The sequence below is a fragment of the Arthrobacter sp. Sr24 genome (genome assembly GCF_054511175.1).
Map to the genome: position 1 here is coordinate 1 of NZ_JBTNDB010000011.1, position 57328 is coordinate 57328.

The 57328-nt window shown below is 59.4% G+C and carries 55 protein-coding genes and 2 riboswitches (1 of these 57 cut by a window edge); of the genes, 21 read left to right on the forward strand and 34 right to left on the reverse strand.

All coding sequences use genetic code 11. The annotated features are described in order from the left end of the window. Positions 1–103: 103 nt before the first annotated feature. From glyA to ACX80D_RS09145, 6 genes are all read right to left on the reverse strand, one after another. Positions 104–1426: a serine hydroxymethyltransferase gene (gene glyA, locus ACX80D_RS09120; RefSeq protein ID WP_459322344.1), complete on the reverse strand. Its 1323-nt coding sequence runs from the start codon at positions 1424–1426 to the stop codon at positions 104–106. Then, on the reverse strand, positions 1423–1806 hold the full coding sequence (gcvH, locus tag ACX80D_RS09125) for a glycine cleavage system protein GcvH (RefSeq protein WP_459322345.1): 384 nt from the start codon (positions 1804–1806) through the stop codon (positions 1423–1425). The genes glyA and gcvH overlap by 4 nt, the downstream gene beginning before the upstream one ends. 92 nt (positions 1807–1898) lie before the next feature. Continuing rightward, positions 1899–3020, reverse strand: a complete 1122-nt coding sequence (gene gcvT / locus ACX80D_RS09130) for a glycine cleavage system aminomethyltransferase GcvT (RefSeq protein ID WP_459322346.1) — start codon at positions 3018–3020, stop codon at positions 1899–1901. A 22-nt stretch (positions 3021–3042) separates the two neighbouring features. Further along, complete coding sequence (gcvP, locus tag ACX80D_RS09135) at positions 3043–5952, reverse strand: aminomethyl-transferring glycine dehydrogenase (protein ID WP_459322347.1); 2910 nt, start codon at positions 5950–5952, stop codon at positions 3043–3045. 108 nt (positions 5953–6060) lie between these two features. Continuing rightward, a riboswitch (glycine riboswitch) is annotated at positions 6061–6157 on the reverse strand. Positions 6158–6402: 245 nt separating this feature from the next. Further along, a complete protein-coding gene (locus ACX80D_RS09140) occupies positions 6403–7116 on the reverse strand; it encodes an integrase catalytic domain-containing protein (protein WP_459322348.1) in 714 nt (237 codons plus the stop codon). Then, the gene (locus ACX80D_RS09145) at positions 7094–7618 is read right to left on the reverse strand and encodes a hypothetical protein (RefSeq protein WP_459322349.1); all 525 of its coding nucleotides are present in this window, start codon (positions 7616–7618) and stop codon (positions 7094–7096) included. Before ACX80D_RS09145 ends, ACX80D_RS09140 begins: the two co-directional genes overlap by 23 nt. A 194-nt stretch (positions 7619–7812) precedes the next feature. Next, positions 7813–7910: riboswitch (glycine riboswitch) on the forward strand. 151 nt (positions 7911–8061) lie between these two features. Here ACX80D_RS09145 and cycA point away from each other — a divergent pair. From cycA to ACX80D_RS09160, 3 genes are all read left to right on the forward strand, one after another. Then, on the forward strand, positions 8062–9555 hold the full coding sequence (gene cycA / locus ACX80D_RS09150; RefSeq protein ID WP_459322350.1) for a D-serine/D-alanine/glycine transporter: 1494 nt from the start codon (positions 8062–8064) through the stop codon (positions 9553–9555). Further along, on the forward strand, positions 9552–10457 hold the full coding sequence (gene purU / locus ACX80D_RS09155) for a formyltetrahydrofolate deformylase (RefSeq protein ID WP_459322351.1): 906 nt from the start codon (positions 9552–9554) through the stop codon (positions 10455–10457). The genes cycA and purU overlap by 4 nt, the downstream gene beginning before the upstream one ends. 205 nt (positions 10458–10662) lie before the next feature. Continuing rightward, positions 10663–11874 (forward strand): MFS transporter, encoded by a 1212-nt coding sequence (locus tag ACX80D_RS09160; RefSeq protein WP_459322433.1) that lies wholly within the window; start codon positions 10663–10665, stop codon positions 11872–11874. Here ACX80D_RS09160 and ACX80D_RS09165 read toward each other — a convergent pair. Continuing rightward, positions 11867–13279: an MFS transporter gene (locus ACX80D_RS09165; protein WP_459322352.1), complete on the reverse strand. Its 1413-nt coding sequence runs from the start codon at positions 13277–13279 to the stop codon at positions 11867–11869. The two genes, ACX80D_RS09160 and ACX80D_RS09165, sit on opposite strands and share 8 nt — an antisense overlap. A 259-nt stretch (positions 13280–13538) precedes the next feature. Then, a complete protein-coding gene (locus ACX80D_RS09170; RefSeq protein ID WP_459322353.1) occupies positions 13539–14243 on the reverse strand; it encodes a ferritin-like fold-containing protein in 705 nt (234 codons plus the stop codon). 62 nt (positions 14244–14305) lie between these two features. Between ACX80D_RS09170 and ACX80D_RS09175 the strand changes: the two genes are divergently transcribed. After that, positions 14306–15772 carry an RNB domain-containing ribonuclease gene (locus ACX80D_RS09175; protein WP_459322354.1) on the forward strand — a complete coding sequence of 489 codons (1467 nt, stop codon included), beginning with the start codon at positions 14306–14308 and terminating at the stop codon, positions 15770–15772. Between the two features lie 399 nt (positions 15773–16171). Further along, positions 16172–17914 carry a DEAD/DEAH box helicase gene (locus tag ACX80D_RS09180; RefSeq protein WP_459322434.1) on the forward strand — a complete coding sequence of 581 codons (1743 nt, stop codon included), beginning with the start codon at positions 16172–16174 and terminating at the stop codon, positions 17912–17914. 112 nt (positions 17915–18026) lie between these two features. Here the strand turns inward: ACX80D_RS09180 and ACX80D_RS09185 are convergent, their stop codons facing one another. The 3 genes from ACX80D_RS09185 to ACX80D_RS09195 form a co-directional block, all read right to left on the reverse strand. Continuing rightward, positions 18027–18158, reverse strand: a complete 132-nt coding sequence (locus ACX80D_RS09185) for a putative transporter small subunit (RefSeq protein ID WP_459322355.1) — start codon at positions 18156–18158, stop codon at positions 18027–18029. 9 nt (positions 18159–18167) lie between these two features. Continuing rightward, positions 18168–19859 carry a sodium:solute symporter family protein gene (locus ACX80D_RS09190; protein WP_459322356.1) on the reverse strand — a complete coding sequence of 564 codons (1692 nt, stop codon included), beginning with the start codon at positions 19857–19859 and terminating at the stop codon, positions 18168–18170. A gap of 511 nt (positions 19860–20370) precedes the next feature. After that, entirely contained in the window at positions 20371–21219 is an 849-nt protein-coding gene (locus tag ACX80D_RS09195; protein ID WP_459322357.1) for a PHP domain-containing protein, read from the reverse strand. 193 nt (positions 21220–21412) lie between these two features. Between ACX80D_RS09195 and ACX80D_RS09200 the strand changes: the two genes are divergently transcribed. Further along, complete coding sequence (locus ACX80D_RS09200) at positions 21413–22987, forward strand: aminopeptidase P family protein (RefSeq protein WP_459322358.1); 1575 nt, start codon at positions 21413–21415, stop codon at positions 22985–22987. Between the two features lie 155 nt (positions 22988–23142). Here ACX80D_RS09200 and ACX80D_RS09205 read toward each other — a convergent pair whose 3' ends face one another. From ACX80D_RS09205 to ACX80D_RS09215, 3 genes are all read right to left on the reverse strand, one after another. After that, complete coding sequence (locus ACX80D_RS09205) at positions 23143–23430, reverse strand: transcriptional regulator (RefSeq protein ID WP_459322359.1); 288 nt, start codon at positions 23428–23430, stop codon at positions 23143–23145. After that, positions 23427–23891, reverse strand: a complete 465-nt coding sequence (locus ACX80D_RS09210; RefSeq protein ID WP_459322360.1) for a hypothetical protein — start codon at positions 23889–23891, stop codon at positions 23427–23429. The genes ACX80D_RS09205 and ACX80D_RS09210 overlap by 4 nt, the downstream gene beginning before the upstream one ends. Before the next feature lie 180 nt (positions 23892–24071). Continuing rightward, positions 24072–24971 (reverse strand): general stress protein, encoded by a 900-nt coding sequence (locus tag ACX80D_RS09215; protein ID WP_459322361.1) that lies wholly within the window; start codon positions 24969–24971, stop codon positions 24072–24074. Between the two features lie 248 nt (positions 24972–25219). Between ACX80D_RS09215 and ACX80D_RS09220 the strand changes: the two genes are divergently transcribed. From ACX80D_RS09220 to ACX80D_RS09230, 3 genes are read left to right on the forward strand one after another with little or no spacing between them, the layout of a single operon-like run. After that, entirely contained in the window at positions 25220–26503 is a 1284-nt protein-coding gene (locus ACX80D_RS09220) for a magnesium transporter MgtE N-terminal domain-containing protein (RefSeq protein ID WP_459322362.1), read from the forward strand. Continuing rightward, positions 26496–27140: a DUF1003 domain-containing protein gene (locus ACX80D_RS09225; RefSeq protein WP_459322363.1), complete on the forward strand. Its 645-nt coding sequence runs from the start codon at positions 26496–26498 to the stop codon at positions 27138–27140. Before ACX80D_RS09220 ends, ACX80D_RS09225 begins: the two co-directional genes overlap by 8 nt. A gap of 12 nt (positions 27141–27152) precedes the next feature. Then, entirely contained in the window at positions 27153–28280 is a 1128-nt protein-coding gene (locus ACX80D_RS09230; protein WP_459322364.1) for an Mrp/NBP35 family ATP-binding protein, read from the forward strand. 242 nt (positions 28281–28522) lie between these two features. Here ACX80D_RS09230 and ACX80D_RS09235 read toward each other — a convergent pair whose 3' ends face one another. Together ACX80D_RS09235 and sigE are read right to left on the reverse strand one after the other, a co-directional pair. After that, a complete protein-coding gene (locus ACX80D_RS09235) occupies positions 28523–28954 on the reverse strand; it encodes a Sec-independent protein translocase family protein (protein WP_459322365.1) in 432 nt (143 codons plus the stop codon). A gap of 112 nt (positions 28955–29066) precedes the next feature. After that, positions 29067–29714, reverse strand: coding sequence for an RNA polymerase sigma factor SigE (gene sigE / locus ACX80D_RS09240; RefSeq protein ID WP_459322366.1), 648 nt, complete (start codon positions 29712–29714; stop codon positions 29067–29069). Between the two features lie 198 nt (positions 29715–29912). Here sigE and ACX80D_RS09245 point away from each other — a divergent pair, with 198 nt between their 5' ends. Next, positions 29913–30545 (forward strand): O-methyltransferase, encoded by a 633-nt coding sequence (locus ACX80D_RS09245; protein ID WP_459322367.1) that lies wholly within the window; start codon positions 29913–29915, stop codon positions 30543–30545. 112 nt (positions 30546–30657) lie between these two features. On the opposite strand, the gene ACX80D_RS09250 is transcribed toward ACX80D_RS09245, so the two are convergent. From ACX80D_RS09250 to ACX80D_RS09270, 5 genes are all read right to left on the reverse strand, one after another. Continuing rightward, positions 30658–30825 carry a DUF3117 domain-containing protein gene (locus tag ACX80D_RS09250; RefSeq protein WP_082634113.1) on the reverse strand — a complete coding sequence of 56 codons (168 nt, stop codon included), beginning with the start codon at positions 30823–30825 and terminating at the stop codon, positions 30658–30660. 152 nt (positions 30826–30977) lie between these two features. After that, positions 30978–32279, reverse strand: a complete 1302-nt coding sequence (locus ACX80D_RS09255) for a hypothetical protein (RefSeq protein WP_459322368.1) — start codon at positions 32277–32279, stop codon at positions 30978–30980. Next, positions 32272–32871, reverse strand: a complete 600-nt coding sequence (locus tag ACX80D_RS09260) for a DNA-3-methyladenine glycosylase I (protein WP_459322369.1) — start codon at positions 32869–32871, stop codon at positions 32272–32274. Before ACX80D_RS09260 ends, ACX80D_RS09255 begins: the two co-directional genes overlap by 8 nt. Beyond that, positions 32858–33406 (reverse strand): DivIVA domain-containing protein, encoded by a 549-nt coding sequence (locus ACX80D_RS09265; protein ID WP_459322370.1) that lies wholly within the window; start codon positions 33404–33406, stop codon positions 32858–32860. The genes ACX80D_RS09260 and ACX80D_RS09265 overlap by 14 nt, the downstream gene beginning before the upstream one ends. 68 nt (positions 33407–33474) lie before the next feature. Then, a complete protein-coding gene (locus tag ACX80D_RS09270) occupies positions 33475–34197 on the reverse strand; it encodes an LOG family protein (RefSeq protein ID WP_459322435.1) in 723 nt (240 codons plus the stop codon). A gap of 190 nt (positions 34198–34387) precedes the next feature. Here ACX80D_RS09270 and ACX80D_RS09275 point away from each other — a divergent pair, with 190 nt between their 5' ends. The 4 genes from ACX80D_RS09275 to ACX80D_RS09290 all read left to right on the forward strand — a co-directional run bounded on the left by ACX80D_RS09275 (position 34388) and on the right by ACX80D_RS09290 (position 37730). Beyond that, complete coding sequence (locus ACX80D_RS09275; RefSeq protein ID WP_459322371.1) at positions 34388–35146, forward strand: amino acid ABC transporter ATP-binding protein; 759 nt, start codon at positions 34388–34390, stop codon at positions 35144–35146. 155 nt (positions 35147–35301) lie between these two features. Beyond that, positions 35302–36147, forward strand: coding sequence for a glutamate ABC transporter substrate-binding protein (locus ACX80D_RS09280; RefSeq protein WP_459322436.1), 846 nt, complete (start codon positions 35302–35304; stop codon positions 36145–36147). 93 nt (positions 36148–36240) lie between these two features. After that, positions 36241–36891, forward strand: coding sequence for an amino acid ABC transporter permease (locus ACX80D_RS09285; RefSeq protein ID WP_459322372.1), 651 nt, complete (start codon positions 36241–36243; stop codon positions 36889–36891). After that, on the forward strand, positions 36888–37730 hold the full coding sequence (locus ACX80D_RS09290) for an amino acid ABC transporter permease (protein WP_459322373.1): 843 nt from the start codon (positions 36888–36890) through the stop codon (positions 37728–37730). Before ACX80D_RS09285 ends, ACX80D_RS09290 begins: the two co-directional genes overlap by 4 nt. A 281-nt stretch (positions 37731–38011) precedes the next feature. On the opposite strand, the gene dapE is transcribed toward ACX80D_RS09290, so the two are convergent. Then, on the reverse strand, positions 38012–39196 hold the full coding sequence (gene dapE / locus ACX80D_RS09295; protein WP_459322374.1) for a succinyl-diaminopimelate desuccinylase: 1185 nt from the start codon (positions 39194–39196) through the stop codon (positions 38012–38014). Positions 39197–39385: 189 nt separating this feature from the next. Here dapE and ACX80D_RS09300 point away from each other — a divergent pair, with 189 nt between their 5' ends. The 6 genes from ACX80D_RS09300 (at position 39386) to ACX80D_RS09325 (ending at position 45205) form a co-directional block, all read left to right on the forward strand. Continuing rightward, complete coding sequence (locus ACX80D_RS09300) at positions 39386–40072, forward strand: fasciclin domain-containing protein (RefSeq protein ID WP_459322375.1); 687 nt, start codon at positions 39386–39388, stop codon at positions 40070–40072. Positions 40073–40149: 77 nt separating this feature from the next. Beyond that, the gene (gene sigK / locus ACX80D_RS09305) at positions 40150–40731 is read left to right on the forward strand and encodes an ECF RNA polymerase sigma factor SigK (protein ID WP_459322376.1); all 582 of its coding nucleotides are present in this window, start codon (positions 40150–40152) and stop codon (positions 40729–40731) included. Then, positions 40731–41513 carry an anti-sigma factor gene (locus ACX80D_RS09310; protein ID WP_459322377.1) on the forward strand — a complete coding sequence of 261 codons (783 nt, stop codon included), beginning with the start codon at positions 40731–40733 and terminating at the stop codon, positions 41511–41513. The genes sigK and ACX80D_RS09310 overlap by 1 nt, the downstream gene beginning before the upstream one ends. A 108-nt stretch (positions 41514–41621) precedes the next feature. After that, complete coding sequence (locus ACX80D_RS09315) at positions 41622–43217, forward strand: molybdopterin-dependent oxidoreductase (RefSeq protein ID WP_459322378.1); 1596 nt, start codon at positions 41622–41624, stop codon at positions 43215–43217. A 71-nt stretch (positions 43218–43288) separates the two neighbouring features. Continuing rightward, a complete protein-coding gene (gene dapD / locus ACX80D_RS09320; RefSeq protein ID WP_459322379.1) occupies positions 43289–44281 on the forward strand; it encodes a 2,3,4,5-tetrahydropyridine-2,6-dicarboxylate N-succinyltransferase in 993 nt (330 codons plus the stop codon). A 39-nt stretch (positions 44282–44320) separates the two neighbouring features. Continuing rightward, positions 44321–45205 (forward strand): hypothetical protein, encoded by an 885-nt coding sequence (locus ACX80D_RS09325; RefSeq protein ID WP_459322380.1) that lies wholly within the window; start codon positions 44321–44323, stop codon positions 45203–45205. 9 nt (positions 45206–45214) lie between these two features. On the opposite strand, the gene ACX80D_RS09330 is transcribed toward ACX80D_RS09325, so the two are convergent. From ACX80D_RS09330 to fdxA, 6 genes are all read right to left on the reverse strand, one after another. Further along, positions 45215–45826 (reverse strand): hypothetical protein, encoded by a 612-nt coding sequence (locus ACX80D_RS09330; protein WP_459322437.1) that lies wholly within the window; start codon positions 45824–45826, stop codon positions 45215–45217. Positions 45827–45998: 172 nt separating this feature from the next. Beyond that, positions 45999–46622 carry a TetR/AcrR family transcriptional regulator gene (locus ACX80D_RS09335; protein ID WP_459322381.1) on the reverse strand — a complete coding sequence of 208 codons (624 nt, stop codon included), beginning with the start codon at positions 46620–46622 and terminating at the stop codon, positions 45999–46001. A gap of 56 nt (positions 46623–46678) precedes the next feature. Next, on the reverse strand, positions 46679–46870 hold the full coding sequence (locus tag ACX80D_RS09340; protein WP_459322382.1) for a hypothetical protein: 192 nt from the start codon (positions 46868–46870) through the stop codon (positions 46679–46681). A 258-nt stretch (positions 46871–47128) separates the two neighbouring features. Further along, a complete protein-coding gene (locus tag ACX80D_RS09345) occupies positions 47129–48412 on the reverse strand; it encodes a citrate synthase (RefSeq protein ID WP_459322383.1) in 1284 nt (427 codons plus the stop codon). A 219-nt stretch (positions 48413–48631) separates the two neighbouring features. Continuing rightward, positions 48632–49771 carry a succinyldiaminopimelate transaminase gene (gene dapC / locus ACX80D_RS09350; RefSeq protein WP_459322384.1) on the reverse strand — a complete coding sequence of 380 codons (1140 nt, stop codon included), beginning with the start codon at positions 49769–49771 and terminating at the stop codon, positions 48632–48634. Positions 49772–49833: 62 nt separating this feature from the next. Further along, a complete protein-coding gene (fdxA, locus tag ACX80D_RS09355) occupies positions 49834–50157 on the reverse strand; it encodes a ferredoxin (protein ID WP_110107230.1) in 324 nt (107 codons plus the stop codon). Between the two features lie 108 nt (positions 50158–50265). Between fdxA and ACX80D_RS09360 the strand changes: the two genes are divergently transcribed. After that, positions 50266–50499, forward strand: a complete 234-nt coding sequence (locus ACX80D_RS09360) for a putative acetyltransferase (protein ID WP_459322385.1) — start codon at positions 50266–50268, stop codon at positions 50497–50499. Between the two features lie 215 nt (positions 50500–50714). Here the strand turns inward: ACX80D_RS09360 and ACX80D_RS09365 are convergent, their stop codons facing one another. From ACX80D_RS09365 to ACX80D_RS09390, 6 genes are all read right to left on the reverse strand, one after another. After that, positions 50715–51182, reverse strand: coding sequence for a hypothetical protein (locus ACX80D_RS09365; protein WP_459322386.1), 468 nt, complete (start codon positions 51180–51182; stop codon positions 50715–50717). Then, positions 51179–52108, reverse strand: coding sequence for a PIG-L family deacetylase (locus tag ACX80D_RS09370; RefSeq protein WP_459322387.1), 930 nt, complete (start codon positions 52106–52108; stop codon positions 51179–51181). The genes ACX80D_RS09365 and ACX80D_RS09370 overlap by 4 nt, the downstream gene beginning before the upstream one ends. Positions 52109–52248: 140 nt before the next feature. Further along, entirely contained in the window at positions 52249–54063 is a 1815-nt protein-coding gene (locus tag ACX80D_RS09375) for a dipeptide ABC transporter ATP-binding protein (protein ID WP_459322388.1), read from the reverse strand. A gap of 6 nt (positions 54064–54069) precedes the next feature. Further along, positions 54070–55077 (reverse strand): ABC transporter permease, encoded by a 1008-nt coding sequence (locus ACX80D_RS09380; RefSeq protein ID WP_459322389.1) that lies wholly within the window; start codon positions 55075–55077, stop codon positions 54070–54072. Further along, positions 55070–55996 carry an ABC transporter permease gene (locus ACX80D_RS09385; RefSeq protein ID WP_459322390.1) on the reverse strand — a complete coding sequence of 309 codons (927 nt, stop codon included), beginning with the start codon at positions 55994–55996 and terminating at the stop codon, positions 55070–55072. Before ACX80D_RS09385 ends, ACX80D_RS09380 begins: the two co-directional genes overlap by 8 nt. A gap of 220 nt (positions 55997–56216) precedes the next feature. Next, positions 56217–57328 carry the 3' portion of a peptide ABC transporter substrate-binding protein gene (locus ACX80D_RS09390; protein ID WP_459322391.1) on the reverse strand. Its footprint extends 523 nt past the window's final position, so only the last 1112 of its 1635 coding nucleotides appear in the window; its start codon lies off the right edge, out of view — the gene reads right to left on this strand; the stop codon is at positions 56217–56219.

A 57328-nucleotide genomic window follows, 5' to 3' on the forward strand; every position in this document is an offset into this window, starting at 1 on the left:
TAACGTACCGGCAGGTGCTGTCCTCCTCATCGAATGCCGCCCCCCCCTTTACCTTCGCCTCTCCCCCCACCTCACCCCCCCCACCACAGGAGCGAGTGTCCCGTTAGGACAGATTTGCCACTGACGGGTACAACGGGTGCGCTGCGGCCAGAACCTCAACGCGGGCACGCAGACCGGAGAGGTCCGTGGAAGCGTCGGCAATGAGCGCCTCGGCAATGATGTCCGCAACCTCCACGAAGGCAGCCTCACCAAATCCGCGAGTAGCCAGTGCCGGGGTACCAATGCGCAGCCCCGAGGTGACCATCGGCGGACGCGGGTCAAACGGCACGGCGTTGCGGTTGACGGTGATGTCAATCGCGGCCAGGCGATCCTCGGCCTCCTGACCGTTCAGTGCGCAGTCGCGCAGATCCACCAGGACAAGGTGAACGTCGGTGCCGCCGGAAATCACGGAGATTCCCTTGGCTGCAACGTCCGCTTCCATGAGGCGTTTGGCCAGGATGGCGGATCCTGCCAGAACACGTTCTTGACGTTCCTTGAATTCCGGGGTTGCCGCAATCTTGAACGCCACTGCCTTGCCAGCAATAACATGCTCCAACGGGCCGCCCTGCTGTCCGGGGAACACTGCCGAGTTGATCTTCTTGGCAATGTCGGGATCGTTGCTCAAGATGATGCCACCGCGCGGGCCAGCCAACGTCTTGTGGGTGGTGGAGGTGACCACGTGTGCGTGCGGCACCGGTGAAGGGTGCAGCCCTGCAGCCACCAGACCGGCGAAGTGCGCCATATCCACCATGAGGTAGGCGCCCACCAGATCCGCGATGCGGCGGAATTCGGCGAAGTCCAGCTGACGCGCGTACGCGGACCAGCCGGCAACAATCAGCGCCGGCTTGTGTTCGAGCGCCAGGCGCTCGACCTCTGCCATATCTACCTGATGGGTATCTTCACGCACCTGGTAGGGCACCACGTTGTACAGCTTGCCGGAGAAGTTGATCCGCATGCCGTGGGTCAAGTGGCCGCCATGGGCCAGGTTCAGACCCATGATGGTGTCGCCAGGCTTGATCAGTGCATGCATGACCGAGGCGTTAGCCTGGGCACCGGAGTGCGGCTGAACGTTCGCGAAGCTGGCACCGAACAGATCCTTGACGCGGTCAATGGCCAGTTGCTCAATGACATCGACGTGCTCGCAACCACCGTAGTAACGGCGTCCCGGGTAACCTTCTGCGTACTTATTGGTCAGAACCGAGCCCTGAGCTGCCATAACAGCTGCCGCGGTGTGATTTTCAGACGCGATCATTTCTAGGCCGCTACGCTGGCGTGCCAGCTCAGCGTCAATCTCAACCGCTACGTCCGGATCGAGCTCTGCCAGTGTGGCGTCCAAGCTCGGTGAGACTACCTGGACGAAGTCCGTGGCCGCCCCCACGCCGCTCACAGCTCGCCGCCGTTGGCAGCTGCGTAGTCTTCTGCGCTGAGCAGCGGTCCGTCAGATTCGACGTCGACCTTGAACAGCCAGCCTGCACCGTAGGGATCGGTGTTGATGATGGCCGGATCATCAATGGCACCGGAGTTGGTTTCGGTGATGACGCCGGTGACGGGTGAGTACAGATCCGAAACGGACTTCGTTGACTCGATCTCGCCGCATACTTCACCGGCGGTGACGGTGGCGCCGACCTCGGGCAGGTCAACGTACACAATGTCGCCCAGGGCATCTGCGGCCACGGCGGAAACACCGATAGTGGCAGGGCCCGCGCCATCGCGGGCAATCCACTCGTGCTCTGCGGAGTACTTAAGTTCTGCTGCTACCTTGCTCATGATGATCCTTAGGGTCTGGTGCGAAAAGGTTGGAAGGTGTGTGGTCTAGGCAGGCTCGGCCATCTGTGGCCGAGCCTGCCTAGATACCGGAACTACTTTTGACGCTTGTAGAAAGGAAGCGCAACTACTTCAAAAGGCTCAGCCTTGCCGCGCAGATCCACATCAAGCTTGGTGCCAATTTCGGCGTATGCCACGTCTACATAAGCCATAGCTACGGGGTAGCCAAGGGTGGGGCTGGGCTGGCCAGAGGTGACTTCACCAATAACGGCGCCGTCGTTCATGACTGAGTAGTGTCCGCGTGCTGCACGGCGCCCCAGTCCCTTCAGGCCCACGAGCTTACGGCCAGAGGTGACGCCGTCGCCCGATTCCTTGATGGCGGCCAGTGCAGCCTTGCCCACGAAGTCGCTTTCCTTGGCCAGCGATACCACCGGACCCATACCAGCCGAGTAGGCGTGGCCTGAGACGGACAGCTCGTTGCCGTAGAGGGGCATGCCAGCTTCCAGTCGAAGGGAGTCGCGGCATGCGAGGCCGGCCGGGACCAGGCCCTGATCGGTGCCGTTCTCCAGCAGTACCTGCCACAGCGCCGCAGCGTCGGCATTGGGTACGTAGATCTCGAAGCCGTCTTCACCTGTGTAACCGGTGCGGGCCAGCAGGAGGTCCTGACCGTTGATGCTCACGTAAGCAGCTGCGTAGTATTTCATCTCCGTCACCAGATGGTGCTGATCTTCCGGGACCAGCGTCAGCAGAATCGCTACCGCGTTGGGGCCCTGCACGGCGACGAGCGAAATCTCGCTGGTGACGTCTTCGACGACGACGTCGAACCCGGCGGCACGCTCGGCCAGCAGTTCTGCGACGACGGCTGCGTTACCTGCGTTGGGGACTACCAGGTACTTCTCATCGCCAAGGCGGTAAGAAATCAGGTCATCCACAATGCCGCCGGCAACGTTGCAGATCAGCGAATACTTGGCCTTGCCCACGGCCACGGCGGACAGCTTGCCAGCCAGTGCGTAGTCCAAGAATGCGGCTGCGTCGGCACCGGTGACCCAGATCTCACCCATGTGGGAGAGGTCAAAGAGACCGGCAGCTTTGCGCACTGCGTGGTGTTCTGCGAGTTCGGAGGAGTACTTCAACGGCATCTGCCAACCACCGAAATCGGTGAAGGATGCTCCAGCTTTCTGGTGCTCGCCGTAAAGTGCTGTGTATTTCTCAGTCATGGCAATTCCTTTGCGGTGGTGGTTAGTCTTCGAAGTCTTCGATGGGAGGGCAGGAGCAGACCAAGTTGCGGTCCCCTGCTGCACCATCGATGCGGCCAACGGGCGGGAAGTACTTGTCTTGGCGCAGGGCAGAAACGGGGAAGACGGCCTGCTCACGAGAGTAGCCACGAGCCCAGCTGGAATCGACCACGGCAGCAGCCGTGTGCGGTGCGTTGCGCAGAGGGCTGTCCTCGAGTGCGAACGCGCCATCAGCGACCTGATCGATTTCGGCACGGATGCTGATCATGGCCGTGATGAACCGGTCGATCTCAGCCAAGTCCTCAGACTCGGTGGGCTCCACCATGAGGGTGCCCGATACCGGGAAGGACAGGGTGGGAGCGTGGAAGCCGTAGTCGATGAGGCGCTTGGCCACATCTTCGGCGGTCACACCGGTCTTAGCGGTCAGATCACGCAAATCCAAGATGCACTCGTGAGCAACCAGGTCACCGGCACCGGTGTACAGCACCGGGTAGTGCTCGTTGAGCTGCGAGGCAATGTAGTTCGCAGCCAACAGCGCGGACTTCGTAGCTTCGGTGAGTCCCTGAGCGCCCATGAGCTTGACGTAGGCGTAGGAGATGGGCAGGACGCCGGCGGAACCGAAGCGAGTGGCCGAGATCGGAACACCGGTTCCTGCGATCGAGCCCGAAGCGTTGGCGTCTCCTGGCATGAACGGAGCCAGGTGTGCCTTGGCTGCAACCGGACCTACGCCGGGGCCGCCACCGCCGTGCGGGATGCAGAAAGTCTTGTGCAGGTTCAGGTGGCTAACATCGCCGCCGAACTTTCCGGGCTGTGCCAAACCAACCAGTGCGTTGAGGTTTGCACCGTCAACGTACACCTGGCCACCGGCGGCGTGGACGGCGTCGCACACATCGGTCACATCGGCGTCGTACACACCGTGGGTGGACGGGTAGGTGATCATGATGGCTGAGAGCTGATCCTTGTGCTTCTCAATCTTGGCAGTCAGATCTGCGTGGTCAATGGTGCCATCTGTTGCCGTTGCGACAACAACAACCTTCATGCCTGCCAGAACAGCAGATGCGGCGTTGGTGCCGTGGGCCGACTGCGGGATGAGGCAGATGGTGCGCTGATCGTCACCGCGGGAGAGGTGGTAGCCGCGGATAGCCAGCAGGCCGGCGAGCTCGCCCTGTGAACCAGCGTTGGGCTGGATGGAGACCTGATCGTAGCCGGTGATCTCAGCCAGATCGGCTTCCAAACCGCCGATCAGTTCACGCCAGCCAACGGTCTGTGAGTCCGGAGCGAAGGGGTGAATGGAGGCGAATCCGGGCCAGGACATGGCTTCCATCTCAGCCGTTGCATTCAGCTTCATGGTGCAAGAACCCAAAGGGATCATGGTGCGGTCAAGCGCCAGGTCGCGGTCGCTGAGGCGGCGGATGTAACGCAGCATCTGGGTTTCGGAGCGGTGGGTGTTGAAGACCGGGTGGGTCAAAAAGTCCGAGACACGCACAGTGTCAGCGGGCAGTGCGAAGTCTGTGCTGCTACCCGCATCCGTGCCGTCTCCTGCCGGAGCAGCACCAAACACGGCGGCAACGCGGGCCACAATGTCCGCCGTCGTGGTTTCATCAACGGAAATACCGACGTGATCGGCGTCGATGGGACGCAGGTTGATGCCGTCGCGCTCGGCGATAGCAATCAGGGCGTTGGCGCGGCCCGGTGCGCGGACCGTGAGCGTGTCGAAGAAGGAGTCATTGACCAGTTCGACGCCGGATCCCTGCAGTGCCGCTGCCAAGGTGCGGGCGTGGCCGTGAACGGTTTCGGCAATGGCCTTCAGGCCGGAGGGGCCGTGGTAGACGGCGTACATGGAGGCAACGATGGCCAGCAATGCCTGCGCAGTACAGATGTTGGAGGTGGCCTTCTCGCGGCGGATGTGCTGCTCGCGAGTCTGGAGTGCCAAGCGGTAGGCCGACAATCCGGTGTTGTCCTTGGAGACACCTACGATGCGGCCAGGCAATGAACGCTCCATGCCGTTGCGGACAGCCATGTAAGCTGCGTGCGGTCCACCGAAGAACAGGGGCACGCCGAAGCGCTGGGCAGTTCCAACAGCGATGTCAGCGCCCTGCTCGCCGGGAGGGGTGATCAGCGTCAGTGCGAGCAGATCGGCGGCGACGGTCACCAGTGCGCCCTGCTCCTTAGCAGCTGCAATGACCGGTGCGTGGTTGAAGACGCGGCCGGATACGCCAGGCTGCTGCAGAACGATGCCGTTGATGGCACCTTCTGGCAGGCCCAGGGAGAGATCAGCAACTTCAACTTCGAAGCCAAGGGCTTCGGCGCGGCCCTTCACGATGGCGATGGTCTGCGGCAGCAGATCAGAGTCCAGGACGGTCTTAGCGTCTCCGGCTCCCTTGGTCTTGTTGGAGCGGCGCATGAGCAAAACGGCCTCAGCGACGGCGGTTGCTTCATCGAGCAAAGACGCGTTGGCAACGGGGAGTCCGGTCAAGTCGCTGACCATGGTCTGGAAGTTCAGCAGCGCCTCGAGGCGGCCCTGAGAGATTTCCGGCTGGTAAGGCGTGTACGCCGTGTACCAGGCAGGAGCTTCGAGGATATTGCGCATGATCACCGGCGGCGTCACGGTGTCGTAGTAGCCCTGGCCGATCATTTGCACGGCCATCTTGTTCTTGGCTGCGAGTCCGCGCAGCTGGGCCAAAACCTCAACTTCGCTCAGAGCCGAGGACAATGCCAGCGGTGTGCTCTGACGGATGGAATCGGGAACGGCCGTATCAACGAGGGAGTCGACGCTGTCATAGCCGATGGCCTTGAGCATGGTCTCGATGTGCGACTGCTCGCGGGCACCGATGTGGCGATCGGCGAACACGGTAGGAAGGGATTGAATCGTCAAGGGGAACTCCAAGGTACGGCCGGGCGGAAAGCTCGGCATGAGTGGGGTTCCTCCCCGCTCTGTCTTGGACCTGAGAGATTCCGCGAATTTGAGATCCGCTTTGCACCGTCGGTGAACTCGGTTTCCCGAGCTGCTTTCCAGAGTTGCCTCGCCATGACGGTACGGGTGCCTGAGAGATTCCTGGGGAGGATTTGCTCCTACGGCGCCTCACACATTGCTGGGAGGACTCTCCCGCCACGGTTCAAAAGGCATATTCAAATGTAGGTGATTCTTGCCACACACTATCTGATGGCTCCCACTTGGCGCAACTCTCCCACCAGGAATCTCATCTCCCAGCCCCTGAGTTTCCCCTGAGCGGCGAAACTCAGGGGCCGTAGTAATACTTTTCATGGCGTTACTGTCCATTTTTTGGATTCATCCGTGGTGCCTCATGTCAATATGCTCGCGAAATGATTACTGCGTGCCTCTTCTATTGTGCTCGCGAAATGCTCATGCTGCGTGGGGTGCTTGGGAGTAGGTCTTGGCTGCTGCCGCCCGGATCAGTCGTTGCTGGATCTCATTGATCTGGTTCGTCAGCTCGGCCAGATCCAGACTGGCGTAGATTTCCTCCATGTGGTGGCGTTGGGGTTCGAGCATGATTCCGGTGTCCTTGATGCGTTGGGCCGGCGTGCGGGGATCATCGTAGCTACGCACCGATTTCCCCTTGCCGCTGAGGTGGTATCCGGTAACTTTCTTGGTCGGCAGGAACAGGTTTTTACGTGCGTTTACCAGCGGCCAAAGCTCGTTGAGCAAGCGAAGTTCCGTCTCGGTGTCGTAGCGGTAATTGAACGCTGATCGGCGCACGATAGCACCGTTTTTTTGCTCAACGAACGGGTTGTCGTTCGAGTGGTGAGGCCGGGAGCGGGTCATGCGAATGTTATGGGCATTGCACCATGTAGTGACCGCCGTGTTGAGGAACTCAGAGCCATTGTCGGAATGCACGTGATCGAGGGGGTACGGGAATTCATCCTGGATTTCTTCCATCGCGGCCGCCACCCATTTGGAGGCTTTGTTCCTGATCGCCCGGTTGATCGTCCACCCCGTGAAGGGATCGGTGACGGTCAGTGTGAACGCGTATTGGCCCTTGGCACTGTTACCGCAGTGAGCGACGGTATCGATCGCGACCATCCCTGGCTGCCAGTCAATGTCCGGGATGCGGGACATGATCGCCAATGACCTCGGTGTACTGGTTCCGCCGGGACCGGGTCGTTGATTTCCCATCCGGATACATCGAAAGCTTGAACGGTGCCAGCAGCCGGTCAATCGTGGCCGCACTCATCGTTAGCAACTGGGTGCGGACTTCCGGGCTGTAACGGGTGCGCACCCGTCCGAAGGCGCCGGAATCGATATGGGCGTCCATGTTGACCAGCGTGGCATCCATGACCGCGGCCAGGTACTTCCCACAGGGCTGGCCCGCCACGACCCAGACCTGCTGAAGAACCTTTAGCGTGTCATAGCCATACGTCGGTGGTCTGGGCCTACGGGCCACGATACGGGCCGGACCACGCCGCTTGAAGGCACGACCAAGCTGACGGCGCGCGTTCGCCCTAGACCACCCAATCTCAATGACTAACCGGTCAAGGATCTCACCCTTGCCCTTCTTAGAAGCCCGGAAATACTGCCCAGCTTCCTTCTTCGAAATTTCCCTGCGCGCTGATAACGACATCCCGTAGTCCATCCCTCCAGCACACCAAAGCACCCGAACATGCACCAGAGATTTCGCGAGCATTTCTCAAATGAGGCACGCACCCCATTTCGCGAGCACTTTAGATGAGTCTCGTCGTCATCTTGCGCACAGGCTATAGTCAGGCTAATCTGTGACTCGCGTCACCCTTTATATTTTAGTTTTTGCAGTGCCTATGATCCGCGGCGGGAGAGTCCTCCCAGCAGTATCGGAAGGCGCCGAAGGAGCAAACCCTCCCCGGGAATCTCTCAGGCCCCAGTACCGCCACGGCTAGGCAACTCTGGAAAGTAGTCCGGGAAACCGGCTCACCGACGGTGCAAGCGTTCACTAGTTTTTTTAGTGGCGCGGAAACTCTCAGGTCCCATACAGAGTGGGGAGGAAAAAATCTTCGTGGTGCTCCATGCCACCTGAACGAAGGAATTCCTTTGACTACTCACCAGACCGCGCCCACCTCGGGCGAACCACCTCAGCTTGAGCGCCAACTCAGCAACCGCCATATCCAGCTCATCGCCATTGGCGGTGCCATTGGAACCGGCTTGTTTATGGGTTCGGGCAAAACCATCTCCGCCGCCGGACCTTCGGTGATCTTTGTGTACATGATCATCGGATTCATGCTGTTCTTCGTCATGCGAGCCATGGGCGAACTCCTGCTCAGCAACCTCCACTACAAGTCCTTTAGCGACTTTGCCGCAGACCTGCTGGGCCCCTGGGCCGGCTTCTTCACCGGCTGGACCTACTGGTTCTGCTGGGTTATCACGGGCATCGCCGACGTCATCGCCATCGCCGCCTACTCGGACGTCCTTATGCCAGGAATCCCGTTGTGGATCCCGGGCGTGGTCACTGTAGGAATCTTGCTGGTGCTGAACTTGACCACGGTGAGGGCCTTCGGTGAGACAGAATTCTGGTTTGCTCTTATCAAGATCATTGCCATTGTCGCGCTGATCGTAGTGGGTCTGGTCATGATCTTCAGCCGCTTCCAGTCTGAATCCGGAACCGCAAGCTTCACAAACCTGTGGGAGCACGGCGGATTCTTCCCCAATGAATTCATGGGCTTTGTGGCCGGGTTCCAGATCGCTGTCTTCGCTTTCGTAGGTATTGAGCTAGTCGGTACCACCGCTGCTGAGGCCAAAGATCCGGAGAAGAACCTGCCCAAGGCCATTAACTCCATCCCCATCCGTATCCTGCTGTTCTATGTAGGTGCCTTGGTCATCTTGATGTCGGTCATTCCCTGGACGCAGTTCGCAGCCGGCGAGAGCCCGTTCATCGCCATGTTCGCCTTGGCTGGACTCGGGGCAGCCGCCACCATCATCAACTTGGTGGTACTAACGTCGGCGATGTCCTCAGCAAACTCTGGCATCTACTCAACGTCTCGCATGGTTTATGGTTTGGCCATGGAAGGCGATGCCCCGGCTAGATTCGCCAAGCTGTCTAGCCGCAAAGTCCCCAACAACGCCTTGTTCCTCTCGTGTGTATTGCTGCTCTCCAGCATCATCTTGCTGTACGTCGGTGAAGACATCACCAAGGCCTTTGAAATGGTCACCACAGTAGCCGCTGTTTGCTTCGTCTTCGTCTGGTCCATCATTTTGGCCAGCTACTTGGCCTTCCGCAAACGCCGTCCCGAACTCCACGACGCATCCAAATTCAAGATGCCTGGCGGTAGGCCCTTGGTGTACGTGGTCTTTGCTTTCTTCGCCTTTGTACTGTGGGCGCTGACCACTCAGACCGACACATTGATTGCTTTGCTGGTTACACCTATTTGGTTCATTGCCTTGGCCATCGTCTGGTACTTGGTAGGCAAAACCCCCAACCATCTGGCCCGTTACCGCAAGTTCAAGGAAGACCTGGAAACGGAGGCGAAGGTGGAAGCGGGTGCCGCGGCTGCCCGTCGCTTGGAGAATGAATCGGAGTCCGGTCGATGACCGCGGTGCCCACAGCGCCGTCGAGCGTTCACAGTGAGATTCCCGCAACCGGAGAAGGGTTTGTTCTGACGCTTGACTGCGTCGAGAATCCGGGCATTGTGCACGCGGTTGCACAATACCTGCTCGATCACGGCTGCTATATCGTGGATATCAAGCAGTTCGGTGACCAGCAGGTGCGGCAATTCTTCATGCGGGTGCACTTCCTAGCCGCCGCTGATGGGCCCTCTGCCGATCAGCTGCGCAGCGAATTCTCCCCGATCGCGCAGCAGTGGGGCATGAGCTGGCGGCTGGAACCACAGGCTAGGAAGGAACGCATCCTGGTCATGGTGTCCAAGTTTGGCCACTGCCTCAACGATCTGCTCTTCCGGGCCCGTACTGGAGAACTTCCCGTGGAGATCGTGGCTGTTGTCTCGAACCATGAGACCCACAAGGCTTTGGTGGACTGGCATGGGATTCCGTTCCACCACATCCCGGTGACCCCTGAAACGAAGCCAGCCGCAGAGGCCGCGTTGCTGGAGCTGGTGGATCAATACACGGCTGAATTGGTGGTGCTGGCGAGGTACATGCAGGTTTTCAGTGATGACCTGACCAAGGTGCTATCCGGGCGTGCCATCAATATTCACCACTCCTTCCTGCCTAGCTTCAAGGGTGCAAAACCGTACCATCAGGCTTACGATCGCGGAGTCAAAACGGTCGGAGCCACGGCTCACTATGTCAACGCTGAACTGGATGAGGGGCCGATCATCGCCCAACAAGTCATCGAGGTGGATCACACCTACAGCCCTGCCGATCTGGTGGCAGTGGGCAGGGACGCCGAATGCAAGGCTCTGACCAACGCCGTGCGATGGCATGCCGAGGGCCGGATCATTCTCTCGGGGAATCGCACAGTAGTTCTGCGATAACAGCTTCGCCCCAACCGTCCATGGCCCCCGCCGTCGATGGGGAATGGTTGGGGCTAGGCTGGGAGTCGGACCTTCGGATACGCAGGACGTTTCCAGCAGCTTGTGAAAAGGGATACTACAAGGATGAATCGTGGCTGAAACACACGGCCCCGTTCATCCCGTTCATCCCGCGGCGGGTCCGGGTCCCGTTCCGGGTCCGGCGGTTATATGGGACGGGCACTCGCGTGGCAGTTCAGGGTATCGCCGGATCTTGGCGGCGCTGGCGTGTGCCGGAGTGGCAACGTTCGCCCAGCTGTACTCGCTACAGGGCTTGCTGCCTCTGGTTTCGCGAGAATTCAATGTGACAGCGGCACACGCTTCACTGACGGTTTCAGTCGCAACGATCGGCCTTGCCGCAGCAGTTTTGCTATGGTCGTTTGTCGCCGACCGTTGGGGGCGTGTGCGCACCATGGGGCTGGCGGTTATTCTGGCCACCATCATGGGGCTGTTAGTGCCGGCTGCGCCAACTTTTGAAGTTCTGCTGCTTCTGCGAGCGCTGGAAGGCGCAGCCTTGGGCGGCATCCCGGCCTTGGCGATCGCCTACCTCAGCGAAGAAGTCAGGCGCTCCAACGCAGCCGCCGCAGCGGGCGCCTACGTTGCTGGCACCACGCTGGGCGGCCTCTTTGGCCGCCTGTTGGCCGGACCTGTGGCGGATATAGCCGGTTGGCGCATGGGAACGCTCGCCGTATCACTTTCCGCGGCAGCTGCGGCTGTAGCTTTCCTTGTTCTGGCGCCCCGTCCGAAGGGGTTCACTCCCTCACCCCGTGTGGGCTTTGGCGCCGTGTTGGGTAAGTTGCTTCCCCCGTTACGCAGCAGTTCCTTGGTGGCCTTGTACGCCCAGGCTTTCCTGTTGATGGGCGCCTTTGTCAGTGTGTACAACTATCTGGGTTTCCGTTTGGAAGCACCGCCCTACCTCTTTCCAGCATCGGAAGTCGCGCTGCTCTTTCTGGCTTACTTGGCAGGGACGCTCTCCTCACGGGTGGTGGCCGGAATGGCCGGGCGCTGGGGTCGTCGTGCGGTGTTGTTGGTGTCCATCGGTGTCATGGTGGGCGGGCTGGCTCTAACACTGGCCAGCCCGATCGTCCTGATTTTGTCCGGGTTGGTGTTATTCACGGCAGGGTTCTTTGGCGCGCACAGCATCGCCTCGGGATGGACCGGAGCACTGGCAACTACTGGCCGAGCCCAAGCGTCCTCGCTCTACAACCTCAGCTACTACGCCGGTTCCAGCGTTATCGGCTGGAGCGCAGGCTTGGTGTTCCAACAGTTTGGGTGGAGTGCTATGGCCGCTGCGCTGGCCGTTCTCGCTGGTGGTGCGGCCCTGATTGCGGCGCTATTACTTCCCAAGCACAACGCCCTGGCCCATCCAGTGTCTAGCTGACCAGCTCACCTGCACTGCGGTGCATGCGTAGCGCCTCAACCACGGGGTACAGCATCAGTACGCCGAGGACGGCGAACGTCCATTGGTAGCCCGCAACAGGCGCAGCGTCCGCTGTCCCTGCCAAAATCGCCTCGGCCGCCCGCAGAATCAGAGCACCCACAGCAATTCCCAGACCAGTGGCCACCTGGGCGATCGTGGATGACAACGTATTAGCTCCAGCCATTCGAGCCTTTGGCACGTCCATGAACTGCAAGGTGTTGTAGGCGCTGAAGCCAATGGAGCGCAGCACCCCGCTGGCAAAGAGGACCGCCGCGATGACGGCCAGTGGCGTATCGGGGTTCAGGAATGCGCAGGCTACCAGCGTCAGTGCCCCACCAGTATTGCTGAGCAGCAGCACACGGCGATACCCGAAACGCCGGATCATGGGCGAGGTGGCCGGCTTGATCAGCACGTTCCCAGCGAATACGGCCATGGTCATCATGCCGGCATCGAACGCGCTCCAGCCGAATCCGATCATGAACATCAGCGGTAGTAAGAACGGCACGGCATTGATCACCAGCCGGTAGAGCGCACCGCCGCGGTTGCCCACCAAAAATGTGGGGATTCTCAGGGCATGCAGGTCCAACAGGGGGTGGTGTGAGCGTCTAAACCACCACAGCGCCGCCACGGCCCCAGCCACTGCCAGCACAAACCAAAGTACGACGCCGACCCAAGGGGTGGGTGCGGCTCCCACCAGTTCCATGCCAATCACCAGTGCGGCCAACGCGGTGCCGCACAGCAGGAAACCGACCCAGTCCGGCGGCGGTAGCTTTCTGGCCCTGATGTCCGGGACAACTCTGGTGGCGACAATGAAAGCAAAGATTCCCAAGGGCACGTTGATGAGGAAGATCCAGTGCCAGCTGGAATACGTGACCAGCAGTCCGCCCAGCACCGGGGCGATGACGGGTGCTATGAGTGCGGGCCAGGTCAGGTAAGCGATGGCTTCTAGGAATTCTTTCCTATCGGCTTCCCGCAGCACCACCAGCCGCCCTACCGGCACCATCATGGCCCCGCCCATTCCTTGAATCATCCGGGCTCCGCACAGAAAAAACAGGTTCGGGCTCAGTGCACATAATAGGGAGGCGATGGTAAAGATGGCGATGGCGGAGGTGAACACGCGCCGGGCCCCGAAGCGTTCAGCCAACCAACCGCTGATTGGAATACCCACAGCCAAGGTGATCAGGTAGGAGGTCATGGCCAGGTTGATGTCCACCGGACGGACGTTCAAATCTTCAGCAATGGCGGCAGCAGCTGTGGCGATGATGGTGCCGTCCAGGATCTCCATGAAGAACGTTCCGGCAACCAAGAGCGCCAAGGCGCGACTAAAGGAACTACTGCTTACCGATGTCTTGCTCCGAAAACCCACGGCACCCAGCCTATACGTGGTCGGCGGCGACTGTGGCGGCGACTCTGGGAATTCAATTGGGAATCGAGACAGCAGCTGATGCGAGGAAAATACGATTTTCATCGCATCAGCTGCAGTCTGGAATTCAACAACTGCATTATGTGCGGTTTCGATCGGGGAGCTTCGTTGCACCCCGGCGCCCGGGCCAGCCAAACCCCTGCGCCCTCCCCAGCCCCGACCCCGGCCCTCCCCAACCCCAGCCGAAAACGAAACCGAAAAACTAGGCTGTCAGTCCCAGCTTGCTCATCCGTTTTGAATGGTTGCGGGTCAGAGCACTAAGTATTTTTGACACCTCTGTTGCTGCAGCCTCTTGGGTTCCGTCGGGTCGCAGCCCTACCAGGAAGCTGTGCTTAGCACCGATGCGTTCCACCTGGGTCAGCGCCTCCCCCACCAAACGGCGCCCCCACAATGCCAACCGGGACGAAAGCCTAGGATCTTGGACCAGCATATTCTTCAGCAGTTTGGCCAGCAGATCATTCTGCTCATCGCTAGTGCGCACCGCGGCAATGACGGCACGTGTGGGCTCATCCAAATGTTCGGCAATAGCGGCATAAAACTCTTCCGTGATGGCCTCCACCACATACGCCTTCATCAAGGACTCGTGCCAGTCCGCAGGCCGGGTGCGCTCGTGGAAGGCATCAACCATGCGTTGGTACGGTGCCATGGCCAGTTCTGGATCCATACCCATCTCCAGCAACCGGGCACACATGGCCTCGTAATGACCAAACTCGGAGACCGCCATTTTGCCCAACACGGCTCTGTCGGATAAGGACGGTGAATGCCGGGCGTCGGTGGCAAGCCGTTCAAACGCGGAGAGCTCACCGTAAGCGATGCTGCCTAACAGGTCTACAACGAAGTTGTCATAACGGGCGCTCAGTTCGCCTGCAGAGACGGAATCATCGGCCGCGGAAGCTGAAATACTCATAAGTACCAGCGTAGTCTGTGCCGCGCCGCCCGTGTTCGCGCACACGAATCGTTTACGCTGAAATGGTGCCGTACTCACATATTGGCGTCAGAAGTAGCGCCGCGCAACAGTCCCTAGCCCAGGCCCTCGCCGCCTTGAGTGAAGAATTCAAGCTGCCTGACGGCTTTGAACCTGACGTGTTGGCTGAGGTGGACGCGGTCATCGCCGGCCATACCTTACCGGCGCCGGATCTGAGCGCACTGCCCTTCATCACCATTGATCCGCCCAGCTCCCAGGATCTGGATCAGGCCCTGTACTTGAAGCGCAGTGAGGATGGCTATGTGGTCCACTACGCCATTGCCGACGTCCCTTCCTTTGTCCCCGCCGGTGGCCCGCTGGATGCTGAGACGCGCCGCCGCGGCCAAACCATTTACACCCCCGGCCAACGCATTCCCCTGCATCCGCTACCTTTGAGCGAGGGTGCGGCGAGCCTTTTCGCTAACGATCCGCGCTCCGCCTACGTCTGGGAAATCCACCTCGATGACGACGGTAACCAGAGATCCGCCACTGTCTGCCGGGCCACCGTGCAAAGCGTCGCCAAGCTCGGTTATGAAGAAGCTCAGCAGATGTACGACGCCGGCACTGCACCGGCTGCTGTCGACGGCATCTTGGCGCTGTTGGCTGAGATTGGGACGAAGCGCATCGAGCTGGAACGTGCCCGGGGCGGCGCTAGCCTGAATGTGCCAGCCCAGGAAGTTGAGTTCGTCGACGGCAAGTATGTGTTGGAGTTCCGCCCCAATCTACCCATCGAGGACTGGAACGCCCAGATTTCACTGCTCACCGGGATGGCTGCAGCCCAGATCATGATTGAGGGCAAGGTGGGCATTTTGCGGACCATGCCAGCACCAGATCCAGAAGCCATTGCCGCCTACCGGTTGCAGACTGTGGTGTTGGGTGAACCATGGGATAAAGACCTGGCCTATGGCGCGTACTTGCGCACATTGAACACTGCCGACCCTAAGCATTTGGCGCTCATGCATGCCGCCACAACGCTGTTCCGCGGCGCAGGTTACACACCCTTCAACGGTGAAGTTCCTGATCATGTACTACAGGCAGCTGTTGCCGCACCCTATGCCCACACCACTGCACCGTTGCGCCGCCTCATTGACAGGTTTGTGCTGGCCATTTGCGCAGCCCTGAGCGCCAACGAAGAGGTTCCAGCGTGGGCTGTTGCGGCTCTCGATGAGCTGCCGGACATCATGGCCGCCTCCAACCAGCTGGCCAACAAGGTGGACCGGGCCGCCACGGATACCGTGGAAGCCGCCCTGCTCAGCCACCGCGTGGGCGAGACCTTTGAGGCCGTGGTGCTTGCCGGACCGAAGAAGAACGGCAATAGCTCAAAAGCGGCCGCAAATCGCAGCTCTATCCAGATCCAGGATCCTGCTGTGACCGCATATTGCGACGGTGACCTAGAGCCGGGCACCGTGGTGCGGGTGACGCTAGCCTCCGCGGACATCGCCAAACGAACCATCAAGTTCGTCCCGGCCTAAGCCCCGCCGGCTGGACGCTGCCTGCTCCACTGGCGTCCCGCCGTCGTCCATGGAACAGCTGGTAAGGCAGTCACGGCGACACTATCTGCGCGCAACACTGACTTCTGGTGTACCTTGACCGCGGTATTTGCAGCTGTGCCGCTAGACTGAGCTTGTAGACATGGATGCCCGGTCGTTGATTATTAGTTTTTGATTCAACAAGCCCGCCCCTACGCGCGTCTTATCAGCTCTTCCCGCACTTGCCGTTTGTGGCACCGGGATGGCACGTATTTTGTTAGCCCGCGATCGGCTTCCCTAAGATAGTGCCGCTATTCTGCTGTTCCGTGAGGCCTCTTGTGCCAGCGTTGAGCCCGGTTGGCGGCACCTTGTATAGACGAATTGAATGGTAAGCATTTGAGCATTGAAACAGATTCCCTGCTGCAAGCAGAAGATGGCAACGAAATCGTTGAGATTGACGGAACGCTGAGCAGCAACGAACCACCGCGTCAGGAAGAGAAGGAAACGTTCGCCAGCTTTGGCGTCCACCACGAGATTGTTTCCTCCCTGACCGAAGCCGGGATCACCCACCCCTTCCCCATTCAGGCCATGACGCTGCCCATCGCCCTGACCGGTCACGACATCATTGGCCAGGCTAAGACCGGAACCGGTAAGACCTTGGGCTTCGGTATCCCCGCGTTGAACCGCATTGTTGCTCCCAAGGATGAGGGCTTTGCCAAGCTCGCAGCCCCGGGCGCACCCCAGGCCATGATCATCGTTCCCACGCGTGAGCTCGCAGTCCAGGTCGCTGGCGACCTCACCACTGCTTCCAAGCACCGCGGTATCCGCATTGCCACCATCTACGGTGGCCGCGCGTACGAGCCCCAGGTCGAGGCCCTACAAAAGGGTGTTGAACTGATTGTTGGAACCCCAGGCCGTCTGATCGACTTACTCAAGCAGCGCCACCTGAACGTCAAGCACGTCCGCATGGTCATCCTCGATGAGGCCGACGAAATGCTGGATCTGGGCTTCTTGCCCGATGTTGAGACACTGATTGCCGGTACGCCGCCGGTACGCCAAACCATGCTGTTCTCGGCCACCATGCCGGGCCCGGTCGTTGCCATGGCGCGCCGCTACATGACTCAGCCTACGCACATCCGCGCCGCCGATCCCGACGACGAGGGCCTGACCAAGCGTGATATCCGTCAGCTGATCTACCGCGCCCACAACTTGGACAAGATCGAGGTTGTGGCTCGCATTCTCCAGGCCAATGGCCGCGGCCGCTCCATCATCTTCACCAAGACCAAGCGCACCGCAGCCAAGGTTGCCGAGGAGTTGGTTGACCGCGGTTTCGCCGCAGCAGCCATCCACGGCGATCTGGGTCAGGGTGCCCGCGAGCAGGCTCTGCGTGCTTTCCGTAACAACAAGGTTGACGTTTTGGTCGCCACCGACGTTGCCGCCCGAGGCATTGACGTCGATGACGTCACGCACGTGGTCAACTACCAGTGTGTCGAAGACGAAAAGATTTACCTGCACCGCGTGGGCCGTACGGGCCGCGCCGGCAACAAGGGCACGGCCGTCACGTTTGTGGACTGGGACGACATGCCTCGCTGGGGCCTGATTAACAAGGCTCTGGGCCTGAGCGTTCCGGAACCCGTCGAGACCTATTCTTCATCTCCGCACCTCTACACCGATCTGGATATCCCGGTTGGCACCAAGGGCCGCCTGCCGCGCGATAAGCGCACGCACGCCGGCATCAATGCCGAGGTCCTTGAAGATCTGGGCGAGACAGGCAAGCGCAACTCCCCCAAGCAGGACTCTGGCCGCGGCTCGCGCCAGGGTGGCGCCCGCGAGGGTGGCGCCCGCGAAGGCGGAGCCCGCGAGGGTGAGCGCGGCGGAAACCGTGGAGGGAACCGCTCAGGCGCCCGCCATGGTGAGCGTCGCCGCGATGATGCCCCCACGGGTGAGAAGAACGACGCCGGCCGCAGCCGCCGTCGCCCCTCTTCCGCAGCTGCCACAACGGCAGAGCCCACCTCTGCTCCTGCTGCTTCGGCGTCAGTGTCAGCGTCAGTGTCAGCGTCAGCGTCAGCAGATGCTGGTGCACCGCGGGCACGCCGCACCCGTACCCGTCGCCGCAACGGCGAGGTCACGAACAACCAAGATTAGGGCCAGCACAGCCCACCAGTAAAAATGCCGCCGCTTGACGGAAATGCCAAGGTTTGAACCCTGGCATTTGCGTCAAACGGCGGCATTTTTGTTGGGGCGTTCTTGAATCCCACTAAATCAGTGGGCGGCCTTCGCGTTTGGCTTCACGGATCTCCAGCCAAAGCGCTCGTCCCAGCACGTAAATCACACCTACGACAATCACGGGCCAGATAAGGACATACAGGGTCAGGAAAAATGTACTCATAACTGGTTCCTACGCTTTCTCTTCAAGGAGTGAGCCGGTACCGTCAAGGCTGGCTTCCTCCCGGTTGTCGAAGTCACCAATGCGCTTCTTGATGCTGTCAAAATCAAAGGTTGCCTTGTTGCGGAAACACATGAAGTAGCAGACCAGGGTGCTGACCGCGTAGGCCACCAGCGAGCCTGAAAGTAGGTCGTAATTGTGCAGGAATCCGATGGCGAACGGGGCAGCAGCCAAGATGGCGACAGCTCCCACGATCTTGGCGATCTTCAGGCCAAAGAAGCCAAACGCCATCAGACCCAGGACCACGCCAATACCAATTACGGACAGCACATCGACGATGATGCCGGTAGCTCCATCCATAGCAATCCAGCCGAAGCGGACAGGCAGGAAACAGGCAAGAGCTACCAACACAGAGACGGTGAACGCCTTGTTGGTCACCTTTTGCCAATAGAAGCTGGCGATAACCGGGAACACCAAGGCCCCCCAGAGGGCGCCAACAAAGACCAAGAGGTCAAGAATATTCAGCTTCCCACTGGCAAAGTACAGCCCCGCTCCAGTGGCAACAATCATGGTGATACGGCCAATCAGCAGCATCATTTTGGGGTTCGCTTTATTCTTTTTGGCAATGTTCTGACCATAGACGTCAGCCATCACGATTGATGACATGGCGGAGAGATCCGAGTCCGCGGTAGAGGATAGAGCGCTGACAATCATGACCAAGAAGACGCCCAGCAGGATCGGGCTCAAATATGTTGCAGCCATCTGCGGGATCAGGTTATTGGTGTCCCCGTCCAGAGGGGCGATTCCGGCATAAAGAGCCATGACACCGAGCATGCCAACACCAATGATGGTGGCGCCATAGCCCACTGTGGCCGTGACGAACGTCTTCTTGATCAGGTCCTCACGCACAGCAAACAGGCGCTGGGCAATGGTCTGGTTACCAATGGCATAGGCGAGAACTGCGGCAATGTACGGAGCGCCCTGATTCAGGAAGGCCTCGGAGGAGAAGAAGTTGGACTGGTGCGGGGTCAGATTGCTAGCGCCTGTAGCAAACATATCTGGGCCGCCAGCAGCAAAGAACACCACTGGAACGATGATGGCGACGGCGCCCAGCAGCGCGAATACCTGCACGGCGTCTGTCATGACCGATGCCCTAAAACCGGACCACAGCGAGTACAGCAAGATGCCGCCGCCCATGAACAAGATGCCCTGGGTGAAGTTGAAGGGTGACAGCAACGCAATGAGTGCGCCACCGGCAATGAAGTTGGAGGTGATGCTGATCAGGGAGCCAACAATGTTGGATCCTGCCAGCATTAGCTGGCTGGATTTTCCGTGACGTGCGTACATGACCTCTGCGAGGGTGTGGGCTTTGGGCGCCACGGCCCGGATTCGTTTGCCAAACGGGTAGATGAACAAGATCATCAATGCCCCCCACAGTCCATAGTGGATGGGCCCGGAAATTCCGTAGGTATAGCCGGAGGTGGCTGAGGCGTACATTGATGACGCCCAGATCCACGTGGCCGTCATGCTGCCGGCCGAGATACCAAAACCAACTTTGTTGCCCGCTGTCATATATCCGTCAGCGTTTTCATTCTTACGACCGATAAAGAAGGTCATCAACAATGTGCCACCGTAAAACAGCACTAGTAGTCCAATGACCGTCCAACTTCCGAGCTGGTGAAGTCCTGCGCCATCCGGCACCATATCTATCCTCTCGCTAGGACGAAATTCACCGGTATTGCGCCAAAAACAGCGTGCGCCGCCCTAACAAGGTGCTCAAAGTAATCCGGTGAAGGACTTCGCGGGCGCACTTTCCCGCCCGGGACCAGCCACCACGGCAAGCAGATGTTTCTGCGCAGGCGGCCCAAAATGAATCGCGTATAAAGCGAAAGTTCACTACCGGAAATTCAACGGCTGACGTTCAGCCGGCAACGGGACTACAACAGGTTCTAGGCAGGGTTTAGTTGCTCATTCGAACCAATCAACTCTGCCAACAGTAACAGGACTCCGATGATTCAACATGGCCGTTACGCTCTGCAAGAGATAACAATGGCGCAACCATCGGCACTGACTCGGCTGCAGACAGTCGGCAGACGGGCCGCCGATGGGGCCACTTCGCGATGCGTTGCAGGGGTTGTAGCTGCGACTGCAGCAGGTGCAGGGCGAGGCAGGGCGGCCGCGGGATACGACACTTAAGTCGCGAAGTGAGCGCTGGTTACGGCAGGTAGGGCGCGCTTCCGGTCCCCAGCGCCAACAACTGCTCCATCGCCTCGGGAGTGGTTGTGTTTTCGCCCAGCAGGTTTGGCTTTCCAGCTCCGTGATAGTCAGAGGAACCGGTGGCGAACAGCCCTCGCTCGCGTGCCAATTGCCGCAACCAGGCGCGTCCCTCGGGGGGATTGTCTCGGTGGTCAACCTCCAAACCGAGGAGTCCGGCGTCGATCATGTCATGAAATATTTCCGGCTCCACCACTCGCCCCCGGCCCGTCGCCACAGGGTGGGCGAAAACGGGCACTCCCCCGGCGGCACGAACTAACTCCACCGCCAGGACCGGGTCAACAGCGTAGTGGCTAACAAAGTAGCGCGAGTGCGAGGTCAAGATGTTGGCGAAGGCCTCATTGCGGTCGGCAACAATACCCGCAGCCACCAGCGCATCAGCAATGTGGGGGCGGCCCACGGTGGCGCCGGGGGCAAGATGAGCACTGACGTCGTCCCAGCTCAGCGGGTAATCCTCAGCCAAGCGCTCCACCATGCGTTCGGCCCGGGTCAGGCGGGCATCTTTGGCCTTAGTGATCTCATCCAACAACGCCATGTTGCTGGGATCCTGCAGATAGCACAACAGGTGAACGCTGATGCCCCGAGCCGTTTTGCAGGAGATCTCCATGCCTGGAATTAGCCCCACACCGTGGTGGCGCGCGGCGGCGAGCGCCGGAGACCAGCCATCCGTGGAATCGTGGTCGGTCAGCGCCATGACGTCCAGGCGCGCGGTAGCAGCAGCTGCCACCAACTCGGCCGGGGGCTGGGTGCCGTCAGAAACATTTGAGTGCGCGTGCAGATCTATCCTCACGTTCCAAGCGTACGTCGCTTCCTGCGCCCCGGGTTGCCGCGCCGAACGCTGCCCGCACGGGCGGCGCACGAGTTACGCAGCGACCCGAGGGCTCCGACGGGACCTGGCATGAGGCCCTTAGGCACTGCACGCATGACAGAGGTACCTTGTTGGCGCCTTTGTCCCTTTGCGCAAGCGGTGGGAGACTTAAGGGGTGAATCAGACTGAGCAAACCTCCGCGAACCCCGACCACACCAACGAACTGCCCCTTGAGGAGCGTGTGAACAACCGTTCTCATCGCCCCGATTCGGACGCTTTCCGCACATTCATGGCCTCCAATTGGGCCCCCACCTCGGCGGAACTGCCGGCCCGTGACGAGGTGGCAGACCATGCTGCGCGCCGCCGTCGTGCCATTTCCGCACAGTTCCCGGGCGAACGCTTGGTGATTCCGGCCGGGCCGCTGAAGGTTCGCTCCAATGACTGCGATTACCGCTTCCGCCCGCACTCTGCCTTCGCGCACCTGACGGGCCTGGGCGTGGATCATGAACCCGACGCCGTACTGGTGCTGGATCCGGTTGCCGAAGGTGAAGGGGACGACGGCGGCAATCACCTCGCCACCCTGTACTTCCGTCCCATGGCGGGCCGGGACACCAAGGCGTTCTACGCAGATTCCCGCAGCGGCGAGTTCTGGATTGGTCGCCGCCCCACCCTGCCCGAGTTCGCGTCCCAGCTGGGCCTGCCCACCGCAGACGTTACAGATCTTGAAGTCGCAGTCACCAAAAACGTTGGCGAGACCTCCGTGGGCGGCACCTCCATCCGATTGGTGCGCAAGGTTGACGAGAACATTGACGCTCTTGTGGACACTGCCCGTTACAACACGGCAGCGAACCCTGATGCTATGGACTTTAGTGCCCTCGATGACCTGGACGCCAAGCTGGCCGAGGCCCTCTCGGAGCTGCGCCTAATCAAGGATGCCTGGGAAATCGACCAGATGAAGATTGCTGTCGCAGCAACCATCAACGGTTTTGAAGACATTGTCCGCGCCTTGCCGCGCGCCGTTGCCCACCAGCGCGGTGAACGCGTTGTCGAAGGCGCTTTCTTTGCCCGTGCCCGTGAAGAAGGCAACGAGCTGGGCTACGACACCATTGCCGCGGCCGGCAACAACGCCACAGTGCTGCACTGGAACCGCAACACCGGCACCGTCAATGAGGGCCAGCTGTTGCTCGTGGACGCCGGCGTTGAAGCCGATTCGCTTTACACCGCAGACATCACCCGCACGCTGCCGGTCAACGGCAAGTTCTCCGATGTCCAGCGCAAGATCTACCAGGCCGTTCTGGATGCAGCAGACGCTGCCTTCGCCGTGGCCGTTCCGGGACGCAAGTTCCGCGATGTCCACACGGCTGCCATGGAAGTTCTGGCAGACCGCCTCGCAGCCTGGGGCCTGTTGCCCGTAACGCCAGAGGTCGCTTTGTCCATTGATGGTCAGCAGCACCGCCGCTGGATGCCACACGGCACCAGCCACCACCTGGGCATGGACGTGCACGATTGCGCTCAGGCTCGCGCCGAGCTGTACTTGGATGGCATCATCACCGAGGGCATGGTCTTCACCATTGAGCCCGGCTTGTACTTCAAGGACGAGGACCTGGCCATTCCGGCTGAGTTCCGCGGCAACGGCGTGCGCATCGAGGACGATATCCTCATCACCGCCAATGGTCCCGTCAACTTGAGCGCAGCGCTCCCCCGCGAGGCCGACGCCGTTGAGGCCTGGATGGCTCGCCTGTCCAGCTAGGGGATTCCAGAGCTGCGTCTAAGGCCAAGTTAAGTGCCGAGTTAAGTGCCGACTTGAATGCCGACTGGCAGAAATGACGCTGATCCCGCTTTATGACACCGCAATTTCGGTGTCATAAAGCGGGATCAGCGTCATTTTCATTCGTAGCCTCAGCATCAGGCGCCAGCGATCAGAGCTTTCAGCGCGGCTACGTGCTCGGCGTACGCCCGTCTACCTGCTGACGTCAGCGCAGCCCACGTCTTAACCCGACCCTTACCTGTCGGTTTGGTCAGCATCACGTAGCCGGCTTCCTCCAGAACTTTCAAATGTTTGCTGGTCACGGAATCGGCAACACCAAGCATGTCCCGGACAGCGCCAAATTCAGCTTGCGTGACACCGCTGAGAAAGGCGCAGATCTGCAGGCGGTTACTGGCATGGATGACCTCGTTGAGTGCTGGGCTCATAGGTTCTCCCGCAATTGGGCACGCAAGGCCACATCAAACCGTCGACCAAAGAGGTTGACTGCAATAAAGATGAGACCCCCTGCTATCCAGGCTGGCCAGTTGAGCCCGTGTACCGCGTGCAGATAGTAAGCACCGCCCATGCCGGCAATCATGGTCACGGCTAGCGGAATGGTCCATCTGCTGGCCTTGCCCGCCGTCAGTCCGTTGATCCACATCCCAGTCTTCTTCTTGTAGCTCCCCATCAAGATGCCGATGCCCAAGAAAAACACGAGACCCGCAATTACTGAAACCCAGATGCCCCCGATGGTGTAAGCAACCACAAACCCGGCGGCAAGCAGCCCAAGGATCGGGTGGTACCACCATGGGGTGACGAGCCGATCGGCGGCACTGGATCTGGCCCCTTCAATCGCATTCAATGCGGCCTGGGCTTCATGTGCGTTTGGCGCTGAATTACTTTCCATAACGGAAAGCTAATCACTTTCCATCATAGAAAGTCAAGGATTAGTGCGGCATCGCTTTTCGTTGCCTCCGGGGCTTCCGGGCCCACACCGCAAAAATGACGCCGGTCCCGCTTTATGGCAACTGGAGTTCGGGGTCCTGGAAGGGGACCGGCGTCATTTTCATCCAGCGACTGCGGAGATTTACCGCTCCGGGTCAGCTCCATGAGGCGGGTTGGCCGGAGCTGCCGGTGCATCCGGAGTGACCGGTGCCGGGTCCGGGGCCGGAGGGGATGCAGGGGCCGGCTGCGGCGACTCCACACGGATACCGTACTGTGGCCGACCATCTGGCAGATCAGGGAACTGACCGCGGCTCGGACCGTCCAAGGGAGCCTGTCCCGGGCGGTCATTCCCCGTTGGCTCATGAATCGAGGGCTCGTTTCCGGCCGCGGGCGGGTCAGCGGGGGCGTAGGGATCGTGCCAACCTTCGGGGCGGGTCGGCGCTGGCCCGGCAGCGGGCGGCTGAACCGGTGGGCGGTATCCCTGCGAGCCCTGACCTTGGTGACTCTGTCCTTGGTGACTCTGTGGACGCACAGCATTGGAATTCATGGGCAGCTGCGCTAGGAGGCGGCGTGCTTCCATAGCAACGTCAGGGGTGACGATGACGTCGTAGCTCGAAGCCAATACTTGGTTCGTAGAGGTGAAATCACGCTTGCCACGCTGGGCTGCGTAGCCAATGATGGCGAACAACATCCAAAGCGCCGCACCTAAGAAAACGGCGGTTATGACATTGATGTAGGGCGCTCCGGCGTTGGTTGCGGAGTCGAAAAAGCTGAGCATTACGCCGATGAATAGGCCAAACCATGCACCTGTCATGGCACCCGTCAGCGCCACTCGCGGGTAGCTAAGCTTGCCGGTGACCCGCTCCACCATCTTCAAGTCATTACCCACAATGGAAACGTGCCGGACAGGGAACTTCTCATCCGCCAGGTAATCAACCGCCTTCTGTGCATCCAAGTAGGAAGTATAAGAGCCGATTGTTTCCCCAGCGGGAACAGTGCGGGCCTCATCCAAGGGTCGGGTGCGTCCAAAGAGGTTTGCCATATCCTCATTCTCTCGCATGTTCCTGCACATTGGCTGGAGTATCGCTGGCAGTGAAATGAGCGGCCCCTAATAGTACCCATTCAAGCACTGTGTAGCGGCTTGCCATCCGCCCATCATTCCCAGCAATGGCCCGCGCTGCTATGGGCAGCTAGAGAAGTTCAGTAAAGTCAGGCAAAGTTTGGCAACGCCCCGCATAACGTTCATTACAACGTTGCGTCAATGTCCGGCGGGCCAAGTAGCCTATATACGTGAGCACTCAACCAACGCGCATCTTTGTGGCCCGCCTCCTGGGCCTTGACGTCTTCGACCCTCTGGGCGATAGGCTCGGCAAGCTGCGAGATGTGGTGGTGTTGGGGCGCGGCCCACAGACTGCACCCCACGCTGTGGGCATTGTGGTGGAAGTCCCCGGTAAGAAGCGGGTCTTCGTGCCCATGACCCGCCTGACGTCCATGGACCAGTCACAAATCATTTGCACCGGGCTGGTCAATCTTCGCCGCTTTGAACAACGCGGCGCCGAACAGCTGGTGCTGGGTGGCATCTTTGACCGCAAGGTCACTTTGGTCGACGGCAGCGGCTTCGCCGTTATTGAAGATATTGCCATGGACAAGCAGCGTCACGGAGATTGGCTCGTGACGAAGCTATTTGTTCGCCGTGGTTCCTCCACCTCACGCCTGCGGGGGCTGCGCCGTGGCCACACCATGCTCATCGATTGGTCCGAGGCCCGTGCCGAAGACGTTGCGGCCCCGCAAAGCGCCTCCGTCTTCGTGGCCACCCACGAGGACCTGAAGCCCGCCGACTTTGCCGACGCCCTTCAGGAGATGAGCGATAAACGCCGTGTGGAGGTTGCCAGCGAACTCCAAGATGAGCGCCTAGCTGACATCATGTCCGAGCTCCCGGAAGATGATCAGGTCACCTTGCTCTCGGCGCTGGATAACGAGCGTGCAGCCGATGTCCTCGAAGAGATGGACCCCGACGACGCCGCTGACCTCCTGGCCGATCTCCCCCAAGCCAAGGCCGAGGAGCTACTGCTACTCATGGAGCCGGATGAAGCCAAAGATGTCCGCCGCCTCCTTCAGTACGAGGAAGGAACCGCTGGAGCCCTGATGACTCCGGTTCCGGTCATCCTGCCACCGGAAGCTACGGTTGCCGAGGCCCTAGCCCACGTCCGCAGCGAGGATCTCTCTCCCGCATTAGCCTCCTCAATTTTCATTTGCCGACCACCTCTAGAAACACCCACCGGCCGCTTCCTCGGCGTCGTGCATATCCAGCAGCTGTTGCGCAGCGCACCGCCGGAACAACTAGGCACCATTGTGGATAAGAATTTGGAGCCGGTGTCCGACCAAGACGACATCTCCGTGGTCAGCCACACCATGGCTTCCTATAACCTGAACTCACTTCCTGTGGTCAACAAGGAGGGCCGCCTGGTTGGCGCCGTCACGGTTGATGACTTGTTGGATCATCTTTTGCCCGAGGATTGGCGCACCCATGAGGACGGCGCACCCATCAGAAAATTAGGAGGACGCATTGGCTGAGCGGCACCACGCCAAGGACGGCGGTCTCGACACACCCATGGAGCTGAAGTCTCGGCTCCTTCCCAACTTGGCCGGCGATCCGGACCTCTTTGGCCGTTTCGCTGAACGGTTCGCTCGCTACATGGGAACCGCCAACTTCCTCCTCTACATGACAGTTTTTGTGATCGTCTGGATCGCCCTCAACGTCATTGGCCTCTTTGGGCTCAAGTGGGATCCCTACCCGTTCATCTTGTTGAACCTGTTTTTCTCCACTCAGGCCTCCTACGCTGCCCCGCTGATTCTGCTGGCCCAGAACCGTCAGGATGATAGAGACCGGGTCCAAATTGAGCAGGATCGCTCCCGCAACGAGCGCAATCTGGCCGATACCGAGTACCTGACGCGTGAAGTGGCCGCCTTGCGCATTTCGCTACGAGAAGTTGCCACCCGTGATTTTGTGCGCTCGGAATTGCGCAGCCTGCTCGAGGAACTCATCGCCCTTCAAGACGATGAAACCTCCGACGGCGAGCTGCCGGAGGGCGCCGATGGCCCGAAGGAGCTGAGCTCCTCAAAACGCCGGCCCGCCACCAGCACGATGAAGACTGTGGCGCCTAAAAAATCCTCCAAGGGCGCCACAGCCAAACGCTCCACCGAATCCTAAGGCCCGCATCCCATGATCGCCCCGTCCGAATCCGCGCTCATCGCCGCGCTAGCCACTGTCATTGACCCGGAGCTGCGCCGCCCCATCACCGAGTTGGGGATGGTCGCCTCGGTAGAGGCGTTTGACGACGGACGGGTCCACGCACTCATCCGCCTCACCATTGCTGGCTGCCCGCTGCGCGAAACCATCACCCGTGATGTCAACGCGGCCCTAGCCAAGCTCGCCGGTGTCACGGAGGTGGGCGTGGAGCTCACCGTCATGACGGCTGAGCAACGGGCAGAGTTGAAGGAACGGCTCAAAGGCAGCTCCGCCGAGCGTGGCATCCCGTTCAACGACGAGAACTCTCTGACCCGGGTCTATGCGGTGGCGAGCGGCAAGGGCGGGGTGGGAAAATCCTCCGTCACCGTCAATCTGGCGTGCGCTTTGGCGGCCAAAGGGCTGCGTGTAGGCATTGTGGATGCCGACATTTATGGTTTTTCCGTCCCAGGTTTGATGGGCATTACACAGGCGCCCACCCGGGTTGACGAGATGATCCTGCCGCCGGTGGCGCATGACGTCAAAGTCATTTCGATTGGCATGTTTGTGGCCGGCAACCAGCCGGTGGCCTGGCGTGGCCCCATGCTGCACCGGGCTCTGGAACAATTCTTGGGCGATGTTTACTTCGGCGATCTGGATATCCTGCTGCTGGATCTGCCGCCTGGCACCGGTGATATTGCAATTTCGGTAGCTCAGTTACTGCCCAAGGCTGAAATCTTGGTGGTCACTACCCCGCAAGCGGCCGCTGCCGATGTGGCCGAACGTGCCGGAGCTATTGCGGTGCAGACCGGACAGAAGGTTGCTGGCGTCATCGAGAACATGTCATTTCTGACGCTGCCTGACGGGAGCACCATGGAATTGTTTGGTTCCGGTGGCGGAGAAATCCTCGCCAGACGGTTGAGCCAAACTGTGAACTCCACTGTTGAACTGCTCGGCCAAATACCGCTGGACGTGGCGTTGCGTGAGGGCGGAGATGCTGGGCTGCCCATTGTGCTCTCAGATCCGCAGTCGGCTGCGGCACAAGCTTTGCTGGGTATCGCCGACAAGCTGGCCGTGCGCCCGCGCGGCCTGGCCGGACTGAAGCTAGGCGTCACCCCCCGCTAAAAAGGCCGCCAAAAGGCCGCCAAAAAGCACGCAAGGCGAAGGCCAAAAGACAAAGACGAACGCTATCGCAGCAATGGTGCCAAAAACTCAAACGCTATCGCAGCTTGGTGGGATAGCGATCTGAAAAAACTGACCATTGCTGCGATAGCGTTGTGAAGTCATAAAGGCGTAAAGCCGTGGCGCCGTAGCGTCATATAAAAGGGGCGGGACGCACGTACCCAGCCCAGCCTTGGGAACCTCGGCTAGGTTGCTTCGAGGTCGAACGGGGCCAGCTGGCCTTCGGCGAGACGTTCGATCACCGGTGCTGACGGAAGAACAGCGGGAGTCTGCGCCTCAGAAACTTCCTTTGACTCTTTGCCCAGCATGCTGGCGATGGCCGCACCGGGCGCAGTCTTGAGGGATTTGAGGGACTCTAGTTCGTCGTCGTCAATCAGCGCTTCACGAATGATGCGGCGAGGATCGTACTGGCGGGGATCAAGCTTCTTCCAGTCAATATCATCGATATCAACCCCAGCTTCTTCCTTAATGGTTTCGCGCGCGCCAGAGGCCATCTTGCGCACCTCACGGATGAGGTTCTTCAGCTTTTCCACATAACCGGGAAGCCGGGTAGGTCCAATCACCAATACTGCCAACAGCAGTATCAGGAGGAGCTCAGGGGTATTGATACCAAACACGTTAGGAAGATTACCCTCTCAGGACTAAAAGCAACGATTCCTAGCGCTCACGCTTGAAATTTTACGCACTTCTGATGTGTGTTCGACAGCACATTGCTATCTCAAAAAGAGTCTAGCGTGCGCCAGCTATCCGTGGCAGCGAGAGCAGCGGCTTACGCGCTGGGCGGAGTGGCTCAGGCTGACGCGGTGCCCGGTCCGCGAGGGATTCGCGCAGCATGGCACGGCCTCGATGGATACGCGAACGCACTGTTCCGAGCTTGATGCCTAGTGCATGGGCCACCTCGTCGTAGGACAACCCTTCCATGTCACACAGGACGACGGCGGCACGGAAGTCAGGCGGTAGCGCCTCCAATGCAGCGGCAATATCCAAGTCCAGGTTGTTGAACTCATAGGCGCGCTCAGGTCCGGGATCGTTGCCAGCCAGGCGTGCTGTGGCGTCTTCGGAGAGGGCATCGAAGCGGATGCGCTGCCTCCGGCGGGCCGTATCCAGGAACAAGTTAGTGGTGATGCGGTGCAGCCACCCATCGAAGGTGCCGGGCTTGAAGTTGGCCAGTGACTTGAACACGCGGACAAAGACCTCTTGGGTGAGGTCCTCGGCGTCGAACTTGTTCCCTGTCAGACGGTAGGCGAGCCGGAAGACCTTAGCGGAGTGGTTAGCTACCACTTCATCCCACGACGGCGTCACCCAGTCAGCGGTGGCGGCAAGCTGGGCCGGGGCTACTTCTGCAGGACGGGCTTCCGGGGTAGTGGCTGAACTCATCGCTGCACCTCACTGCAATGGCTGGATCGCTTCCCTGATCAAGGGAACGGCGCAAAGGAAGGTTTCCTTTTAGTCTCAACAGTCTGCCAAACAAAGCTGACATTTTGCTGAACGATGACGCTGATGGAACCCGATGTACAGGGGGCGCAGGCAGTAGGCTATACACCAGTCACTGCAACAGTTTAGGAAACACCACCCATGAGCGCCGATAAATCCACCAGCTGGTCCTACACAGAGGGCCTTCCCGTGGAAGATGTTGTTCTGCGACGCGCCCGCGAACGTTCGCACGAGCTGGGCTTGTTCCCAGTGAGCCCCGGCGTGGCAGCTGCGCTGACCGTCTTGGCGGCAACCTCCAAGGCACAGACAGCTGTTGAAATCGGCACTGGCGCAGGTGTTTCTGGTGTGGCGCTACTGCGCGGTCTGGGACCTAAAGCCGTACTGACCACGATCGATCCCGATGTGGACCATCTCAAGGCCGCCCGTGAAGCTTTTGTTGAGTCCGGTTCTCCGGCTAATCGCACCCGGACCATTTCCGGCCGCGGACAGGACGTGCTCCCTCGCCTCACCGATGCCGCCTACGATCTGGTGTTCATTGACGCCGACAAGCCCAGCTTCCCCGAATATGTCCAGCAGGCCATCAGACTTCTAAAGATCGGCGGGCTGCTCATCATCAACGATGCCCTAGATAAGGACCGCGTCTCTGACCCGGCCATCCGCGAAACCAGCACCGTGGTGTTGCGCCAAGTCGGCAAGCTGATCCGCGAACATGATTCTCTGATTTCCGCGATGCTGCCCACCGGCGACGGGCTGTTGCTGGCCGTTAAGCGCTAACAAGCGCTAACAAGCGCTAACAAGCGCTAACAAGCGCTAACAAGCTTTTACACAAACAGGCGGGGCAGCTTTCGCTGCCCCGCCTGTTTGAAACTTAGTGTTTTTCGAGAAGTTACTCGGTCACGCCTGCAAGGCATTCCTTGAGGCTAACTGCCTCGTCTGCATTCATCTCTACGACGAGACGTCCGCCGCCTTCTAATGGCAGGCGCAAGATCAAGCTCCGACCTTCTTTAGTCACTTCCATTGGACCGTCTCCGGTTCTAGGTTTCATGGCCGCCATCAGGAGTTCCCCTTTTCATAGTACAAACCCGCGTCGACAGGGATTTCCCGTGTCACGCGTTGATGTTGTATCGCTCACAATCCATTATTCCGTATGTGAGCGCCCGGGTGCTAATCGCCACAGACACCCATTGACAAATGCCTGTGCAATCTTTACGGCGGCCAGGCCTGTCCGGTGCTGATGGCTGTGAGTTGCCAGAGCCAGACCACCCAAACAATTTGCAGCACACTAAACATCACCAGCACGCTCGCGCGGTAGGCCCTTGAAGTGGAAATGAATGCCGCGGCGAGGGCCAGCGGAAACAAGGGCAAGAGCATCCGGAACGTGCTCGACTGCGGATGCAATACCGCCATGAGATAGAGCAGGTACATGCCGCACCAAACCTGTACCTCCATGCCCAGCCGGCGCACGGGCCTGGAATTGAGGTACAGGAGGACGAGTCCCACGAAAATGATCGGAAGCAGCGGCCCCCACAGCGGACCCACTAGGTCGACGCCGGCGTCGAACCATGGTTTGAATAGCACCAGTTCGGTGCCCCGCCAGGCCGTCTCCGTGTCCGTGTAGGCGGTACGCTCTCCCGTCACCCACCAAGCGATGAGCATCCATGCGAAGGCCATCACCGTGCTGACCAGCAGCAGCGCCCCGCCCCGCAGTATCTCAGAGCCCCGGAACGAGTCTTCCTTTCGGTGCCACCAGCGCAGCACCAGATGCAGAGCGACGACGGCGACAAAGGGGACACCTGTTGGCCTAGACAGACACAGCAGAATCACCAGCGGCACCGCGGCAAGGTAGTTTCGTTTGAGAAGTAGATGCAGGGCCGCCGCTAGGAAGAATATGCCCAGAGACTCTGCGTAGGGAACCTGCAAGACCGGGGAAACGGGGAAGCTGGCAAAAAAGGCAACACCCCACAGGGCGGTTCCCGGTACAGCAAAATTCCTGAACAACACATAGACCATGAGCGCGGCAGCCAGTCCGCCCGCTGTTGCAACAATGGCACCCGAGGCCGCCCATTCCATTCCCGTGACGGCGCTGAAGCCGCGTGCCAGAACCGGAAAGAGAGGAAAGAACGCCCATTGGTTAGGGTAGGCCGCGCCGTTGTCGTGGCGGGGAATGGTGGTGGGGTACCCGCCGTCGAAAACCTGCTCGTACCAGCCAGCATCCCACCGGTTGATGAACGTCAGATAGTCGGGCTGGCGCCCACCCCAAGGCGACTCTTCAGCATGCCAGGCCGCCCCCAGAAAGACCGCGAAGGAGAACAAGCGCGTCGCGGCGTAGAGGAAGCTGACTTGGAGCCACCAAGGCGCTCGTTGCAGCGGCGAGAGCCCACGGCGCAGGATGGCGTAGATTTCCTCGTTGATGGTGGGGGTGGTTGCCGCGTGAGTAGCCGCGGGTGATTCCAGATCACTCACCCGGCGATCGCTCGTGGCGCGCTTGTTCGCGGGTTGTTCAGCCACGGAGTTGATCATTCGCGCCAGCGGCAAGCCAGCAGCCGGGCTGATGATCGTTGACCACGCCTACCGCCTGCATCATGGCGTACGCCGTAGTTGGCCCGACAAAAGAGAAGCCGAGTTTCTTCAGTGTCTTGGCTAGTTGCGCAGATTCCGGAGTATGGGAGGCAACGGGTTCCTCTGGAAGCCGCGGGGTTTGCGGAGCATGGTCGGACAACAAGGAAGCCAAGGTGGTGCCTTCGGGCAGGGACAGCAGGGCCTTCGCGTTGCCCATGGTGGCTCTAATTTTGAGCCGGTTGCGTACGATGCCGGAATCGTTCATGAGTCGGGCAAAATCGGTTTCGTCGAACGCTGCCACAGCAACTGGATCAAAGTTGTTGAAGGCGTCCCTGAAAGCTTCACGTTTGCGCAGGATCGTCAGCCAGCTCAGGCCCGACTGGAACGCCTCTAGACTCAACCGTTCGAAGAGTTCGCGCTCCACGGACTCCGGATCACCGGAAACCGCCCGGCCCCATTCGGTGTCGTGGTAGCGCTGGTATTGCTCGTCGCCTTCCATGCCGCCCCAAGCACAGCGGACCTTGCCGTCACTGCTCGCCATCAATACCATCCCCGGACCCCAAGCCAGAACCAGAACTAGAGCCAGAACTGGAGCCGGTCCCAGCGGCCTGGCCGCGAACGTGGGCGTCTCCTGCCGCAAGTCCGGCGCTGGCGGGCGTTGTCGCCAAAGGTGTTGCACCGGCGTCGTACGTGTCTGCTCCAGTGGCCGCATCCGCCGCGGGTTCCAACCCATGCGAGGCGTTTTCGGCGGGTTTGCTCCCAGCGGAGACGGCGGCGTTGCCGGACTCCAGCGCGGCGATTCGCACGTTCTTGGCCGCCAACTCGTCCCGCAAACGGTCCAGTACTTCATCCACCTGATCCATGCGGTAGCCGCGCAGTCCCAGCGAGAAGCTCAGTTTGTCCACGTCGCCCGGCTCGGGAGTTCTCGGCAGCAGCACCGGTGGCAAATTAGCGACCGGTGCGCCAAGAACGTCCTCGTATACGTCGGGGCTGGCCTGGGGCTTGTTCAATCCCACCACATACATCGCGCCTGCAGCGGCCACCATCACGGCAAGAAAGATAAGGAAGTAAGTCACTAGACCATGGTGCCAGATTAGCGACACGAAAGAAGGTTCATGTACCCGAGGAGGCCTAGCGGTTAGGCCTAGCTGCGCCCGCCAGCTGACACCTTAGAGCCGGCTTTACCTTCCATGACAAGTTGCACAGCCTCTTCTGCGGTATCAACAAGCTGCACAATGTCCAGGTCCCCCACTGACACCAAGCCCTGTTCCACCATGACATCCCGAACCCAGTCCATGAGAGGGGCCCAGAACGCCGTCCCCACCAGCACTATGGGGAATTGGCTGACCTTGCTGGTCTGGACCAAAACCATGGCCTCAAAGAGTTCATCTAGGGTACCCAAGCCGCCGGGCAACACCACAAAGCCCTGAGCGTATTTGACAAACATGGTCTTGCGGGCGAAGAAGTAGCGGAAGTCAACGCCGAGCCCCACCCATTCGTTCATGCCCTGCTCGAAGGGGAGCTCAATGCCCAAGCCGATGGAGAGCCCGCCAGCTTCAGTTGCGCCACGGTTGGCAGCCTCCATGGACCCTGGGCCGCCGCCAGTGATGACAGCTACGCCAGCTTCCACTAGCAGCCTGCCAACTTCCACACCGGTGGTGTAGTACGGGGAGTCCGGCTTGGTGCGAGCCGAACCAAACACGCTGATGGCCGGTCCAATCTCGGCTAACGCATCAAAGCCTTGAACAAACTCACTTTGGATGCGCATGACCCGCCACGGATCAGTGTGCGTGAAGTCAGAACTGCGCGGAGATTCCAATAGTCTCGCGTCAGCGGTCTCCGTGCGGGAGCCATTTTTGCGCCACATCCCGAATCGTCGTAGTTCGGGACGGATGGGTCGGTTCGATCCTGTGGGTGCGCTCATGCCCCTAGGTTACGTGAAACGAATACGCAAAAAGGGCTGGTGGTCTGCCTCACATTATCTCGTTAGCGTTACGATCCACACCGATAGAGGTGATTCTGTGCACTGCCGTCCAGAATATGGATAAGTTAAATGCATGACAAATCCCGTACATGCTCCTGCGCTCGTGGAACTCAAGGCCGTCAACAAACATTACGGCCCGCTCCATGTGCTTCAGAACATTAACTTGCAAGTTACCAAGGGTGAAGTTCTGGTTGTCATTGGTCCGTCCGGGTCCGGTAAATCAACACTGTGCCGTACCATCAACCGGCTGGAAACTATTGACACTGGCTCCATCACCATTGATGGCAAAGAACTACCCAAGGAAGGCAAGGAGCTGGCCCATCTGCGTGCTGACGTAGGCATGGTTTTCCAGTCCTTCAATTTGTTTGCCCACAAGACCATCTTGGAAAACGTCACATTGGGCCCCATTAAGGTCAAAGGCATGTCCAAGCCCGACGCCGACAAACTCGCCTTGAGTTTGCTGGAACGCGTTGGTGTGGGACACCAGGTTGCGAAATTTCCAGCTCAACTTTCTGGTGGACAGCAGCAGCGCGTAGCTATTGCCCGAGCTTTGGCAATGAAGCCAAAGGTCATGCTCTTCGATGAGCCCACCAGTGCCTTGGACCCCGAGATGATCAATGAAGTCTTGGACGTCATGGTCGAACTCGCTAAGGACGGCATGACCATGGTGGTGGTCACCCACGAAATGGGCTTCGCTCGCAAGGCTGGCGACAGGGTCATCTTCATGGCCGATGGCCAGATTGTGGAGGAAGCCAATCCGGAAGAGTTCTTCACAAATCCACAGACTGACCGGGCCAAGGACTTCCTCTCCAAGATCCTCACCAACGGATAACCTTTTCCTCAATTCTTATGAATCTCGACTTTTGACCCCTGAAGTCACCATCACTCCGGCCCACACGGCCGACTATGAAAGGAAACCCCTTGAAAAATTTCTTTAGCCGAAAGAGCCTCAGCGTAGTGGCCATTGTGGCTGCAGCAACTCTGGCTATGACCGGTTGTGGCGGTGGCGATTCCGCTAGCGACACCCCGTCCGACGGCGCTGGCGGCGCTACCGGACTCACCTTTGAAGTAGCTACGGATGTTGCCCTGACCGGCAGCCCTACCTTTGACAAGATCAAGGCCGACGGCGCTGTCCGCATCGGTGTGAAAGAAGACCAGCCGGGTCTGGGCTTCTTGGACGCCGTCACTAATGAGCGCAGCGGTTTCGACATTGAGATCGCACGCTGGATGGCGGCTAGCTTGGGCGTCGCAGCTGACAAGATTGAGTTCAAGGCCATCCCCTCGGCAAACCGCGAGTCGGCACTGGCTAACGGCGATGTGGACCTCTATGTGGGTACTTACTCCATCACCGACAAGCGCAAGATGCTCGTTAACTTCGCCGGACCGTACTTCGTCACCGGTCAGGGCATTCTGGTAGCCAAGGACAACTCGGACATCACCAGTGAAAAGGACCTCGCCGGCAAGAATGTTTGCTCGGCCACCGGGTCCACCCCCATCCAGAACATCAAGGACAACTTCCCTGATGTGAAGACAACCGAGTTCGATGTCTACTCCAAGTGCGTAGATGCCTTGATCAGCGGTAGCGTCGACGCCGTCACCACCGATCAGGCCATTCTGCTCGGTTTTGCTTCACAGCAGCCTGATGAGCTGAAGGTTGTTGGCGAGCCCTTCACCGTCGAGAACTACGGCATTGGTCTGCCGCTGGGCGACACCGCACTGCAGGACTTCCTGAACACGACGCTTACCGACGGCAACGCCACCTGGACCGAGATCTTCGATGCCACCTTGGGTAAGTCCGGTACGAAGGTTGAACAGCCCGCTGTTGAAAAGTAGCAATCGTCCCTAGTGGGTGGTGCAGCATGAATAGTTACGCGTGCTGCACCACCCACTTCGTCTTCTCTAATTCACTGAAAGCGACGCTGCCCTGTGAATGTAATTATTGACAATAGCGATCTGTTCCTCACGGGGTTCAAGAACACCGGGATCTTGTTCGTATTTTCCGCGTTCTTCGCCCTCATCCTTGGAACCATCGTTGCAGGTATGCGTGTCTCTCCCGCACCTGCCATGCGCGCTGCGGGGACTTTGTATGTCAACGCTGTGCGCAACACTCCCCTGACCCTGATTTTGGCGTTCTTCGCGCTGGGATATCCCAGACTGGGCTTGCCACAAATCGACTTCATGGTGGCCGCCATTATTGGGCTCTCGCTCTACACGGCCACCTATGTTTCTGAAGCCATCCGTTCAGGTATCAACACTGTCTCCGTGGGCCAGTCCGAGGCTGCCCGCGCCATTGGCTTGCCTTTTATGCAGACCCTGACCCTGATTGTTCTGCCGCAGGCGTTCCGCTCCGTGGTGCCGCCGCTCTTTAGCGTCTTTATCGCTTTGCTCAAGAACACAACCGTTGCAGCTGGTTTCTCCGTAGCTGAGGCCGGAGCCATCCGCGCCAATCTTAGTGAACGTGGCGAGGCCCTCTTGCCGGGGCTGCTGTGGGTTGCCCTGATCTTCATTGTGCTAGTGCTAGGCATCATGACCCCGTTGCAACGCTACCTTGAGAAGAAGTGGAGGGTTGCGCGATGAGTGCAGTACTTTTTGATGTGCCGGGCCCGAAGGCCCGCACACGCAACGTCTATTTGAACGTTCTCACCGCCGTTGTGGTGCTGGGGATCCTGGGATTTGTCATTTATAGGTTCTATGAATCGGGGCAATTCACAGCCAAGAAGTGGGAGATCTTCACTTATTCGCAGGTCCAGCAGGAGTTCTTGAAGGCCATTTGGGCCACGGTGAGCGCCTTCGGAGTTGCCGCCGTCGGTAGCTTGATACTCGGTATAGTTTTGGCTTTTGGCCGCTTGTCCAGCACCAAGTGGCTCAGCTTGCCGTGCTACTGGTTCACCGAGCTGTTCCGCGCAGTGCCGCTTCTGATCCTGATGATGATCATGTACTACGGGCTCCCCTCGGTAGGTGTTTCGGGCATAACGCCTTTCATCGCCGTGGTGGTTGGTTTGATCCTCTACAACGGTTCAGTCTTGGCGGAAGTATTTCGCGCTGGCATTGAGTCTCTGCCTAAAGGCCAGGGCGAAGCAGGCTTGGCAATCGGCCTCTCAACCGGTCAAGTCTTACGTGCCATTTTGTTGCCGCAGGCCATCCGCGCCATGCTGCCGGTTATCATTGCCCAGCTTGTAGTCATCATGAAGGACACAGCACTGGGCTTCTTGATCACGTACGACGAAATCCTCAAATACGCCAACTTCCTTGGGTCCCAGAGCCAGTACGGTTCTCCCGTGGTTCCAGGCCTCATGGTTGCGGCTGCGATTTACATCAGTTTGTGCTTGATTCTCTCCGGCATTGCCAAATTCACCGAGTTCAAAATGTCCTCGCGTGTCAAGGTGGTCAAAGCAAAGGCCGGCATCGCTGGCTAAATGCACCAAGCGCTCCCTCAGTAAACGGGCGGGTAGTCACCCTTCAAGGTGACTACCCGCCCGTTGCTTTCTTTTATCGCTTCAGTTACCGCCCACAAGTTTCTTGACGCCCGGAGCCAGCAGGTCCCACGCTGCGTCGGATTCCCTGACTTTGTCCCGGCCTCGAAAGTGCAGATCACGCGCGTACAGATCTCGAAAGTGCAGATCACGTACGTTTAGCCCGCCGATACGCTGAAAAGCGTACGCGAAGTGCGCACTCGAGGAACATGGCTGCCAGAGAATCAGCTCAACCAGCGTGTCAGCGCAGCGAGGCACTCCCGGATTGCCGCTGCATGGACGTGTTCGTTGTCGCTGTGGGCCAATAGGGCATCACCTGGGCCAAAGTTGACTGCCGGGATGCCCATTTCACTCAGACGAGCAACGTCTGTCCAGCCGAATTTGGGCAATGGTTCGCGGCCCACGGCTGCCACGAAAGAGGCCGCCGCCGGTGCATTCAACCCAGGCCGCGCTCCAGCCGATGAATCGGTACACACCAGGTCGAAGCCCGCAAGCAGCGAGCGCACGTGTTCTTCGGCTTGCGCCGGGCTCTTGTCCGGAGCAAAACGGTAATTGATTTCCACCACGCACTGATCCGGAATGACATTGCCGGCCGTGCCGCCGTGAACCTTGACCGCATTCAGCGATTCGCGGTAGTCGAGCCCGTCAACGTTGACCGTGGCCGGCTCGTAGGCTGCGAGTCGGGCAAGAATCGGGGCCGCTGCGTGGATGGCGTTCTCCCCCATCCAGGCTCGGGCCGAATGCGCTGCCAGCCCGCGGGTGGTCGCTTCAAAGCGAATGGTCCCGTTGCAGCCACCTTCCACCGTTCCATTGGTGGGCTCCAGAAGGATGCCAAAATCGGCGTCGAGCAGTTCCCTGTTCTCCCGCACCAGCCGGCCCAGCCCACTCTTGGAAGCAGCCACTTCTTCGTGGTCGTAAAAGATGAACGTGATGTCCTTGGTGGGCTCGCGCAACGTGGCAGCCAACGCGAGCTGCACGGCCACACCACCCTTCATATCGGTGGCGCCGCGACCATACAGCACCTCGCCATCCCACGAGCTCGGAACCGTTCCCCGCGAACCGGGCGTAGTAGGCAGCGGCACGGTATCCAGATGCCCTGCCAAAATTACCCGCTCGGCCAGCCCCAACTCGGTACGCGCCACAATCGAATCGCCATTACGCGTGACGGACAAATGCCCCAGCCCACGCAGCGCCGACTCAACAGCATCAGCAATGGCGCCCTCATTCGCCGAGACGCTGTCTATATCCATCAGTGCCGCCGTCAACTGCGCCACGTCTTGTTCCAGATCGAGCACGACGACGTTTGGCTCCCCTTTGGTGACACCGCCCTCAGTCGGCTCTGCCAACGCGGCCGAGTCGCGCAGATCAGTGGGATCAGAAGAATCAGTGGCGTAACTAGGTGTGCTCATTTGACCATTTTACGGGCGCCAGGACGTGCAAAAAACTTTTTTAACTTCTTTCCAATCCGATCTTCACGTGGCTCCGAAGTACTATCTGACAGCCCACCGCAGCAGCTCTACAGATCAGCTGATCTGTAGAGAAGCAGCACGGGAGACGCACAACGGAATCATTCCGCTTTCACACTACGGAGAATCACCATGAACACCACCTTGAAATTTGGAACCCGTAAGAGCCTCACCATGGGAATTGGCCTCCTAGCGGTAGCAGCATTGGGTATGACCTCCTGCAGCGCGGCTGACACTGCAGCAGATCCCACATCAGCTGCTCCGATGGCATCCTCCGAAGCACCCATGGCTCCCAGCTCCTCAGCTGCTATGGACCCGGCCTCGGAACTGGTTGGCGCTGGCTGTTCCGCATACGCTGAAGCTGTTCCCAGTGGTGCAGGTTCTGTTGCTGGCATGGCTGCCGACCCGGTTACGACCGCAGCATCGAACAACCCGTTGCTGAAGACCCTGACCGCAGCACTATCCGGAGAGTTGAACAAGGACGTCAACTTGGTTGACACTCTCAACTCCGGCGAGTTCACTGTCTTCGCTCCGGTTGATGACGCTTTCGCCAAGATCCCGGCTGACACCATTGAAGGTCTCAAGACCGACAGCGCCACGTTGAGCTCGATCCTGACCTACCATGTGGTTCCCGGCCAGATCTCACCCAGCGATCTCCCCGGCGATCTGACCACTGCTGAAGGTGGCACGGTCAAGGTCACCGGTAGCGGTGACGACCTGATGGTCAACGATTCAAAGGTCATCTGCGGTGGCGTCAAGACCGCCAATGCAACGGTGTACCTGATCGACACCGTTCTGATGCCGCCGGCCAAGAAGTAATTACTTCTAGCTAACAAATTGCAACACCCTATGAAGGAAATGTCCTCATCGGTATAGACCGTGGCAAAGTAGACTCTATGCGTTTACCTTGGATCCGGTCCGTCGAACCACTGGTTCCTCCGACCCATGAGGACTTGATCCGCCTCGTCGCCTTGGGCGACGAGGCGGCCTTCGAAGAACTATATGATGCGGTCGCTCCACGAGTGTTTGGATTGGTGCGACGCATTGTCCGAGATCAGGCACAGAGCGAAGAAGTCACACAAGAAGTTTTTGTGGATGTATGGGCTCAAGCGTCTCGCTTCGATGCTGACCGAGGCAAAGCAATGTCCTGGATTCTCGTAATCGCCCACCGCAGAGCCGTCGACAGAGTCAGGGCCAGCCAGGCAAGTTCCGACAGGGATCTTCGCCAGGGAATCAAGGAGTACCAGGAAAGCTACGACGACGTCGCAGACACTGTGGAAACTCAGATGGAAGCGGCTCGGGTGCGCGAAGCACTTGAGACACTCACACAGTCGCAGCGGGAAGCAATTAGTTTGGCTTACTACGGTGGGTATACCCATCAAGAAGTGGCAGAGCTACTCAAAATCCCGATAGGTACCGTAAAAACAAGAATTCGTGATGGCATGATCAGGCTAAGAGAAAAGTTAGGGGTGGCGTGATGGAAGAGCAACTGCATCTACTGACCGGCTCCTACGCTTTGAATTCACTCTCCAGCGGAGAGCGAACTGCCTTCGAACGGCATGCACTCAATGATGCTGAAACGCTGGAAGAGGTTCGTAGCCTCAGCGAGACTGCTGCGCTCTTGGCATTCGGGATCGCCGAAGAAACGCCGCCGCCGGCTCTGAAACACAGTGTCATGGCTGCAATCCGCAACACTCCCCAGCTTCCTGCCACGTCAGTGGTCCGTGATATTTCCTCAGCGCGTAGTTTGTCCGCACCCCAGCGCGGAAGCAGTACCCGGCGAAACCGTTGGGTACCAGCGCTGAGCGCGGCCGCAGCTCTGGCTATCTTCGCGGGGGTCGGGGTAGGCGGCTGGGCCATTGGTCAAAATTCCTCTGATCAAGAGTCAAAGCAACAATTGGCTGCTGCCCAGGCTCAACAACAGACCATCATGACCATCATGAACTCACCCGATGCCAAAATTGCCACTGCTGAGATGAATGATGGCGCTACCGTCACTGTTGCATCGTCAAACCAAGCAAATAAGGCGGCCGTCATGGTCAATGGGATGGCACCAGCACCCCAGGGAAAAATCTACGAGCTGTGGTTCATCTCTGCCGGCGGTGCAGTACCTGCTGGACTGATGGACAGCAACCGCGAGCCTGCTATGCAAATACTCAATGGCAATATCGGTGCCGCTACTCATATAGGCATCACCGTGGAACCGGTGGGTGGCTCTGAACAGCCAACCACAACGCCGATCCTGGTACAGGAAATCTAGATTCCATGGCCCTCCGGAGCAATCCGGAGGGCTTTTGGCTCCGAAGTACCAGCATGTACTTCTACCAGCTACCTCAGGTAGCCAATTCAGAGCCAAAAGGAGCTTCCCATGGGCAAGCGCACTAAAGCTATAAAGCGAGAGAACTTGCGCGGAAATCTCTTCGGCGCCCTGGCTGGTGTCATCTCGGCGGGAGTACTCTTTGCCGTCGCCGAATTCATGTCGGCCTTCTTCGGCTCTGCCTCCTCCCCCCTCACCTCGGTGGGATCCACCTTCATCGACTTCACACCGTCGTGGCTGAAGAATTTCGCCATCGCAACCTTCGGCACCAACGACAAATTTGTGTTGTTCCTTTCCATGATCATCGTCGCCGCCGCCTTATCAGCTGTTGCCGGTGTTGTGGCCCGCAAGAAATTTGGCGCCGGCGCCACCATGGTAACCGCCTTCGCCGTGGTCATGGGCGCATGCATCATCACCCGGGCCAGCGCGGGTATCGGCGACCTCTTCCCTCTATTGCTGGGCACCCTGGCCGGCCTCTTCGCCCTTCGTTTCCTGAGCCAAGACAGCCGACAGAATGCCAGCACTAGCCAAGGCGTAAGTACGACGCCGAACCCTCCTACCGCAGCGCAGCCAGCTCCCAGCCGACGCACCTTCTTGGTGAAGTCGGCACTGGTGGCCGGTGCCGCCGTCGTGGTTGGCTTGGGTGGCACTGTGATCAACGGTGCTCGCAATACCGCTACTGCCGTTCGCGAGGCGTTGAAGCTCCCCGCCCCGAAAACTAAGGCAGCAGCGTTGCCCGCCGGGGTGCAGGCGCCCGTAGAGGGAGTCACGCCTTTTGTGACCCCCAATGAAGATTTTTACCGCATTGATACCGCTCTCGCAGTGCCCAACATTGATCCGGCCGAATGGCAGCTTCGCGTTCACGGCATGGTGGAGGAAGAATTCACCATTGGCTTTGATGAACTATTGGCCCAGGATCTCATTGAGTCGCACGTGACCTTGACCTGTGTCTCCAATGTGGTGGGCGGGAATCTGGCCGGCAATGCCAAGTGGCTGGGTTATCCGCTGCGTGAGGTGCTCGCTCGGGCCAAGCCCACGGCCGGGGCGGACATGGTTCTCTCCACCAGTATTGACGGGTTTAGTGCCTCCACTCCCCTACCCGTGCTGCAGGACGACCGCGACGCCATGCTGGCGGTGGGTATGAACGGCGAGCCGCTACCTCTAGAGCACGGCTTCCCGGTGCGCATGGTGGTGCCGGGCTTGTACGGCTTCGTCTCTGCCACCAAGTGGGTGGTTGATCTGGAAGTGACAACCTTTGCCCAGTCCGAAGGATATTGGACCTCCCGAGGTTGGAAGGCCCTCGGACCCATCAAGACATCCTCGAGGGTAGAGGTGCCGCGTGCATTGGGCCGAGTTCCTGCCGGAACAGTGGCAATGGGCGGTAGCGCCTGGGCTCAAACTAAGGGAATCTCCAAGGTGGAAGTCCAGATCGACGACGGCGCTTGGCAGGAAGCCACGCTGGCTACCGAAGCGTCGGTAGACACGTGGAGGCAGTGGTCTTATGTGTGGGACAACGCTCCTGCCGGTACTCACAAGGTCCGGGTGCGTGCCTACGATGCGGACGGCACCATCCAGATTCAGGACCAGGCTCCCCCGGAGCCAGATGGTTCCACCGGCTGGCACTCCATTACATTCAACGTGGTCTAAGCCCTGCCAGAATCCAGGCCTAGAAAGTCAAGCTGCGGGAACGAGCGGTCCCGGGAAGATAAACTGATCATATGAGCACAACAACCTCCCCGTCAGACCGTTCCGCCCACGGCTTCGGCCTTGCCACGATTGCCGATTCTGGCGCCGTGCTCGATGTCTGGTTCCCGGCCCCAGAACTTGGCACCGGCACCGATGTTTTGGGCAGTGTTTCCGCCGCCAGCGAGGACCTCACAGCCTTGGCGCAGACCGGCACGGACACCGATCGTGGGGTGCACCAAAGCGTGGTGTTTGCGCAGATTAACCTCGACGCCGAGCCCGCCGATGCTGCCGACGCCTATCTTCGCCTGCACTTGCTCTCACACCGTCTAGTGACACCCAACAGCATCAACTTAGATGGCATCTTCGGCAAATTGAACAACGTCGTGTGGACCAACTTCGGTCCGGCCGCCGTCGAAGGATTTGAAATGACCCGGGCCAAATTGCGCCGTCGCGGTCCAGTCACCGTGTATTCAGTGGATAAGTTCCCGCGCATGGTGGACTACGTGATTCCTGTCGGCGTCCGCGTTGGCGATGCGGACCGCGTCCGGCTGGGCGCGTACTTGTCCGAAGGCACCACGGTGATGCACGAAGGATTTGTAAACTTCAATGCTGGAACCCTTGGGACCTCCATGGTGGAGGGCCGGATCTCAGCCGGAGTTGTTGTGGGCGACGGCACCGATGTTGGCGGCGGTGCCTCGATCATGGGAACACTATCCGGCGGCGGCCGGGAACGGGTTGCCTTGGGCAAACGCGTTCTCTTGGGCGCCAACTCTGGTGTGGGGATCAGCATTGGCGATGATTCCATTGTGGAAGCGGGCCTGTACGTCACCGCTGGCACGCGGGTTCGGGTCATGGGCCCCAAGAACGACGACGGCGAAGACACCACCGTCATTGTTAAGGCCAGCGAACTCTCCGGCGTCGCCAACCTATTGTTCCGGCGCAACTCGACCACAGGCCAGGTTGAAGTGCTCCCCCGCAAGGGTGCCTCGGCCGTGGTTCTTAATGACAGTCTGCATGCGAACTAGCTTTCCCATCCGGGCTTTGAGTCCGGCAGGAGGTCCACGGTGAGAGGCAAAGCCACGTTCGCCTGGCTCACCGTGGTAGTGGTTGTCGGTACCCTGATCGTCGGCGGTGGCGCATGGTTGATCAGCTCCGTGCGCGATGCGTTCGTCCCGAGCCTTGCCGTGGGGTGCACGGCCACGGTGGGCGAGAGTAGCTATTGGCTCGCGGTAGACCAAAGCGAAAATGCCGCACTGATTTCCGGTTTGGCTATTCAGCGCGGCATGCCCGCACGCGCCGCGTCCATCGCATTGGCGACGGCGCTGCAGGAATCGAAGCTCCGCAACATCGATTACGGTGATCTGGATTCTGTGGGTCTGTTCCAGCAACGTCCCTCCCAAGATTGGGGCACCGTTGCACAGATCATGGATCCGGTGTACTCCGCCAACGCATTTTATGATGTGCTGGCTCAGGTCCCTGACTACGTCAACTTACCCATCAACGACGCCGCCCAGATTGTTCAGCGCTCCGGGTTTCCGCATGCCTACGCTCAGCACGAACCATTGTCGCGGGCTTTTGCCTCCGCGTTGACGGGACAAACCCCGCAGGGTTTGAACTGTACTTTGCCGCCTGCCACCGCAGGCTCCAGCCCGGAGTCCGTGATAGCCGCAGCGCAGGTGGCTCTGGGCCCGCTCCCGATGCAGGCAGGCGTTGCGGAAACTGCCGAAGGCGACACGGTGGAGATCACCACAGGTGACAGCTTGGGATGGATGGCTGCTCACTGGGCCTTGGCGAATGCCAAATCTTTGGGGATTGTCCAAGTCGATTACGCGGGGCTTCGCTGGGACCGGGCGGCCACGAAGGATGGTGCCAACCTAGGCTGGCAGCCTTCTGATTCGGCCGGAACCGGGAATGTCACACTCACCTTGGCTCCGCCGGCTGTGGCCTAGAGCCGTTTCTTAGACGAGCAGTTCCACTACGGGTTGAACATAGCTGCGGAAGTTCTCTTGGTCATCGAGCAGGTGGGAACTCATGATCAATCTGTTGGGTTCAATAAACCATGCCCTTGGCTCGGCTAGAGGAACTTCCACGATGGTCAGGGTGAAATCCCGGGCGCTGCGGCCCAGTTCCATTTCTCGGTTCTGCACCAGATCCGCCAAAATCTTGTGCCCACCCATGGTCTCGCGCTGGGCGGCCATGCTGGAATACACCTGTTCCTGTTCCCGGGACCAACTCACAGCTGCACCAAAGTGCGCGTGTGCCACCCGTTGCAGTGCGGGCATACCAGCGAGCTCAGGGAAGTCCGGAGGGCTGAGATTAGGTTCATTGCTGGGATGAGCGTGTAGCAGCCGGCTCCACCAAAACTCCCATTGGTCCCTCAGTGCATCTGCGCCGCCCACGCCTGAGATCAGCATTGAGTGATCGGCCGCCCGCACCGTTGGGGCTATTTGGGACAGTGAGGGAGTCCCGGCGCCGGATAATCCTGCAACGTCACGGAAATACAGGGCCATGAGCATGGGGGTGCACGTATCCATCGTGATCCGCCATCCTGGGCCACCGGTGTGATGCATGGTTTGTTCCTCCAGCTGCCGCATTGCTGGTGCAGCCATGTGATGGCGCACCAATCCCACCCCCAAGATTACTCTCAAGTGCTGCGGCGCGGCAGGGTTAGTTTCCCGGAGGTATTACTAGCAGGCCAGAGTATGAGACAGAAGTGGAGGAACTGTGAGCTCCAACAGGAGACTACTCAGCGAGGAGGGTGTGCAGGTGGCGGCGTAGCGTGGCCTGCCCTTGTTCCGGTGCCGCCCACGCTGGTTGCAGGACCATCCGCAGGCTCAACCCGTCCAGCAGACCGATGAGCCGTTCAGCCTCGTCTACGGGAACCAGCCCAGGCGCCGCCAGCGGGCTTTCCAGTAACTGCAGCACTACGCGGCCCACCACTGCTCCGGTGGCCCTGTAATCGTCCTGTGCGGCGCCCACGAGGGACTGGTTGGTACGGGCGTCAAGCATGAATTCCATGCGCACAACGGCATCAGCGCTGCGAACATCGTCGAGTGGCAACAGCTCTTCCAGAACCACTGCGCACTTCTCCAACAGGGCCTCAGCCGCGGTGGGTAGGTCCTCATCTTCAAGTATTTCGAGCCTGTCCAGTGCCCGCAGGTGGATCCGCTCGGAGTTAACCCGGCAAGCGAACTCCATCAGCTCGGCCTGATTATCAAAATAGTGCCGTACGGAACCCAAGGCCAACCCGGCCTCGGTGGCCACATTACGTAGCGAAGCTTGTGCTAGGCCACCCCCGCGCACTACTCGAAAGACAGCATCGGCAACAAGCTCACGGCGGTCATCCGCATTCACAATTTTCGGCACACATCTTTTTTAGCACAGATGTCTCACGAATGCTCGTTGTGTGGTGCCGGGTACGACTACTTGCTAGTTTCGCTATTCTTCTTTTTCTCCAGGCGCAACAACACCAGCAACACAATCATGATGATCAATGAGCCAATGAAGAACGGCAGGAAAGCGGACTTGCCCACCAGCACCAGGATGCCCAGCACTACAACAACAATGGGGAAAGCCATGGAGAAGGTTTGCAGCAACAGGGCCGACATTTTCATTTGATTACTCTCATTTCAGATCGTGAAAAATAGTCTTGCAAAAGCATCGTGCATAAGAAAAGCGGCGGGCGACTCTCCCAAGGGAAAGTCTCCCGCCGCCGTCGTGCTTAATCTCCATATGGGCCCAAAAACCGCTGGGCCCACGCCTCTGGGCCCAAAACCGCTGGGCCCACGCCTCTGGGCCCAAAACCTCTGGGCCCACGCCTGCCAGGTTCCCAATTAATCGCGCCAGCGATTCATTGGGCCGGCAGGTGGGGATTAACGCGAGGGGTACATGCGCTCCGGCTCGCCTGTGTACAGCTGGCGCGGGCGGCCAATCTTGGTCTCGGGGTCCTTCATCATTTCGCGCCACTGGGCAATCCAGCCCGGCAGACGGCCAATGGCGAATAGCACCGTGAACATCTTTTCGGGGAAGCCCATGGCCTTGTAAATCAGGCCGGTGTAGAAGTCCACGTTCGGGTAGAGCTTGCGGGAGATGAAGTATTCATCCGTCAACGCGACTTCTTCCAAACTCATGGCGATGTCGAGGAGTTCGTCGTTGCCGCCGAGCTTCTGCAGGATCTCGTGAGCCGTGGCCTTAACTATGGTGGCGCGCGGATCGTAGTTTTTGTAAACGCGGTGTCCGAAGCCCATGAGCTTCACACCGTCTTCCTTGTTCTTGACTCGCTCGACGAACTTCTCGACGGGCTCGCCACTCTCTTGGATCTGACGGAGCATGTTCAGCACTGCCTCGTTAGCGCCACCGTGCAGTGGGCCGAAGAGGGCGTTGATGCCAGCCGAGACGGAGGCGAAGAGGTTGGCGTTGGCGCTACCTACAAGGCGGACTGTGGAGGTGGAGCAGTTCTGCTCGTGGTCCGCATGCAGGATCAGCAGCAGATCAAGGGCCTTGACTACAATTGGGTCCATCTCGTATGGTTCAGCCGGCAGGCCGAAGCTCAGACGCAGGTAGTTCTCCACCAAGTTCATGGAGTTGTCCGGGTACAGCATGGGCTGACCAATGGACTTCTTGTACGCGTAGGCAGCGATGACGGGCATCTTGGCCATCAGGCGGATGGTGGCCATCTCAACCTGCTCGTCGTCGAACGGGTCAAGGGAGTCCTGGTAGAACGTTGACAGCGCCGAAACGGCCGAGGACAGCACCGGCATGGGGTGCGCGTCGCGGGGGAAGCCGCTGAAGAAGCCCTTGAGGTCTTCGTGGAGCATGGTGTGGCGGCGGATACGCTGATCAAAAGCGTCCAGCTCGGCCGCGGTGGGGAGGTTTCCGTAAATGAGCAGGAAGGAAACTTCTAGGAAGCTGGAGTGTTCGGCCAGTTCTTCGATGGGGTAGCCGCGGTAGCGCAAGATTCCCTTGTCACCGTCAATAAAGGTGATCGCCGAGGAAGTGGCGGCGGTGTTGACGAAGCCGGGGTCGTAAGTGACATTCCCGGTGGTCTTCAGGAGCTTGGAAACGTCATACCCGTCGTTGCCTTCGACAGCTTTGAGGAGCGGAAGATCAAGCTCTCCGCCGTCATAGCGCAGCGATGCGCCGGTGGATTCAGACATGGAGTCCCCTTCATGAGGTTGCCTTGGTAAAGGCTTTCGATGGATCTAAAAACTTTCTCAGCCCGCGATGCACTCGCATACCGGACCGCAGAAATCCCCAATAAAACATGGCAACACAAGCATGCAGCGGCCTGGACGGCTACCTACGAAACTACCGCTTCATGTGCCCTCAACACTAATCCAGAGGCTATTTTGTGTGGAATATGGGCGAAAAGTGAGCTATTTTGCGCTCAATCGACGCACTGCGGCACCGATTCGCTCATCGCTGCCGGTCAGCGCAACTCGGATAAAACCGTGCCCGGCTTCCCCATAAAAGGTGCCTGGCCCGGCCACAATGCCGAGTTCTGCGAGCCGGCCAATGGTGGTCCAAGTGTCTTCTCCGGCTGTGCACCACAGGTAGAGTCCGGCCTCTGAATGGTGAATGGTGAGCCCGAAGGCTTCTAGGGCCACCACTAGCTGTTCGCGCCGGCGGCGGTACAGTGCCTTCTGCTCCCGCACATGCGCCTCATCTGAGAGGGCAACTCGCATGGCCTCCTGAACCGGGTACGGCACGATCATGCCCGCATGTTTGCGGCTGTTGATCAGATTGGCCATGATGGCGCTGTCCCCAGCCACGAATGCGGCCCGGTAGCCGGCAAGATTTGACTGCTTGCTCATCGAATAAATGGCCAGCAAGTTCTCGTGTGATCCCCCGGTTACCCGTGGGTCCAAGACACTGGGCACGGCTTCTCCACCGTTTTCCACATCCCATGGTCCCCAACCGAGTTCGCCGTAGCATTCATCGGAGGCGACCACAGCGCCAATCTCCCGTGCCGCCCGGACCAATTCTGCGAGCTCCTCGGCGCCACGCACAATTCCGGTGGGGTTGCCCGGGGAGTTGACCCAGACCAGCCGCACGCGGGCGAGGGTCTCGGCGTCGAGCTCGTCCAGTGAGTCCGCAGCGACGGCGGTGGCCCCGGCAAAGGTGGCACCCATGTCATAGGTGGGGTAGGCAACCGTGGGTCGGACCACCACATCACCAGCACCCAAGCCCAGCAGCAACGGTAGCCAGGCCACCAATTCCTTGGAGCCAACGGTCGGCATGACATCGGCGGGGTCAAGGCCCGGCACATTTCGACGCCGTGCAAACCATTCCACGATGGCCTCGCGCAGGGCCAGTGTGCCGTGTGTTGTGGGGTAGCCCGGGGCATCGGCCGCAGCCGCAAGCGCCTGCTGAATCAGGACCGGCGTGGGGTCCACGGGCGTGCCGATGGACAGGTTGACGAGCCCGTCAGGGTGCTGGCTAGCCGTTTGAAGATACGGCGCCAAGGCGTCCCACGGGTAGTCGGCTAGCTGCAGGCCAAAGGGCTTGTGGTTCACAGGGTCCTTGCTGTTCACAGGGTGCGGGGCGGTGTCAGGCGGGCTTGCTCAGGCGGGCTTGCTCAGTCTTGGTTCTGCGGCGGCAGCGCGGCAATGATGGGGTGATCCGTGTGCGTGTTGCCAATCTTGGCAGCGCCACCCGGGGAGCCCAAAACGTCAAAGAACTCAACGTTGGCCTTGTAATATTCGGCCCATTCATCCGGTGTGTCGTCCTCGTAGTAGATGGCCTCCACGGGGCACACGGGTTCACAAGCACCACAGTCAACACATTCGTCGGGGTGGATGTAGAGCGAGCGTTCACCCTCGTAGATACAGTCAACAGGGCACTCCTCAACACATGCCTTGTCCTTGACATCCACGCACGGCTGCGCAATTACGTACGTCACGAACCCCAACCTTCCTTAAAGTCTTTTCCGGCACAAATCGTCACCGGCGCTCCCATTATCCCCCAATGGCGGCGGGCTGCGCACCTTAGCGCGACCTAGTATGAAGTAATGAACACTGCACTTGAGCGACTCGCGCAGCTTCCACTGGGCACCCGCATGGTGGTCCGCTACCGGATCGACGGCGGATCCACCGACGCCTTAGGCGATCTCACCGCCCGCGATTCCCTGTCGTGCACCATCACCACCCGCTCTGGCCCCCTCACCATAAAGTACGACGACGTTCAGCTCGCCAAGGCCGTTCCCCCACCGCCGGCGCCCCGAGCGCGGCGCGTACAGGGGTAGCTGTTTATCCGTGACCGGCTAACTGGCTAGCTGGCTAGCTGAGATTGGCTGATCTTGGCGCAAAGTCACTGGCTCGCCGGAAATTCCACTTTGGCTATACGCACGCCACGCCCGGCGAAGCTGCGCCACTCTCACTGCACCGCAACGCTGACCCACCGACCTGCGGATAAATAAAGTCTTATCGCTGGCCAAGCCCTATTCGAGTCAGCCTGAGACTATGTGCGTGATTTGAGCAGTACGTTGACCAGCCAGGCCGTGAGCGGGGTGGCAACGGCGATTCCGTAAAGCCACACATTGCCTTGCAGGTTTCCGGTAATGATGCCCACAGCTCCCAGTTGCAGAGACAGCACCCCTGCCGTCAAATAAGCGGCCGCTCCACACAGCACTACAATCCAAGAGCTTTTGCTCCACAACCCCACAAACAGGCCCACGGACACCAGTAAAAGCAGCGCCAGGGCCGCGCCGAAGGGCACAATTGTTTGCCCGTTGTTCAGAAACCATGCGTGGCCATGGAGCGAGGTTCCCAATAGTCCGCTGCCGATCCCGGCCCCGGCGGCTGCAACCATGATGGCCCAGCGCCGCGGTGGGGGAAGGCTGAAACGAAGCTTGTGCTCCGACGACTTCTCTGACGGCTGCGCTGCCCGTTCCTGCGGTTCCTGCTCCGGCGGGTGCGCTCCGGTCACTGTGCTGGATATATCTCGGCGGAAGGAATCGCCACAAATTCCTCCACGGCAGAAATATCCCTCCACACGTTATCGGAGAGGGCAAAGCGCTCACCGTCCACGGTGATCTGGGTGCGGTGGGCTTCCATGGCGGCTTTCTTGGCTGCCAGGTCTCCTACAACTCGTAGCCGCGGGGTGTCAGCGTCCAGCGCCCTTTCGGGCCGGTCACTGACGATCGTGTAGACAGCGGGAACTTTCCAGCCTGTCACCACAACGGAGGCGTGTGCCGGCCCAGCATTGGCTGCACCTGCCGACGCTGCCAGGCGCAGCGCAGCCATGGTGAGTTCATGAGTGCGCACATGGTCAGGATGCCCGTAGCCGCCGTCGGCTGCATAGCTGATCACCATGTCCGGACGCAGCTCACGGATGGCGTGCGCCAACAATTCGGCACTTTCCTCCAAGGGCGCCTTTGAGAAGGAACCGGGAAGCACAGTATCTGCTGCGGTGGCTCGACCATCCGCGCCCCACTGCATTCCCGAATCGCGGAAAGTCACTTCTCCGTTGTCCTTCGCAGTCAGTCCTTGGCCCAGCCAGATGTGCTCCTGGACGCCCAGCGCGGTCAATGCCGCAGCTAACTCGCGTTCTCGTTCCAAGGCTAGCCCGGCTCCCGGTGCCGATTCCTGCTCAGGTAGGTGTCCGGCGTCGTCCGGGTCTGTGGATAGCGCGAGAGCCACGTCTCCCGCTTTGACCTCCAGATGCGCCAACTCGGGCACAATAACCTCGCCCAGCTCCCCGCGCGTGCAGGTCACTAGGACAACTCGGGCACCAGCGGCGGCCGAAGCGGCCATGGTGGCCCCCGTGACGATGGTTTCGTCGTCGGGGTGGGCATGCACAAAGAGCATGGTGGATTTGGGTCCGGTCTCGGGCAACAAGGTAGTTGATTCCATACTCTCCAATCTACCCGCTCGCTAGCCGCGCGATATAGGACCCGCATCCAGTGCGCCAACGGCGAAAACCCACTTAAAAGGCCGGCGCATATGAACGTTGAGTCCATATGCGCCGGCCGGAAAACAAGGAAAAGCAGTTACTACACCAGAAGCGAGGCTCCCGGGATAGCACTGAGCAGATCCTGCGTGTAGCGCTGCTGCGGGTTGTTGAAGACCTCGTCCGTGGTGGCTTGCTCCACGAGACGGCCCTTCTGCATGACGGAGACATCATCAGCGATCTGGCGAACAACGGCCAGATCGTGGGTGATGAACAGGTAAGTCAGGCCCAACTCTTCCTGCAGTTCGTTAAGCAGATTCAACACCTGCGCCTGCACCAAAACATCCAAAGCCGAGACGGCCTCGTCACAGATGATCACATCCGGGTTCAGTGCCAGGGCACGCGCGATGGCGATACGCTGACGCTGACCGCCGGAGAGCTCGTTCGGGAAGCGCTGCATGGTGGAGGCAGGCATGGAAACCTGATCCAACAGTTCGCGGACCTTCTTTTCCCGTGACTTGGCATCGCCGATCTTGTGGATCTTCAGCGGCTCTTCGATGGTGCGGTAGATGTTGAACATCGGGTCCAGGGAACCATAGGGATCCTGGAAGATGGGCTGCACACGGCGGCGGAAGTTGAACAGCGCCTTACCCTTGAGGCTGGTCACGTCCACCCCGTCGAAGAGGATGCTGCCCTCAGTAGGCGCCAACAAGCTCAGTGCCATCTGCGCCACGGTGGACTTGCCGGAACCCGACTCCCCCACAATGGCCATGGTGGTACCGCGCTTGACGTTGATGGAAACATCATCTACAGCCTTGAAATCAGTGGACTTGCCCAATGCGCCGCGGAGCTTGAACACCTTGGTCAGGTTCTTGATTTCCAAGATCGTGTCACCACGGCCTGCCGGGGTGTGGCTCTTGAGGCCGCCCGTGTGGGCAGCCTTGTTAGCCTGCTCAACGTGTTCTGCCTGTTCCACCTTTGCAACCTTGAGCACGTCTGCTGGCTGCGAAACCTCAACAGTCCCAGCAGCGGCGGCGGCGGCCAAAGCTTCCTTGGCCTTGCCGGACTGCAGACGCTTGGAAGCGAGCGACGGCGCCGAGTTCACCAAACGCTGTGTGTACGGATGCTGGGGGTTGCGCAGGATCTCCAGTGCGGGACCCGACTCAACCACCTGCCCCTTGTACATCACCACGAGCTTCTCAGCCCGCTCGGCAGCAAGGCCGAGATCGTGGGTGATCAGCAAAACGGCCGTGTTCAGTTCCGTAGTCATGCGATCAAGGTGATCAAGAATCTGACCCTGTACCGTCACGTCCAGAGCCGAGGTGGGCTCATCGGCAATCAGCAGCCGCGGACGGCAAGCCAAGCCAATGGCGATCAACGCACGCTGACGCATTCCACCAGAGAATTCGTGGGGGAATTGCTTGGCCCGCACAGCAGCATCTGGCAGTCCGGCCTCGGTGAGCACCTCGGCAACGCGTTCGTTGGAGTTGGAACCCGCCAAACCGTTCGCCTTCAGTGTTTCCTTGACCTGGAAACCAATTTTCCACACGGGGTTCAGGTTGGACATGGGGTCCTGCGGAACCATGCCAATGGAATTTCCACGCAACTCGATGATGCGCTTTTCGCTGGCGTGAGTAATGTCTTCGCCGTCGAAAATGATCTGGCCAGCGCTGACCCGACCGTTGGAGGGCAACAGACCAATCGCAGCCAGCGCCGTGGTGGATTTACCTGAGCCGGACTCGCCAACAATGGCAACGGTCTCGCCAGGCATGACCGTCAAATGCGCATTGCGTACGGCGTTTACCGGACCGCCCTGCGTATCGAAGGTGATGGCTAGGTTCTTGATTTCCAGCAGTGGTGCATCATTGATGCCGGGCACGGCTGGGTTCGCGGACTTGTTCATGTTAGAAGATGACATCAAACCTCACCTCTTCCTTGCTTTGGGGTCGAGGGCATCGCGCAGCGCGTCACCGAGCATGATGAAGCTAAGTACGGTGACTGACAGAGCAGCAGCCGGCCAGAGCAACACTGAAGGGTTATTGCGAACCTGCGGCTGAGCTGAAGCAATGTCATTTCCCCAGGACATGATGGACGGAGGAAGGCCCAAACCCAAGAAGGACAGGGTTGCTTCAGCAACGATGAAGGTACCCAGCGAAATGCTGGCCACTACAATGATGGGTGCCAGTGAGTTGGGGATCACGTGCTTGATCAGGGCGCTGAAACGGGAAAGTCCTAGCGCCTTGGCGGCTGTGACAAAGTCCGCATTGCGATTTTCAAGCACGGCACCACGGGTGATACGGGCAATCTGCGGCCAGCCGAAGATGACCAAGACTAAAACAACAGTCCAAATACTGCGGTTGTCGCGAAAAGCCGGCAGCTGCATCATGACGATGGCCCCGAGGATCAGCGGCAACGCGAAGAAAACATCGCCAACTCGGGCCAAGATGGCATCCATCCAGCCACCGTAGTAGCCAGCTAGGGCACCCATGGTGCCACCGATGATGAGCACACCGATGGTGGTAAAAATGCCCACCATCAATGAGGCCCGGGTGCCATGAATCATGCGCGCATACACGTCACAGCCCTGTAGATTAAAGCCCAATGGATGCCCGGCGCGGGCTCCTTCTGCAGAGTCATTCAAGGTACAGCTGGTGGGGTCAACGCTGGAGAACCACTGTGGGACGAGCGCAACCACAATGACGAGCAGGATCAGCAGTGCCGAAATAATGAAGAGGGGCTGCTTGCGCAAGTTGCGCCACGCCTCTGCCCACAAGCTCAGCGGGGCTCCGCCTTCGGTGACAGAGTCAACAGCCGCAAGCGGCGTCTCCTCCAACGGCGCAACATAGTGTTCTATGACGCGAGTCGATTTTTTCCCGAGACGCGGGGTTCCCGCCTTGCTCGGTTCAGTTTCAGGTGTCAGGTTCTCAGACATAGCGAATCCTCGGATCAAGCACGGCGTACAAAAGATCAACAACAAGGTTGGCCACCACGAACACGATGACGAGGATGCCGACCACGGCTACGACCGTGGCACTCTCGCCCTTCAGAATGGCCTTATACAACAAGTTGCCGATACCGGGCACGTTGAAAATACCTTCGGTGACGATGGCTCCGCCCATAAGCGAGCCTAGGTCGGCACCCAGGAAGGTCACCACGGGAATCAGGGAGTTACGCAGAATATGCACAACCACCACACGACGCCGGCTCAATCCCTTGGCCGTAGCCGTCCGGACATAATCGGCATTCATGTTCTCGCTGATGGAGGCCCGGGTAAGCCTAATGACATAGGCCAGGGAAACTAGGCCCAGCACCATGGCAGGCAGAATCAATTCATTCCAAGGCGCAGAACCGCTGACGGTGGGCTTGGCCCAGCCAAGCTGAACTCCAACAACAAGCTGCAATACGAAGCCGAGCACGAAGGTCGGAACAGCGATTACGAGCAGGGAAGCAACTAGGACAGTGCTGTCGAACAGCTTGCCCTTGCGCAGTCCAGCGATGACACCGAACAGCACACCAAAGAAGGCCTCAAAGACCAAAGCCATAATGGCCAGGCGCGCAGTGACAGGGTAGGCCCGGGCAATAACGTCCGCGACTTCCTGGCCGGAGAAGGTCTGACCCAGATTCATCGTGACGAGATTTTTCAAGTACAAACCGTACTGAACCCAGAAGGGCTGGTCCAAGTTGTACTGAGCACGTAGGGCTGCCTCAACGGCAGGTGCCATGGGCTTGCCGCCGGAAAGTGCGGCGATGGGGTCACCTGGTGTAGCAAACACCAAGAAATAGACCAGAAGGGTTGCCCCGAAGAATACGGGGATCAACTGTAAGAAACGACGGAGCGTAAACATGACCATTACGGAGTCACCACGCCCTGCCGCCGAAGGTACATCTCATTCATGTAATTACCTGTTCACTAGCTGTCTGTGCGGGAACAAGCGCAGAACTGTAGTTCTGAAACTTTGACATCGCCCAAACGCATTGTATGTGTGACAAAGAAAACTGTTGTTAAAACGCCAAAATAGGGGAACCCGGTTTAAGGCCGGATCCCCCTACTTCGTGCCGGAACTTATGTTCCTACTTGGCGGTTACTTCGTAGTAAAGCGGTACGCCATTCCAGCCGAACTCGACTGTGTCGACGTTGTTGCTCCATACACCCTGAACTGCCTGGTACCACAGGGGTACAACCGGCATGTCCTTGAGCAGGATTTCCTGAGCTTCGTTGAAGTTCTTGATGCCGTCTTCAACTGTGGTTGCTGCTAGGCCTTCCTTCAACTTTGCGTCGAAGGCCGGGTTGGAGTAGTCGCCATCATTGGAGCCTGCACCGGTGCCGTACAGCGGGCCGAGGAAGTTGTACAGCGACGGGTAGTCAGCCTGCCAGCCAGCGCGTGAGGCACCGGTCAGCTTCTTCTCGTTGACCAGGGCGCGCATTTCCTTGAAGCTGGAGATCGGGTTCAGCTCAGCCTTGATTCCAAGATTGGTGGCAATCTGGTTGGCCATGGCCGTGATGTATTCCTTGTTACCGGCACCATCAATGTTGGAGGTGATGGTCAGGACCTTTCCTGCGGGCCACGGGTCAATGGCGTCAGCCTTCTCCCAGAGGGCCTTGGCCTTAGCGGCGTCGAACTTCAGAACCTCAGAACCGGGAAGAGCAGCTTCATAGCCGTCAATGACGGGTGAGGTGAACTCCGTTGCGGCCTTCTTATTGCCGTAGAAGATCTTGTCAATGATCTGCTGACGATCAATGGCCATGGAGATGGCCTGACGACGCATGGTTCCAGCTTCGCCCTTGAATTCGGGCATGTAGGACGGGAGGACCATGGTGGCGTTACCGGCGTAAGGCTGGTTGACGTTGCGGCCTTCGAAGTCAGTCTTGAAGTTCTGCAGGCCGCTCGGCGGTACCTGATCCAGAATGTCCAGGTTGTCCGCTTGCACCTCGGTGTAGGCAGAATCCGGGTTGTTGAAGATCGTGAAGGTCACGCCGCCGTTTTTGGCCTTGCGCGGTCCTTCGTACGTCTCGTTGGGGACCAGTTCAATGGAAACGTCATGCTTCCAGCCATCAGCAGCCAACTTGTACGGGCCGTTACCGATCGGGTTCTCGCCGAAAGCCTTGGGGTCATCGTAAGCGGATGCCGGCAACGGGTAGAACGCCGTGTAGCCAAGACGCAACGGGAAGTCAGATTCGGGCT

Coding starts and splice junctions, on each gene's coding strand:
- gcvH (WP_459322345.1), bottom strand. CDS start 1,806: ATGAGCAAGGTAGCAGCAGAACTTAAGTACTCCGCAGAGCACGAGTGG.
- gcvT (WP_459322346.1), bottom strand. CDS start 3,020: ATGACTGAGAAATACACAGCACTTTACGGCGAGCACCAGAAAGCTGGA.
- gcvP (WP_459322347.1), bottom strand. CDS start 5,952: ATGCCGAGCTTTCCGCCCGGCCGTACCTTGGAGTTCCCCTTGACGATT.
- ACX80D_RS09140 (WP_459322348.1), bottom strand. CDS start 7,116: ATGTCCCGCATCCCGGACATTGACTGGCAGCCAGGGATGGTCGCGATC.
- ACX80D_RS09145 (WP_459322349.1), bottom strand. CDS start 7,618: ATGTCGTTATCAGCGCGCAGGGAAATTTCGAAGAAGGAAGCTGGGCAG.
- purU (WP_459322351.1), top strand. CDS start 9,552: ATGACCGCGGTGCCCACAGCGCCGTCGAGCGTTCACAGTGAGATTCCC.
- ACX80D_RS09170 (WP_459322353.1), bottom strand. CDS start 14,243: ATGAGTATTTCAGCTTCCGCGGCCGATGATTCCGTCTCTGCAGGCGAA.
- ACX80D_RS09175 (WP_459322354.1), top strand. CDS start 14,306: ATGGTGCCGTACTCACATATTGGCGTCAGAAGTAGCGCCGCGCAACAG.
- ACX80D_RS09185 (WP_459322355.1), bottom strand. CDS start 18,158: ATGAGTACATTTTTCCTGACCCTGTATGTCCTTATCTGGCCCGTGATT.
- ACX80D_RS09190 (WP_459322356.1), bottom strand. CDS start 19,859: ATGGTGCCGGATGGCGCAGGACTTCACCAGCTCGGAAGTTGGACGGTC.
- ACX80D_RS09205 (WP_459322359.1), bottom strand. CDS start 23,430: ATGAGCCCAGCACTCAACGAGGTCATCCATGCCAGTAACCGCCTGCAG.
- ACX80D_RS09210 (WP_459322360.1), bottom strand. CDS start 23,891: ATGGAAAGTAATTCAGCGCCAAACGCACATGAAGCCCAGGCCGCATTG.
- ACX80D_RS09215 (WP_459322361.1), bottom strand. CDS start 24,971: ATGGCAAACCTCTTTGGACGCACCCGACCCTTGGATGAGGCCCGCACT.
- ACX80D_RS09230 (WP_459322364.1), top strand. CDS start 27,153: ATGATCGCCCCGTCCGAATCCGCGCTCATCGCCGCGCTAGCCACTGTC.
- sigE (WP_459322366.1), bottom strand. CDS start 29,714: ATGAGTTCAGCCACTACCCCGGAAGCCCGTCCTGCAGAAGTAGCCCCG.
- ACX80D_RS09245 (WP_459322367.1), top strand. CDS start 29,913: ATGAGCGCCGATAAATCCACCAGCTGGTCCTACACAGAGGGCCTTCCC.
- ACX80D_RS09250 (WP_082634113.1), bottom strand. CDS start 30,825: ATGGCGGCCATGAAACCTAGAACCGGAGACGGTCCAATGGAAGTGACT.
- ACX80D_RS09260 (WP_459322369.1), bottom strand. CDS start 32,871: ATGGCGAGCAGTGACGGCAAGGTCCGCTGTGCTTGGGGCGGCATGGAA.
- ACX80D_RS09270 (WP_459322435.1), bottom strand. CDS start 34,197: ATGTGGCGCAAAAATGGCTCCCGCACGGAGACCGCTGACGCGAGACTA.
- ACX80D_RS09275 (WP_459322371.1), top strand. CDS start 34,388: ATGACAAATCCCGTACATGCTCCTGCGCTCGTGGAACTCAAGGCCGTC.
- ACX80D_RS09280 (WP_459322436.1), top strand. CDS start 35,302: ATGACCGGTTGTGGCGGTGGCGATTCCGCTAGCGACACCCCGTCCGAC.
- ACX80D_RS09290 (WP_459322373.1), top strand. CDS start 36,888: ATGAGTGCAGTACTTTTTGATGTGCCGGGCCCGAAGGCCCGCACACGC.
- dapE (WP_459322374.1), bottom strand. CDS start 39,196: ATGAGCACACCTAGTTACGCCACTGATTCTTCTGATCCCACTGATCTG.
- ACX80D_RS09300 (WP_459322375.1), top strand. CDS start 39,386: ATGAACACCACCTTGAAATTTGGAACCCGTAAGAGCCTCACCATGGGA.
- sigK (WP_459322376.1), top strand. CDS start 40,150: ATGCGTTTACCTTGGATCCGGTCCGTCGAACCACTGGTTCCTCCGACC.
- ACX80D_RS09310 (WP_459322377.1), top strand. CDS start 40,731: ATGGAAGAGCAACTGCATCTACTGACCGGCTCCTACGCTTTGAATTCA.
- ACX80D_RS09315 (WP_459322378.1), top strand. CDS start 41,622: ATGGGCAAGCGCACTAAAGCTATAAAGCGAGAGAACTTGCGCGGAAAT.
- dapD (WP_459322379.1), top strand. CDS start 43,289: ATGAGCACAACAACCTCCCCGTCAGACCGTTCCGCCCACGGCTTCGGC.
- ACX80D_RS09330 (WP_459322437.1), bottom strand. CDS start 45,826: ATGCATCACACCGGTGGCCCAGGATGGCGGATCACGATGGATACGTGC.
- ACX80D_RS09340 (WP_459322382.1), bottom strand. CDS start 46,870: ATGAAAATGTCGGCCCTGTTGCTGCAAACCTTCTCCATGGCTTTCCCC.
- ACX80D_RS09345 (WP_459322383.1), bottom strand. CDS start 48,412: ATGTCTGAATCCACCGGCGCATCGCTGCGCTATGACGGCGGAGAGCTT.
- ACX80D_RS09360 (WP_459322385.1), top strand. CDS start 50,266: ATGAACACTGCACTTGAGCGACTCGCGCAGCTTCCACTGGGCACCCGC.
- ACX80D_RS09370 (WP_459322387.1), bottom strand. CDS start 52,108: ATGGAATCAACTACCTTGTTGCCCGAGACCGGACCCAAATCCACCATG.
- ACX80D_RS09375 (WP_459322388.1), bottom strand. CDS start 54,063: ATGTCATCTTCTAACATGAACAAGTCCGCGAACCCAGCCGTGCCCGGC.
- ACX80D_RS09380 (WP_459322389.1), bottom strand. CDS start 55,077: ATGTCTGAGAACCTGACACCTGAAACTGAACCGAGCAAGGCGGGAACC.
- ACX80D_RS09385 (WP_459322390.1), bottom strand. CDS start 55,996: ATGGTCATGTTTACGCTCCGTCGTTTCTTACAGTTGATCCCCGTATTC.